We start from the raw sequence: 56302 nt of genomic DNA, 5'->3' as shown, positions 1-56302 counted from the left end.
GCCGGTCTCGCCGCGGGGAACGCGGCGGCCGGCGCGTGGGCGGCGCTCGGCGCGTACGTGACGGCCTTCACGAACAAGGGCGGCCCCCGCGGACCGCGTACCCGGCACCTGCTCGTCGCCGCCGTCGCCAACGCCGCCATGTTCTGGGTGGGAGTCGGGACGATCTCGCTGGTGCCCCTGACGGGGGTCGTGCTCGCCGTGCTGGTCTTTCTCGCCTCGATGGGCTCGGCGGTCCACCCGGTGCTGGAGCGCCTCGGCACCATGCCCGCCACCGCGCTGCTCGTCGCGGCGGGCAGCACCACCGCCGGGGTGGACATGGAGTACGCCACGCTGCTGGTGCTGGCCGGGGGCCTGTGGTACGCCGTCGCCACCGCGGTACTGACCCCGCCCGCCCGCCTGCGCGACGTCCTCGCTCACGTCGCCCAGCCCTATCGCCTCATCGGCCGGCACCTGACCGCCCTCGCCCCCGCCGCCCCGCCGGACGCCGCCGGCGACCCTGCCCGTCCGCCGCGTACCGCCCGCGGCGCCGCCCGCCCGCGTTCCGGCGCGGGCCCGGCACCGCCGCACAGCACCGTAGGTACCGTCCATCCGGGCACGACGGATGCCCTGCGCCGGGCCGAGGGCGCCACACGGGAACTGCGCGGCCCGCGCGGTGACGAGCACCTCGCGGACCTGACCGACCCGCTGGTGCGACACGCCGCCACTCTCGCCGACCTGACCACCGCGCTCGCCGCCACCGGCCCCCCACCGCCGGCCGTCCGTGCCCCGTACGCCACTCTCACCGAAGCGGTCGGCCGGCAGCTCTCCCAGCTCGCCGACGTCCTCACGCGCCGCCGCCAGGCCACCGACGGCGTCGAAGGCGCCCCGGTCCCGGGGCTGGGACGGTTCGAGGAGGCCTGCGACCGGATGCGTGCCGAGATGCCGGCCGGTGCCCACACCTACCCGGAGATGGCACGCGCCGGCCGGCAGCGCCGCCTGCTGGACCGCATCACCGCCACCCTCGCCGACGCCCGGGCCGAGGCTCGCGCCCTGGTTCTGCTGGCGGCGACCCCGTTGTCGGCGCCGCCCGCCCGACCGGTGCGCCTGGACCGCGCCCGGCTGCGGGAGGCCATGACGCTGCGATCCGGGACGTTCCGCCATGCGCTGCGGACCACCGCGGTGAGCGCCGCGGTGTTCGCCCTCGTCCACTGGACCGCACTGCCGCACGGCGAGTGGGCGGTGCTGGCCGTGCTCCGGGTGATGCGCCCGCAGTACGCCGTCACCCGCGAACGCGTCGCCCAGCGGGTGATCGGCAACGTCGTCGGCGGCACCTGCGCCGCCGTGCTGATCGCGGCCGTGCACGAACCGGCCGCGCTGTCCCTGATCCTGTTCGTGGTCATCACGGTCGGCTTCACGCTCCGGCCGGTCAACTACGCCTTCTGGGTCGTCTTCGGCACTCCTCTGGTTCTGCTGATCGGGGACGTCTCCCACCCCGGCAGCTGGCTGGACGCGGCCTCCCGTATCGCCATGACCCTGGTGGGGACCGCCGCCGCCCTGGTCGGCAGCCGCCTGCTGTGGCCCAGCTGGGAGCACCCGCGCCTGGACACCGAGACGGCCCACGCCCGCCACGCCTGTGCCGCCTACCTGGACATCACCCTGCGCTCCCTCGGTCAGGCCGGTCCCCGTCGCGACACCGACCCCGGCCCCGATGTGCGTCATGCCCGTACCACCGCGGAGAAGGCCCTCGCTCAGGCGGCCGCCACTTCCCGGCACGCCCACCGTGAGCCCGGCCACGACCGGTCCGCCCTCGACCGTGCGGCCACCACGGTGGACGCCCTGACCACGCTCAACCTGCTCGTCGCGGCCCTGGCCACGCACCGCACTCCCCACACCCCCCGCATCCCCGCCCTGGCCGCCTACACCGACCACGCGGGCCCGGCCCTCGCCGACGCCTCCTCGGAGGAGAGCCCGCGTCACGCCGACGCCCTCACCGACGCTCTCGACGTCATGTGCCTCCACCTGGAAGAACTCCACGTCCGCCGCCACGAGGAACTGGCCGCCGGCCGTACGGGCGACACACCGGCGCGTGCCGCGATCCGCGAGTACGGGCCCGTCATCGAACTCCTCCAAGCGATCGCCGCCGCGGTGGACGACGCCCGCGCACGGCCGCAGCGGGCGACCACCGCCCCCTGACCCCGACCGCGACCGGCCTCGCCCGGCCGACCGGCCCGTGTCTCCTTCCACCGGCCGACCCTCCGGATGGATGACCGTGGACCGTGGTCCACCGCGGGAGTCTGGCGAGTGACGCCGCCCGGCGACACACCCTCCCGGCGCACATGCCTCCTCGGTGCACGTGCCGGTGGGTGGCGAGCGGGTCGCCGGGCGGCCGTCTCGAGTCGTACGTCCCCTCAGGCAGCCCTGGACGAAGGAACCGGCCGTGACGAGCACCGTCCTCGACCCACCCACCACTCCGACGCGCACCACCACGGCTCCGGCCCGTCCGGCCGCATCCGCTCCCCCCGGCTACCGTCGACTGCTGTCCACCCCGTATGTCCCGCGCCTCCTGGCAGGCGCGGTCGTGGGGCACCTTCCGGTGTCGATGGCGCCGCTGGCCCTGCTGATCGCCGTACGCGCCCAGGGCGGGACCGTCGGTCTGGCGGGGCTCCTGGCAGCCGCCTTCGGTGTCAGCGCGGCTGTGGCCCAGCCGGGGTGGGCGACACTGCTGGAGCGCCGCGGACAGACCGTGACCCTGGTGGTCTGCGGACTGGGGTCGGCCGCCTGTTTCCTCGCTCTGGCGGCCGTACCACCGGCCGGGCAGCCTGTCTGGGCACTGGTGCTGACCGTCGCGGCGGGTCTGTGCACGGCACCGTTGGAAGCGGCGCTGCGTGCGCTGTGGCCCGAGGTGACATGCGGACCCGCGCAGTTGCGGACCGCGTTGAGTCTTGACGCGTGCGCTCAGGAGGTCGTCTTCATCGCCGGGCCCCTGCTGGTCCTCGCCCTGGGCGTCACCGCCGGCGGGACCGCGCCCCTGGCCGCGATCGGTCTGCTGGGCCTGGCGGGCACCCTGGCCTTCGCCACCTCCCGTCCCGCCCGCCACTGGCGGCCGGCCCCCGCGGCGCCCGGCCCCACCTCCGCCGCTCCCACCGTCCCGGTCGGGTTCGTAGGCCCGCTGCGGTATCCCGGAACGCGGACTCTTGCTCTGGCGCTGCTCTGCGCGGGGATCGCTCTGGGTGCTCTCAACGTCCTGGCTCTGGCGTTCGCCGAGCACGACCACGCCCCGGCGCTGACCACGGTGATGCCGGCCGCGCTGGCCGCCGGCAGTCTGATCGGTTCCTTGGTGTACGGGCGTCTGCGCCGGACCGGCACGCTGGCCGGCCACGCCCGGGTTGCTGCTCTCGGCCTGCTGGCCGGGCTGGTTCCGCTGCTGCTGGAGCCGGCTCCGGCGGCCGCGGTCCTTGTGGCGGTCGTTCCGGGACTGTTCCTCGCTCCGCTGCTGATCAACGTCTTCGCGGGCCTGGACCAGGTGGCGCCGTCCGGCCTGCTGCACACCGCGGCGGCCTGGATGATCACCAGCCTCGGACTGGGTCAGGCCGTCGGCACCGCCCTGGCGAGCACCGCGGTGGGCGCCGTAGCGCCCCTGACCACCGTGCTGACGGGCGCCGCCGCCGCGTACGCCGTGTTGCTGCTGCGCCGTTCCACCCTCGCCCCTCACCGACCTCGTCCCCGTACGACGGCGAACAACGCCCCGGCCAGGTCCAGGCCGATGACCGCGTCCCGTCGCGCATGCCGCGGGCGCGGCCCGCGGGGGCCGGTGGCGGACGTGCGACGCCGGACCTAGCTTCGGATCATGGACTCGACGCGCGGCGGATCCGGCCGCTCGACGACCAGTGGGCCCGAGCTGGGGACGCCACGCCTGTCGGCCGGTCTGGTCGCCCTGGCCTGGGTGACGCAGTTCCTGGTGGGGACCGACCTGTTCGTGGTGGCACCGCTGCTGCCCGACATCGCCGCCTCCCTGCACGTCGCTCCGGCCCGCACCGGTCTGCTGATCACGGCGTTCTCCCTGGCCTACGTGGTGGCCTCGCCGTTCGCGGGCCGGCTGAGCGACCGTTACGACCGCGCCCGCATCCTGTCGGCCGCGTTGGTGCTGTTCTCGCTGGCCAATGTCGCCACCGCGCTCGCTCCGTCGTTCGGGCTGCTCCTGGCCACCCGGGTGGTCGCCGGTGTCGCGGCGGCGGCCACAGGACCCACCGTGTACGCGCTGGTCAGTACACGCGCGCAGGCCACGGCCCGGGCTCAGGTGCTGGCGGTCGTGGGCTCGGGTCTGCTGACCGCGCTGTGGGTGGGGGCCCCGGCGGGAGCGCTGCTGAGCCGGCACGCCGGATGGCAGGCGGCGTTCGTCATCCTCGCCGCCGGCACGTGCGTGCTGGCCGTCCCGCATGCCCTCGTCTGGCGGTCGGGCCGTACCACGGCCGCCGGGCACACGGCGGCCGTTGCCGACCATGACCCGGCTGCCGGCCCACCGGCGTCCGGCGGACGGCGGGGCGGGGGTGTGGTGGCCTTCGCGGTCGCGGTCACCGCGTTGTGGGCGTTCTCCGTCTACACCCTGTACACCTTCCTGGCCGTCGCCCTGCACGCCGACGGCAGGGCGGCCGATGTGTCGTGGCTGCTGGTGGTGTACGGCATCGCCGCCGTCGCGGGTGGGCAGGCGGGTGGCCGGCTCGCCGACCGTGCCGGTGCGCTACGGGTCACGGGGGTGGCTCTCGCCCTGATGGCCGTGGCCGAGATCGCGGTCGCCCTCGTCTTCCCGACCACCTGGGCGCTGACGGTGGCCCTCGTGGTGTTCTCGTCGGCCGCCTACGCCTTCTTCCCCGCTCAGCAGCGGCATCTGGTGGACGCCTTTCCCGAGCGGGCGACGGGGATGCTGTCGTGGAACAACAGCGCCCTGTTCGTAGGACTTTCGCTGGCCGGCGCGGTCGGCGGGCCGGTCGTCCACTCCTACGGCTATCCGCAGCTGTTGTTCCTTGGCGCGGCCGTGGCCGTACCGGCCTGGTTCCTCACCCGCCACCGCCCGGCCGGCCGCCGTCCGCGGCGGCCCTGCTGACGCCTCCCGGTCCCGGAACGGCTACCGGGCCGATCCCGAGGTTCTGGCGCAGCAGCGCCTGCGCGGTTGATTCCGCTTCGGTGAACTTGGTGTGTCCTGCGTCGGTCAGGGTCACCTCGACCGTCCTGCGGTCTCGGGCGCGGCGACTGCGCTCGATCAGTCCGGCCGCTTGCAGGCCCTTGAGGAGGTAGGACATCCGGTCGCCCGACTCACGGACGAACGCCGTCAGCCGGGCGATGGGCACAGGCCCGCCCCGGGCTTCGGCGAGGGCGCCGAGTACGAGGTAGTCGCCCAAGGACAGACCGTGCCGTACCCGCAGGTCGCCGTGCAGAAGTCCCAGGGTCCGCAGGATCCCGGGACACCCCTGTCGCGGGGGTGTCTCCGTCGGCTCGCGGTCGATCATGCTTCCTCCCGTGGGGGCGGTCCGTCGGCCGCGGGGCCGCGACCGGACAGTGACAACCCGGTTCCGTGGGGCGCCGATGGCAGGCGGGTGGGACGGGCAGCCCTCGGATCCGGACATGGCCGCGTCCCGCCGTGCGCCGGCCGTGCGGCGTCGGCAGGCGGCACACGGTCCCTCGGCCGATGTCCTGATGTGAGGTCGATGTGGCACGACCGGCGGTCCGGCTTCGGCCTCGCGCCGTCCTAGCGTCGAGGGTGCGACGCGGCCGAGGCGGCTGAATCCGCCGGAATCGCGAGGTCCTGGATCGGGCCACGTGCGGGCGGACGGCCACCCTGCCGCGTCGGCATCCGACGACTCCGCACAGGGAAGAAGGCGTTGTACGCCATGGCCTCGCAATCGGACACCGCTCGAGCGGTGGCTCACAGGCTGGAATTCGGGCTCAACGCATGGGTCGTGGACGAGCAGCGGCAGCGCTACCTCGACGACCCCGGGTCGGTCGATCAGACATGGAGGGACTTCTTCGCCACCACCGCGTCCCCGGCCGTGGCGGCCGTCCCGAAACCTGCCGCCGGTCCGCGGACGTCAGTGTCGCCGGGCGCATCGGCGACCTCCGCGGGCGGACCGGCGCGCACCGGCGCCGATCCGGAGCCGCACGACAACGATGCGACGGCGCTCGCGGCGGTGCGGGTCGCGGCGATCATTCACGCGTACCGGGTGCGCGGGCACCTGATGGCCGACACCGACCCGCTCACGGCACGGGCCGCCGCCGCGCGTCCGGAACTCGACATCGCCGCCTTCGGACTCCACCACACGGACCGCACGGAGAGCTTCGTGGTGGACGGATTCGCCGGCCGTGCCACGATGACCCTCGACGAAGTACTGGGCGCGCTGCGGGAGTTCTACTGCGGCACCGCCGGGTTCGAGTACATGCACATCCAGGACACCCGGGAGCGCCGCTGGATCCAGCAGCGTGTCGAGTCCCCGCGGAGCGGAGCGGATCCTGCCGAACAGCTGCGCATTCTCCACCGGTTGGGTGCCGCGGAAGCCTTCGAGACCTTCCTGCAGACCAAGTACGTCGGCCAGAAGCGCTACTCGCTCGAAGGCGGCGAGTCGGCCGTCGTACTGCTCGACGCCCTGTTGCTCCGCGCCATCGACGACGGTGTCGCGGAAGCCGTCATCGGAATGGCGCACCGCGGCCGGCTCAACGTCCTGGCCAACATCGTCGGCAAGTCCTACGCCCAGATCTTCGACGAGTTCGAGGACGCGGTGGACATCCGGTCGGTGCAGGGCTCGGGGGACGTGAAGTACCACCTCGGTGCGGAGGGCATCTACCGTGCCCAGGACGGAGGTTCGATCGCCGTCTCGGTGGTGGCCAACCCCTCGCACCTGGAGATCGTGGGACCGGTGGCCCAGGGAGTGGTGCGTGCCAAGCAGGACATGGCAGCGGACCCGGGCGAACCCTTCGCCGTACTGCCGGTCGTCGTGCACGGCGACGCGGCCTTCGCCGGCCAGGGCGTGGTCGCCGAGACCCTGAACATGTCGCAGCTGCCCGGTTACCGCACGGGCGGGACCGTCCACGTGGTCGTCAACAATCAGGTCGGCTTCACGACACTCCCCACCGCCGGCCGTTCGAGCACGTACGCCACCGATGTGGCACGGATGGTGGAGGCCCCGATCTTCCACGTCAACGGCGACGACCCGGAGGCCGTCGACCGCGTGGCGCGGCTTGCCTTCGACTACCGGCAGACGTTCCACAAGGACGTCGTGATCGATCTGGTCTGCTACCGGCGCCACGGGCACAGCGAGGTCGACGACCCGTCCGTCACCCAGCCGGTGATGTACGACCTGATCGAGGCCAGGCCCTCGGCGCGCACGACGTACGCGGAGTCCCTGGTGGCCCGCGGGGACATCGGCGAGCGGCAGGTGGAGGCGGCCCGCCGCACGTACCGGGATCGCCTCGAGACGGCTTTCGCCGAGACCAGGGCGCTGTCCGCGCCCGCCGAGGACGTTCCCGCCGCCGGCCGGAGGACCGCCGCACGCGCGACCCACCGGACGGTGACCGCGATCGACGAGCAGACCGCACGCCAGGTCATCGCGGCACAGGCGGACCTGCCGCAGGGCTTCACCGTGCACCCGCGGGTACTGCCTCAGCTGCACCGGCGTACGGCGACGCTCGACACCGGCGCGGTCGACTGGGCCACCGCGGAAACCCTGGCGATCGGCTCGCTCCTGCTGGACGGCCACCCGGTGCGGCTGGCCGGGCAGGACTCGCGCCGTGGCACCTTCGGTCAGCGGCATGCCGTACTGACCGACCGGCTCACCGGCGCCGAGCACACGCCGCTGCGCTCTCTGGGGCCCCGGGCCGCGGGCTTCGCACCGTACGACTCGATGCTGTCCGAACTGGCGGCGCTGGCCTTCGAGTACGGATACGCGCTGGCCCGCCCGGAGGGCCTGGTGCTGTGGGAGGCCCAGTTCGGGGACTTCGTCAACGGCGCGCAGACGGTCGTCGACGAGTACATCGCCTCGGCCGAGCAGAAGTGGGGACAGCGCTCCACGGTGACACTGCTGCTGCCCCACGGCCTGGAGGGGCAGGGGCCGGACCACTCCTCCGCCAGGATCGAGCGCTTCCTCCAGCTGTGCGCGCAGGGCAACATGACCGTGGCCCTGCCCTCCCTGCCCGGCAACTACTTCCACCTGCTCAGGGAACAGGCGCTGGGCGGCTCCGGCGACACAGGGCGGCCGCTGGTGGTCTTCACCCCGAAGTCGATGCTGCGGTCGAAGGCGGCCACCTCCGCCCTGACCGAGTTCACCCAGGGCGGCTTCCGCCCGATCCTGCCGGACGGCACACAGGACCCCGGGCGGGTCACGCGCGTGCTGCTCTGCGCCGGCAAGGTGTTCTACGACCTCGACGCCCACCGCAGGGCCTCGGACTCGGCGGACACGGCGATCGTCCGCGTGGAACGCCTCTACCCGTTCCCCGAGGACGAGCTCGCGGCCGAACTGGCCCGCTTCCCGGCGACGGCGGACGTGCGGTGGGTCCAGGAAGAGCCGGCCAACCAGGGCGCGTGGTCCTTCCTCGCGCCGCGCCTGCACCGGCCGGCCGGACGCCCCGTGGACCGGGTCAGCCGACCCGAGGCGCCCGCACCGGCGGTCGGCTCCGCTCGCCGGCACGCTCTGGAGCAGCAGGCTCTCGTGTTGGCGGCCTTCCGGTGAGCTCCTGATCATCACGGTCGGGGAGGGTCCCCGTGCCGGGGGAGTGGGGTCGCCGGTGGTGCCGTCGAGCACGTCGTGGCCGCCGAGGCGACGCCGGTCCCCGCACGCTCCCCGCAGCGAAGGTCGGTGACCCGCATGTCCCACTAAAATGCACATACGGCGAAAGCGGGCCGAAGGATGCGTCATGGCCAAGCAGATCAGCTGCCGCGGAATCTATGAGCAGACGCCTTCCGAGGACGGACAGGCCGGCGAGCGGGTTCTCGTCGACCGGGTCTGGCCGGAGGGCGTACGCCGGCAGGGCGCACCTCTCGACCACTGGGTGCGCGACGTCGCCCCGTCGGTCGAGCTGGAGCGCTGGTACGGCCACGACCCCCTGCGGTTCGACGAGTTCCGCCGCCGCTACCTCGCCGAACTGGGCGACCAGGAGCACCGGCAGGCCGCGGCCCGGCTGCGGGACCTGGCCGAACGCGGCGGCCTCATTCTGCTGAGCGCCGGCCAGGACCTGGCCCACAGCCATACCGCGGTCCTCGCCGAATGGCTCACCGGCGGCGATCGGCGCGTGTCGGAGCCTCCCGGACCCACGCCCGCTGGATCAGGGCCCTACGGGTACCGCGCAGCCGTCTCCACCGCGGTGGCCGATCTCAACGCGGGCTCGCTCGCGTTCGTCATGGGCACCGCCATCGTCTCCACGGCCCTGTACGTCAACGGCGCCGGCACCGCCTCCGCGGTACTGCTCTGGACCGCCCTCGCCGGGTTCGCCGTGCTGGTGCCCGCCTACGGCTGGCGGCTGCTGCGTCACCGGCAGCGGTTCGTCGCGGACCTGCTGGGCCCGCGTGCCTTCGCCTTCCTCACTCTCGCCATCTCCTCCAACGTGCTGGCCGCCCGCATCGCGCCGGACGGCCACATCGCGGTGGCCGGAGCGTTTCTGGCGTTCGGGGCGCTGGGATGGCTGCTGCTGGACTACGGCATTCCGCTCGCGCTCATCACGACCCTGAAGCGGGGCCCGTCGTTCGACCAGGTGAACGGCACCTGGTTCCTGTGGGCGGTGGGATCGGAGTCCGTGGCGGTCGCCGCGGCCGCGTCGGCCCGGATGACGTCGGGCCCGGTGTTGCCGGCGCTGGCGGTGGTGTGCTGGTCCGTCGGACTGCTGCAGTACCTGCTGACCGCCGCGATCGTACTGGCCAGGCTGCTGGCCCGGCCGGTGCGGGCGGAAGGCCTCATGACGTCCGTCTGGATCTTCATGGGGGCGGCGGCGATCTGCGTGCTGGCCGGAGTGCGGCTGATCTCCCTTCCGCCGGGCACCCTGCTGCTCACGCGGCCGGTCATCGCCGGGTCCTCCGTCGTGCTGTGGGCGTTCTCCACCTGGTTGGTCCCGCTGCTGCTGGCTCTGGGCGTATGGCGGCACGCGCTGCGCCGGATACCCCTGCGCTACGACCTCGGCTGGTGGAACCTGGTCTTTCCGATCGGTATGTACGCGGTGACCACGCACGAACTGGGACGCGCGACCGGCACATCGTGGATGACCACCCTGGGCCGCTGGGAAGGCTGGGTCGCCGCCGCGGTCTGGGCTGTCGCCTTCGTGGCCATGGTGGCCACCATGCTCCGCCACCGCCCGGGGACCGGGCGCGGAGCGGGGCCCCCGGCTCGCCGGAGGGACCGCCCCGGCAGCCCGTCCACGACACCCCCTGGGACACAGCCGTAGAGGCGGCCGCCCGGCAGCGGCCGAACCCACCGGCCGCGGGCCGCGGCACGATGGGATCGCTTTCCTCCGCGCTCGCGCGTCACGCGGGGCGGCGGCGTACGGGCCCCGTCATCGGCGAGCGCTCGCACGCAGATGACCGGCGGCGTGCACCAGGGACTTCCACGAGACCGCCGACCACGCGGCGACGAGCAGCACGTACAGCGTGACGGCGGCCCAGACGAACAGGTGCGAGCCGGTCCGGGAGGCCAGAGCGCCGGTGCCGGTGACGCAGGCGCCGAGAGGGAAGATGAACGACCACCAGGTGGGTGCGAAGGGCAGACCCGTGCGGACCTCCCGCACCGTGAGCGCCGTCGCGAGCACCAGCCACAGCATGGCGAAGCCCCAGATCCCGAGGCCGCCCAGGAGGGCCGCGACCGCGGTCCCGCGCGCGTACGGGGCGGGCAGCGCGCTCGGCGCGGCCGATGCCAGCGTCCCGAGCGCCGTCACCGCCTGGTCCAGAGCGCCCACGCCGATCCACACCGTGGGAACCACCGCACCGCTGGGCGCGTCGTGGTGGACCAGCCGGCTGTACACCATGGCCAGCACCAGCAGGACGGCGACCAGTCCGAGCCCGAGCAACGCGTAGCACCCCAGCAACATGGCGAGCCGCGGCTGCCCGGCCGGTGCGTGCGGGACGAGCAGCGCCCCCGTGGCAGCGGAGACCAAGGGCGGGACCACGGGCATGAGCCAGCCGCCGAAGGCGGCCTCCGGAGTGAACCGGTGCCGGGTGACCATCAGGTACGGAACCGCGCAGGCGGTGGCCACGCCGAGCACCGTACCGGCGGACCACAAGGCCCAGCTCACGTCGAGTGCCGCCCGCTCTCCGACCAGCCGGCGGCCGAGCAGCAGCGTGCCGGCGCCGACGGTGAGCAGGGCCATGGGCGGCGCCCCGAAGAACTGGGCCAGCACAGGGTCCCCGGCATGCGCCCGCAGCGTCCGCTGCCCGAGATAGCCGACAGTGAGCACGATCAGCAGCAGTGCGGCCCCGGCCCAGACCACCGTGGCGGCGTCGCGCAGCCCGGGAAGTCCCCGCGGCAGAGTCGCGGCGGCGTCGGCGACGATTCCGGTGCCCATGACGGCCGCGAACCAGCTGGGACCGAATCGTGTCGGCCTGTCGTGCGCCGCAGCCGGGCTGGCGCGGACCCGGTGGGAGCCTCTCGGACCCGGACCCTCCTGGGGCGGAACGGCTCGGGTGGTGCTGGAGTGGGATGTCACGGCGTGCGGCGCCTTCTCTTGTCGACTCGGGTCATCACCGCCGGTGATCGACGGCAGTGATCGGCCGATCGGTCCGACCCGCGCCCGGCAGCTCACGGGCGATGGCCGAGACCGTCGGCCCGTGGCGTCGTCGACGCTATGGCGAAGTGCGGGGCCGGCCACAGCACAGCACGGGCCAGGACGCCCTCACACACGGACATGGCCCGCGAGCCCTCACCACCCGGAGTGGGTTTGATATTCAAACTTGCTAGGGATATCGTGGAAGATGTCCAACGGGCCGGGAGGCGCACCATGAAGGGCAGGCCGTCGGGCGGGAAGCCGCTGCTGGTGACCGTGCTCGTCTTTCCGGGCGTACGGCTGCTCGACGTCACCGGCCCCATCGAGGTGTTCGCCTCGGCCAACGAGTTCGGCGGCCGTTACCGCGTGCGGATGGTCTCCCCGAACGGCGCGGACGTGGTCACCGCGGCCGGCACCGGGCTCGCCGTCGACCTTGCCGCCGCAGACGTCGACTACGTCAGTGACGTGGTCGTCGTCCCCGGCGGCCCCGAATGGCCCTCCCTCGTCAAGGACGACGCGCTGCTCGACGCCGTACGGGCCCTCGACGCGCGCAGCCGCCGCACCGCGTCCATCTGCACCGGAGCCTTCCTCCTCGCCGCGGCCGGGCTGCTCGACGGGCGCAAGGCCACCACGCACTGGCGCTTCGCCGACCAACTCGCCCTGCGGTACCCGCGAGTCACCGTGGACGCCGACGCCCTGTACGTACGGGACGGACACATCATGACGTCCGCGGGCGTCAGCTCGGGCATCGATCTCTCGCTCGCCCTGGTCGAGGAGCACCTCGGCGCCGACACGGCCCGCGCGGTGGCCAAGGACATGGTCGTCTTCATGCAACGACCGGGAGGCCAGTCGCAGTTCAGCGTCCGCACGCGTACCCCGCACACCAGACAGGAGCTGCTGCGCCGCATCCTGGACGCGGTCGCCGAGGACCCGTCCGCCAACCACACCCTCGCGGCCATGGCCCGCCGAGCAGGGGTGAGTGCCCGTCACCTGACGCGGCTGTTCCACGACGACATGGCCACCACCCCGGCCCGCTATGTCGAGCAGGTCCGCATGGAGGCCGCCCAGGCGATGCTGGAAGGCGGCGACGACCCCATGGCCTCCGTGGCCCACCGCACCGGCTTCGGCTCGCCGGAGTCGCTGCGCCGGGCCTTCACCCGCAACCTCGGCATCACGCCGGGGGCCTACCGGGCACGCTTCCGCACCACGAACGCCGCCCGTGCCGGTGAGGGCGGCTGACGTTCCGCGGACACGGTCTTCCCCCGGGCTAGGACCGTGCCCCGCTCCTCCCGGGCATGCCGCCACCCGGACATGCTGAGGGCTGGGCGCCGATGTACGGTCGACCTACGGCGTAGGTGCGGTCTTCGCAGCCGGCAGACAGGCCGGCCGGAGGCCCGTGCCCGGGAGTGATCATGTCTCAGCAGACGAACATCGCCGCACAGACCGCCTTCGGAGAAGCCGTCGTAGCCGGTGACCTCGACGCCCTCGACGCGATCGTCGCACCCGACTCGGTCGACCACGACCCGGCCCCCGGGCAGGGGCCGGGGCCCGACGGGTACAAGGCGATGTTCGGCGAGTTGCGCTCGGCCTTCCCCGACCTGCACGTGCAGGTGGAGCATCTGATGGCCACCGACGACGAGTTGGCCTTCGCCTACGTCATCACCGGGACACATCTGGGGCCGTTGATGGGGCGGCCTGCCACCGGCCGGAAGGTGAGCTACCGCGGCATGCAGATCAGCCGCTTCGACGGCGACGGCAAGCTCGTCGAACGCTGGGGCAGCAGCGACGAACTCGGCATGCTGCGCCAACTCGGCCTCGCGGAGGCGTGAATCGCGAAGGCGGCGTACGCCGTGACCCGGCGGCGCCCGGTGAGGGCGTCAGAAAAGGTCGCGGTATTGGTCGAAACCCGTGCCGATCTTGACTCGTGTCCTGAAGGGCGCCGCCTTCTTGCCCGTCCCCTTGTACAGCCACAGGTGGCCCTGGGGATCGCGGGCGAGCAGGTCACTGTGGCCGTCACCGTCGACGTCACCCGTGGCCACCAGCTTGTCGAACCGGTTCCAGCCGGTACCCACCTTCGCGCGGGACGCGAAAGGCTTCCGCAGATCACCCGTGCCCCGGTACAGCCAGAGGGTGCCCTGCTGGTCGCGGGCGACGACGTCCGACCTGCCGTCGCCGGTCAGGTCGCCCTGGCCGGTGATCCGGGTGAAGCGGTTCCAGCCGGTGCCGACCTTCACCCGTGGTGCCAGTGTGCCGTCGGCCTTCGTCTGGAAGCGCCAGAGGACGCCCTGCTTGTCGCGGGCCAGCAGGTCGGGGTGCTTGGCGCGGCCCAGGGTGCCGGGGGAGAAGACCACGTTGTACTGACCCCAGCCGGTGGCCACCTTCTTGAGGTGCCCGCCGCGCCAGAGATTCAGCTTGCCGTCGTCCATGACGTGGTACGCACCGTCCTGGTAGCCCGTCAGGTCGGGGTCGACGGACACCCCGTACCTGAAGTGCGGCCAGACGTACGCGCCCGAGCGGTCGTCGAAGCCGCCCTTGCCGTCGGGCATGTAGACGTACATCTGGCCCGACGAGCGGATCCCGGACAGGAAGAAGAACGGCGCGGCGGGGGTGGGCTTGTGCCGCGCGGCCCCGGCACCGCTCCGAGCGACGTCCTTCGCCGGACCGCTCGCCGCGGGGACGTCCGCCAGAGCGGTGCCGGCGGTGGGGCCGACCAGGGCGACGGCGACCGCCGAGGTGACGAGGCGGGACAGGGCGCGAGCACGCCGGGCAGACCGGGTCACGTACGGACTCCAAGGGGATGTGCGGAATCGAGCGGTGCGCTCTGCATGAGGGAGAGAGGCCCGCAACCTGTCCGGATCTTCGCATGTCCGTCCCGGTGGGCTCGTGGCGGGGTGCGGAATGGGTAATTCCGCCCAGATGTCGCCACGGGAGTGCGTAAACCGGCGGGCGCCGGCCTTTCAGCGGCCCTGCGTCGTCGTACGGTCCGGCAGGAGTTCGGGCTGCGAGGTGTGCAGCCGGGTGAGCAGCGGCAGGGCTTCGACGGCGGTGCGGGCCTGGGCTGCGGGGAGGTGGGCGATGCCTGCGGGCAGGCGCATGCCGTGGCGAGGGATGGCGAGGACGCGCATGCCGGCGGCTGCTGCCGAGCGGATACCGGCGGGGGAGTCCTCGACGGCCAGACAGGCCGAGGGTGGCAGCCCGATCCGGGCGGCGGCGCACAGGTAGGGGTCGGGCGCGGGTTTGGCCCGTCCGACATCCTCCCCGCAGATCACCGCACTTATACGGGTGGTCAGTCGCAGTGCGTCGAGAACGATGAGAACGAAGCGGCGGGGGCTGGCCGTGGCGACGGCCACGGGCCCGTGCCGTTCGGCTGCGGCAACCAGGTCGAGTGCTCCGGGCAGGGGGCGAACGGGGCCTGCCGCGTGTTCGTCGAGGATGATGTCGGTGCAGCCGTCGATGACCTCGGCGGTGGTCGCCCGGCCGTCGCACACCGCTGCGACATAGGAGGCCCACTCGCCGTTGCCGTGCAGCGCGGCGGTGTCCTCGGGGCGCCAGCGGTATCCGTGGCGGGCGCTGAACGCGGCGCACGCCCGCGGCCATGCGCCGGCGGTGTCGATGAGGGTGTCGTCGAGGTCGAAGACCGTCGCCGTGTGCCTCCCGGTCACAGCGCCGTGCCGGAACGGTGCAGCTTCCGGGCCAGCTGCTCGATCGTGACGACGCGGAGGCCGTGCTCCACGGCGAAGTCCCGCAACCGGTCGTCGCGGGCGAGCGAGCCGTCGTCCTCGCACACCTCGCTGATCACGCCGACGGGTGTGAGGCCGGCCAGGCGCAACAGGTCGACGGTCGCCTCGGTGTGTCCACGCCTCTCGGCGATCCCTCCCGCTCGGGCCCGCAGCGGGAACATGTGCCCGGGACGGTTCAGCTGGTCGGGTCCCGTGGTGGGGTCGGCCAGCACGCGGGCGGTCAGTGCCCGGTCCGCGGCGGAGATGCCCGAGCCGGTACCGACCGCGTCCACGGAGACGGTGTAGGCGGGTACGTCGGCCGTACCGGTTCCGGGGGCCGCGGGCACCATCAACGGCAGACGCAGCCGGTCGGCGAGCTCCCCGGCCATAGGCGCGCAGATCAGCCCGCTGCTGTACCGCACGAAGAAGCCCATGAGCCCGGCGGTCGCGAACTGTGCCGCCATGACGAGGTCACCCTCGTCCTCCCGGTCCGCGTCGTCGACCACGATCACGGGCCGGCCTGCCCGCAACTCCTTGACGGCCACAGCCACCGCTTCGAGGCCGTCGTCCGGCCTCGCTACCGAAACTGACGTCACCACAACCAGCCCTTCCTCGGTCCGCGTCTTCCTGCGCCCTGCATCGGTGCGCTGACCAGCGAACTTGAGGGCCCCGCACCCGGCGCTCGGATCACGGGGGTCCGAAAGCCCGCCCCACTCCGCGACCGGCGCACCTCCTGTCGAGGAGGGAGCCACCGGAGCGTGGGGAGCCGGTTCCGTGCGGGAGGGCCGGGCGGGTTCAGCTTCCGGCCGGGGTGGGCGGAGGGTGCTGCGTGGGCTGCCCCTCGACGTCGAGTACCTCGTCGGTGAGGCGTCGCGGTGGCACCGGCCGGCCGCGCCTCAACGGCCTCTCACTGCTTGCCGTCGCGCAACGCCTCGTCGATCCGACCCAACGCGTGCGTCAGGTGGGCGTATTCATCGGCTGACAGCGGCTTGACGAAGTACTCCTCCACCACGCGGGCGTGGACGGCCGACGCGCGCAGGAACGCCGTCCGTCCCTCGGTGGTCGGTTGCACCAGCGCGAGCCTCCGGTCTTCGGGAGACGGGACGCGGTGCACCAGACCGGCGTTCTCCATCCGGTCGATCAGACGGGTGGTGCCGCTGCTGGTGAGTGTGAGGTCGTCGGCCAGCTGTCGCTGGGAGACCTCCTCGCCGGGGCGACGGCACAGCCGGATGAGCACCTCCAGCATGGTGTGGCTGATCCCGCACTCCCGCCGCAGTGCGCCGTCGATGCGCTGTTCCAGGCGGGTGGCCGACTTGATCAACAGGCCGAAGTCCCGCACGAGCCTGCTGTCGGCGGCGCGGGCGGCGGGGTCGTCGTCGTGCTGTGGCATGGCGTTCATCGCGCACGAGTTTAGTGCCGTATCACCTATTGCCGTCTCAATCTCTGAGCAGTCAATTGCTGACTGGTCAACGAATCGCTACCGTGGGCGCACGTCGGCGAGGGAGAGGGAGAATCCGTGGAATTGGCGCACTGGCTGGCCCGGGCCACGCACGCGACAGAGGACTGGGCCGGAACCTTCGGCCCCTACCAGCCCCACCCGGCACTCCAGGTGGACGACGACCGCTTCGCGTCGGTCTTCGAGGAGTTCACCGGGCGACTGAAGGACAACTACCCCTTCTTCCACCCCCGTTACGCGGGCCAGATGCTCAAGCCGCCCCACCCCGCGGCCGTCGTGGGCTACCTCACCGCGATGCTGATCAACCCCAACAACCACGCTCTGGACGGGGGCCCCGCCACCGCCGCCATGGAGCGCGAGGCCGTCCGGCAACTGGCCACCATGTTCGGCTACGACACCCACCTGGGTCATCTCACCACCAGTGGCACCATCGCCAACCTGGAAGCCCTCTTCGTCGCCCGCGAGCTGCATCCCGACCAGGGCATCGCCTACAGCACCGAGGCCCACTACACCCACGGTCGGATGTGCCGCGTCCTCGGCGTGGACGGCCATCCCGTCCCCACCGACCACCTGGGGCGCATGGACGTCGGAGCCCTGGAGGAACTGCTCGGCACGGGCCGGGTCGGCACGGTGGTGCTCACCGCGGGAACGACCGGTCTGGGCGCCGTCGACCCGGTCCACGAAGCCCTCGTCCTGCGCGAGCGTTTCGGCGTCCGGGTCCATGTCGACGCCGCCTACGGCGGATTCTTCACCCTGCTGGCCGGCGCGGACGGCCCCGAGGGGCTGCCGGCCGCCCCGTGGCGGGCGGTCGCCCAGGCCGACTCCATCGTGGTGGACCCGCACAAGCACGGTCTGCAGCCCTACGGCTGTGGCGCTGTGCTCTTCCGCGACCCCGCGGTAGGCCGGTTCTACCTCCACGACTCGCCCTACACCTACTTCACCTCCGACGAACTGCACCTGGGCGAGATCAGCCTCGAATGCTCCCGGGCCGGCGCGGCCGCCGCCGCGCTGTGGCTCACCTTCCAGCTGCTGCCGCCCACCCGGGACGGACTGGGACAGGTGCTGGCGGCCGGCCGGCGTGCCGCCCTGCGCTGGGCCGAACTGATCGAGCGATCGGACGACTTGGAGCTCTACCAGGCCCCACAGCTCGACATCGTGAGCTATTTCCCGAAGACCGCCCACGGCGCGCTCTCGGAGATCGACGCCGTCAGCAACCGCATCCTGCTGGAGGGGATGAACGACAGTGAGGACCCGGTCTTCCTCAGCACACTGCGCGTCGGCGCCGACCGGTTCGCCGCCCTGCACCCGAAGGTCACCAGGGACGCCGACGGAGCGCGCATTCTGCGCAGTGTGCTGATGAAGCCGGAATCGGAGACCTACGTGGAGCACCTGCATCGGCGCCTGGAGCGACTCGCCCGCGCCCGCCCGGTCGCTGACGCCGTCCGGCCGTAGCGGCTTCCCGCCTGACGGGCACCCGGGACGAATCTCCGGCCGCTGCTGCCGCCCGGCGGGAAGTAGCTCTGGTCAGGCGGCCGTTACCAGGTGACGGGCAGTTCGATCGGGAAGCGCCGGATCGTCTTGGTGTCCCAGCGCACCTCCTCCGGAGGCACGGCGAGCCGCAGCGTGGGGAACCGGTCCATGAGCTGCCCGATGGCCACTTCCAGCTCCGCCATCGCCAGTGGCACGGCGACGCACCGGTGTCCGCCCCAGCCGAAGGTCATGTGCGGGGTCGAGGACCGGTCCGGATCGATGAAGTCCGGGTCCGGGAAGCGCCGCGGGTCGCGGTTCGCGGTCAGGTACGACACATGCACGAAGTCGCCCTTGCGGATGCGGACCCCCTCCATCACCACGTCCTCCGTGGCCACCCGGGGAATGCCGACCCCCTTGCGGAACGGGATGACCCGCAACAGCTCGTTGATGACGTCGGTCAGGGCCTCCGGCCGGCCGTCGATGTGCTTCGTCAGCTCGGGACGGGTCAGCAGGAGGTAGACGATGTTGCTGATCTGGCAGGTCACCGTGTCCTGGCCGCTGAGGGTCAGCGTCAGTGCCATGACGGCCAGTTCGTCGTCGTCGAACACGTCGTCGCCGTCCACGGCGGAGGCGAGCACGCTGATGAGGTCGTCCCCGGGCGACTCCCTCCGCTGCTGGACCAGCGTGCCGAAGTACGCGCGCAATGCCGCCTTCGCGGATGCGGCCTTCTCGCGGCTGTCCGGGCCGGTCGCGAGGAGCTGCTGCAGGTTCTGCTGCATGTGGGGCCAGTCGCCCTGCGGGATCCCGAGGAGTTCGAAGATGGTCTGCTGGGGCATGGGGTCGGACAGATGGCGCACCAGGTCCACCGGAGGCTGCTGAGCGGCCATCTCGTCGAGCAGGGAATCCGTGAGACGGGTGATCTTGTCCCGCATGCCGTCGACCTGCCGCTGGGTGAACGCCTGCGATGCCAGGCGCCGCAGGCGGCTGCTCAGCGGCGGGTCCATCACGTTGATCGATTCGGGAGAGACGATGGGTTCCGGGGTCAGCCGCGGGTAGTCGAACTCCATAATGCCGGCCCGGCTGAACCGCTGGTCCGTGGTCACCTGCTGCACCCCCTCGAACCCGGTGACCAGCCAGGCGTCGTCGTCACCGTAGGGCAGTCGGATGCGGGTGAGGGAATTCCGGTCCATGAGCGCGGCCAGACAGGGATCGAATTCAAGGCCCTCGCTGAAGTCGAACGGACATGCGATTGTCTCGTCGTCTGGGGTCATCCTGTTCTCCTCTCTTCGCCGGATTTGCTGTGTCTTGAATATGCCAATTTGTGATCGTGGGCCACCGCATGCACCCGGGTGCTCCTCCGTACGATCAGGCGAGTTGGCTCAACGTGCCGGGGAGCCGCCGCGCGGGTCCAGATAGACCTCGTCGACGTAGCACCAGGCCCACGCCTCGCCCGGCGCCGCGGAACGCGCGAGGGGATGCCCGCTGGATTCGTGGTGGGCGGTGGCATGGGCGCCCGGCGAGCTGTCGCTGCATCCCACGTGGCCACAGGTCAGGCAGAGCAGAAGATGCCCCCCGTCCCGCCCTCGGGCGGCGCACTCCAGGCACGATTCGCTCTGGGCCACGGGCTCCACGGACAGCGCCGTGGCATGAGCGCAACCGGGGCCATCTGGACGGCCGCCGTCCGGTCGTACGACCCATCCGGTCATGGTGCCTCGCTGTCGGATCGCCCGCCCCATCGCCGTCTCTACTTCGCGCACGGACACCTACCCGGATGCGGCGGAGCCGGTGCACCGATTGAGGTGAGCCGACGCGGGGCACGCGCATCGCACAACGGCGGACGCCTTGTCGCTCGCGAGGCGGCGGGCGGCAGGGGAAAGGTGACTGAGGATGGCCGACGGATCAACGACGGTGTCGAGTTCGCGGATCGCTCCACCGGATCGTGGTGGCGTGCGCAAACCACCGCTGCGCCCCGGCCACTACGACCCCGCCGACTACACCGCATGTGTGGTGCGCGGCGCCGGGGAGGCCGGGGTGTCGTCCGTGCTGGTGATGACGGTGCTTCACATCGAGGCGTACAAGCCGCACCATCCGCTGCTGGAGCGGCTGTGGCAGTGGTGGAAGCCCGGGGCGTCCTTCGGGGTGGCCAATATGCACCGGGCGACGTTCGAGCGGGTTCGGCGGACCCACGGCCTGTCGAAGCGGTGGCAGGACCTGCGCGACGATCCCGCTTTCGCGATCCGTGCGGCGGCCCTGCACCTGAAGGACCTCGACCGGAGCCTGCCGCGGCGGCACGTGCGCCGCTACAGCCGTGACGAGCTTCTGGCGCTGGGCTACAACACGGGCGAACGCAACATGCGGACCTTTGCGAGGGGAGTTCCGCCGGGCCCCATGGCGCGGTCGTACCTGCGCCGATTCCGTGCGTATCGGCACCGGGCCGCGCGGGTCCTGGCGGACCACGGCGGGCAGCCGCCGTCGTAGCCCCTGAGGCGACCGCCGACGGGTCACTTGGCGTCGGCGGCGTCCTGAGCGCCCCGCGTCTCGTCGTCCCCCTTCATGGGGAGCCGGAACGGTCGGCCGTCGCGGTGTGCCCAGATGTCGCGGAGGACGACCTGGATCATGCCGGCGACGGGGATCGCGAGCAGCGCGCCGAGGATTCCGGCGACCTCCACGGCGATCAGGATGGCCAGCAGCACGGTGAGGGGGTTGAGCTTCACCGTGCGGGAGAGGATGACCGGCTGCAGAAGGTGGTTCTCGACCTGCTGGTAGACGACGAAGAAGACGATCGCGCCGATCCCGGCCGGGAGGGAGTGGATGAGCGCCGCCACCGAGGCGACCACGGCTCCGAGGGTGGCGCCGACCAGCGGGATGAGGTCGGCCAGGGCGACGAACAGGGCCAGCAGGCCCGCGAACGGTACTCCGGCCACCAGGAGCACGACGTAGGTCAGCACTCCGCAGATCACGCTGATCAGCAGGTTGCCGGTCAGGTAGCCGGTGACGGTACGGGCACAGGCGGCTCCCACGCGGCGGATGCGCGCGGCCCGCGGTTCGTCCACCAGGGTCAGGGCGGCATGGACGGCCTTGGGGCCTTCCAGCACCATCAGGTAGGCCAGGACGAAGATCGTGACGGCTCCGGCGAGGGTGGTCGCGGCGCCGCGGACGAACGCCAGGGCCGGGGTGCCCAGGCCGGTGGCGAAGCCGCGGATCTGCTGCTGGTGCTGCTGGACGTACCGCAGAGCGTGGGTGCGCTCCAGGAGGTCGCCGACGGGCCCGCGGCCGGCCCGTGCGTCCTCGATCATCTGGGGCAGCCGGCCGGCGAGCCGGCTTCCCTCCTGGGCCAGCGGGGTGACGAACAGGGTGACCAGCGCGGCGACGGCCACGACCGCGACCAGGAAGACCAGCAAGGTGGCCACCGAGCGGTGGCAGCGTGTCACCCGTCGTTCCAGCGCGTCGACCGCGGGGGAGAGGGCGACGGCGAAGAACAGGGCGATCACCGCCCAGACCAGGACCCGGCGGGTCTCGATCACCAGTTGCAGCGCGAGGTAGGCGGCGATCACCAGACCGATGGTGACGAGAATGGTCCGTACCGGGACAGGACGCTGCTGCATGGGCCCTGGGTGCCCCGCATCGACCGCGGAAAACGACCGGCCGGACGCCCGACGCCCGCGCCGCCGGGCGACGAGCGCCACGGCGTCGGTCACCGACTCGCGAAGATCCATCCGCGGGGAGCACCGTGCCCGCTCTCGCCCACCGTCGGCGGCACCGACCGCGCACCGCGTGCCGTATCGGACCAGGATGGACACGACGGACGGGTACCTGTGGAGGCGCGGTGAGGCAAAGGGACGAGGAGGAAGCCCTCGTGGAGGGTGACGAGCGCGACGGCGAGGCCGATGCCGAGTACCCCGACCCCGAGCCGTGGGACGAGGAGTCCGAGCCGTACGACGAGGCGGGTGCGCTCACCGAGGCGCCCAGCACTTCCGGCGAGACGGTCGCCGGGCGTGCGGTGGCCGACGGGGGCCCCGACGTTTATCTCGACGTACCCGTGCTGAAGGTCGACGAGATCGACCTGGACGTCGAGGACCTGCGTGCGCGCGTCTCGCTGCAGGCCGAGGTGCTGGACCTGCTGAAGCTGAACGTGGGCGCCGACGTCACGCTGGGGCGGGTGCACCTCGGCATTTCCGGCGTGGAGGCACAGGCGCAGCTCAAGGTACGGCTGGACAACGTCGCGATGATCATCGACCGGGTGCTGACCACGCTCGATCGCAACCCGGAGCTCCTGCACGAGTTGGCGCGGGGCGTGGGGTCTGCCGTCCAGGACGTCGGCGGAGGCGCCCGTCATGCCGTCGGAGAGCTCGGTGCGGGTACCGGACGCGCCGTCCACGACGTCGGCCGGGCCGCCGGGTCCGCCGTCCAGGACGTGGGCCGGGGCGTCGGCGCGGTGGCCGAGGACGTCGGCGAAGGTGCCGGCGCGGCCGTCCAGGAGGTGGGCCGCGGTGTCGGCTCCGCGACCGAGGACGTCGGGGACGGCGCCGGCGCTGCTGTCCAGGACGTCGGCAGGGGTGCCCGGCGCGCGGTCGAGGACGTCGGCGCGGAGGCCGGCCCGGCTGTCGTCAAAGCCGGCCAGAGGGTCGGATACACGACCGGGAGTGTGGCCGAGAAACCTGCGGAGGCGGCCGGAACGACCGGCGGGGCGGCGAAGGGCGACCCGACCGGCGCCACGGTGCGAAAAGGCGCCAGGACCGCTGAAGGCACCACCTCCAAGGCGGCGGGCACCAAGCGTCCGGCCCGGTCGGAAGGACGGGGTGTGGCGCGCAGGCCCGCGGACGGGGACCGGGACGCGCCCGCCCGGAGCCCGAGCGGCACGCGCACCCGCCGCGTGCGGGACGGGGACGGGAGGCTGCCACCACGGCCCGGCCGCCGCCGTACGTCCGACGAGCGCGAAGAGCCGCCCTGAACGGAGGGTTCGGACACGCGAGGCCCGGCGCCGGACATCTCGTTTCGATCGACGGTCCGCGCGGCGAGGCTCCGTTTCGCCGATGAGCCCCGCACAGCCGTCCGCTTCCCGGGCAGCGGGGAGCGGGAGTCGACGAGTCACAGCGACCGGACCAATCTTCCCGACAAGGTGGTCCCCGGCCGTGAATATCACGACGCCACGGTGGCCTACCGTCTCGCGACCCGGCTCGCCAGGGAGCAGCCGTAGGAGCCGTTCTGCCGTGGTGACCACACAGAGCCGGCGATGGTGCGTCTGGTCCGGGCCTGTGTGGGCACGTGGAGGGGGACCAGGGGCGCACGTGGCGAGGAGGGCGTCGTGGCCGAGCAGGTGCCGGAGGCACAGGGGAGCTGGAGTACGGGTCGTGAGGACGACCTGCTGAGCGGGCTCGCGGTGGACGACCGGCAGCCGGAGCGGCCGGTGCTTCTCGACGGAGAAGGCCGGCCGATCGAGACCTGGCGGGAGAACCACCCGTACGACCACCGGGTCGGGCGGCGCGAGTACGAGCGGACCAAGCGGATCCTGCAGATCGAGCTGCTCAAACTGCAACGCTGGGTGAAGGAGACGGGGCAGCGGATCGTCGTGGTCTGCGAAGGACGGGACGCGGCCGGCAAGGGCGGCACCATCAAGCGGTTCACCGAGCGGCTGAACCCCCGTGGGGCCCGTGTGGTGGCGCTGGACAAGCCGACCGAGCGGGAGGCGGGGCAGTGGTACTTCCAGCGGTACGTGACCCACCTGCCGGGTCGCGGTGAGATCGTCTTCTTCGACCGGTCCTGGTACAACCGGGCCGGAGTCGAACGGGTCATGGGGTTCTGCACGGAGGAGGAGTACCGGCAGTTCCTCGGGCAGGCACCGCTGTTCGAGCGGCTGCTCACCGACGACGGCATTCTGCTGGTGAAGTTCTGGTTCTCGGTGTCGCGTGCCGAGCAGCGCACCCGGTTCGCCATCCGGCAGGTCGATCCCGTCCGCCGCTGGAAGCTGTCCCCCACCGACCTGGCCTCGCTCGACCGCTGGGACGACTACACCGCGGCCAAGGTCGACATGTTCCGGGCGACGGACACCGAGCACGCGCCCTGGACGGTCGTGAAGAACAACGACAAGCGGCGAGGCCGGCTCGAGGCGATGCGCAGCCTCCTGGACCGTTTCGACTACCCGGCCAAGGACCGCATGGCGGTGGGAGCGCCCGATCCGCTGATCGTCGGCGCGGCGCACACCCTGCTGGAGCCGGGGGAGGAACCCACAGCCCTTTCGCCGACACCGCTGGCCGGACCGGGCGGCGGCCCCGGACTCCATCCGGACCCGCGGTGACGACCGACACGCACCACGACGAACGGGCTCCTCGCGGCCACGGCACCGGGTGCGGGTGGCCCGGGCAACCGGGCCTGGGGCTGGCCCTCTTGGCCCCACCCCTCGACCCGGCCCCGGAATGCCTCGCCCGGGAATGCCTCGCCCGGGAGTGCGGCTAGGAATTGACGATGCGGCGTACGTTGTCGACCGAGCCGCAGCCGCCCTTCAGCTGGTGCTCGCGCTCCTCCAGGAACGCCACGCCCAGTTCCTCGCGCCGCTCCATCGCCACGTTCTCGCGCGCGCCGTTGAGGATGGTGCGCTCTTCCTCGTCGGCGTGATGGGTGACGGCCTCCACCAGGTCCTCCAGTTTGGAGTCCCACTCGTCGGAGCCGACCTCCGCCACCTCCAGGAGTGCCAGGAGGGCCTTGTTGCCCTCGTCGTGCTCGTGCTCGCCGTGCTCGACCTCTTCGTCGTCGATGTTCTTGTACCGCTTCAGGGCGGGGTACACCTTGGCCTCCTCGGCCAGCGCGTGGGCGATCAGGAGATCCGCGAACTCCTGGCGCGCGGCGGCCCGGTCGGCTTCGACGCTCCGCATCCGGCGGAAGAGATCCTCCATGCGCCGGTGGTCCTGGAGGATGAGCTCGACGACGTCCTGTGTCTCGGCCATGGGACGGCACCACTTTCGTGCGAACGGTCAGGTCGGATCCGCCTACCCTGCCCCTGGGCGTTGATGACCTCCCACCTTCACGGCCACGACGCGCCTCGGATTCAGCCCTTCAGGTACGCCAGTACCGCCAGCACCCTGCGGTTCGCTTCCGGTGACGGTTCCAGGCCCAGCTTCCCGAAGAGCGATGCGATGTGTTTCGCCACGGCGCTCTCGCTGATGTGCAGGGTGCGGGCGATCGCCGCGTTCGAGTGGCCCTCGGCCATGCGGGCGAGGACTTCGTGCTCGCGGGGGGTCAGTGAGTGGACGCGACCGCGCTTCTCGCTGCGGGACAGGAGCTTGGCGATGACCTGGGGGTCCATGACCGTGCCGCCGGCGGCGACCGTGCGCAGGGCGTCGAGGAACTGGGCGGTGTGCGTGACCCGGTCCTTGAGGAGGTAGCCGACGGCGCCCTCCCCGGTGGCGAGCAACTCGTGGGCGTAGAGCTGGTCGACGTACTGGGAGAGGATCAGCACCGGGAGCCCGGGGCGGGTGCGGCGTGCTTCCAGTGCCGCCTTCAGTCCCTCGTCCGTGTGGGTCGGTGGCAGGCGGATGTCTATCAGCGCCACGTCCCACTCCGTGTCCTCGAGGGCCCGCCGCAGCTCCGGGCCGTTGTCCACGGAGGCGACGACCTCGCAGCCGTGCTCGCGCAAGGTGCGCGTCAGGCCGTCGCGGAGGAGGAAGAGGTCTTCGGCGAGGAGGACGCGCACGGGATCTCCAGGGTCGCGGTGGTCGGTCCGCCCGGCGGGCTGTGCAGGGCGAGCGTGCCGTCGAAGGTATCCAACCGACGGCTTACTCCGAGCAGCCCGGTTCCGCGGGCCGGGTCGGCACCGCCCCGGCCGTCGTCGGTGATGTCGACGCGCAGACACGCGCCGTCATGCGCCAGGGTGATGTCCACCCTCGTCGCCTCGGCGTGCTTGGCCGCGTTGGCGAGAAGCTCCGACACCGCGAAGTAGGCCGCCGATTCGACGGGGGAGGGCAGACGTGGCGGGGCCGGGCACGCGGAGATCCCGACGTCCAGGTGACTGTCCAGCGCCAGGGAGCGCACGGCGTCGGTCAGGCCGCGGTCGGCGAGGACCGGGGGGTGGATGCCGTGCACCAGTTCCCGCAGATCCCGCAGGGCGCGCTCGGAGGCGGCGCGGACGTCCAGGAGCAGGGCCCGGGCGGCCGCCGGGTCGCTGTCCAGCAGCCCGGTCGCCTGGTCGAGGGTCAGGCCGAGGGCCACCAGCCGTGCCTGCGCGCCGTCGTGCAGGTCGCGTTCGATACGGGTGATCTCCGCCGCGTGCGCATCCAGGGCGGTGGCCCGGCTGTCGGTGAGCCGCGCCACTCGCCGTGCCAACTCGGCCCTGGGCGGCACGGCGAGCAGACGGTGGCCCAGCCGGCCGTGCAGGGACAGGACGACACCTGACAGGCGCAGGCCCGCCGCCATGAAGGCCAGGCCCAGCAGCAGCGCCAGCGACGCCGTCGTGGTGGAGACGACCGGCACGAAGGCGTACCAGTTGCCGTCACCCAACCGCCGCCACACGAACGGCTGGACCAGCGCACCGAACGCCCCGAAGACGACCAGCGCCGGCGGCACCGAGGCGAGCGGGCCGCCCAGCAACGGCTCGAGCCACGCCCAGCGCAGATCCCGCCAGAAGCCGTCGTCGCCGAGGATCGCGGCACTGGTGCGACGCGCAGACGTGCTCCGGGGCAGAGGGTCCGGCGGGCTGAGGTGGCGGCCGCTCCAGTGAGCGGTGCGGGCGCGGTGGCGGTCGGCGACGCGGCGCAGGACGGCGGCCGCGCGGGGCAGCAGCCAGAGGCCCGGGCCGACGGGCAGGAGCAGCAGGGCGCAACCCACCAGGAACCCGGCTCCGGCCACCACGAAACCGGACAGCCCGATCAGCTGGCACCGGCCCAGCGCGACCACGTCGCCGTGCGACCACACCTTCACCCTCACGCCCCCGGATCCCCCTCCACCGTCGCGGGGATCGTAACCGCCGCGCACCTGCGCACCCAGGCCGCCGCGACCAGCGCAGACGCCACTCCGAACAGGACCATCGGTGCCGTCCGGCCCGTCTCCTCGTCCATGAACAGGAGCATTCCGAGGTTCACCAGGGCATGGAAGGCCCCCGCCAGGAGCAGCCGCGTCATGCCGCCCGACCCGTCCAGGGCCAGGCCCAGCACGACGGACAGGGCGATGGTGGCGAGCAGGAAGCCCGCGGCGTACGCCGGGGACCGGCCCAGCACCTGCACGTGCCACAGACCCCACACCGTGCCGACCGCCACCGACGTGGGGAGCGGCCCGAACCTGCTGCGCAGCAGAGGCTGCAGGAAGCAGCGCCAGCCGATCTCCTCACCGCACGCGCCGACGAGCTGCGCGACCGCGACGAGCAGGAAGGAGTGGTGCAACGTACGCGGGTCGGTGGCGTGGGGAGCGCCGCTGATCAGGGCGTACGGGCCCGCCGACAGCAGGATGATCAGGAAGGGCGTGGAGAGAAGCAGCCAGGGGGAGGACGGCCGCCTCCGGGACCCGCGGACCAGCGTCCACGTGGTCACCGGCCACAGCAGAGCGATGACCGCCACCGCCAACGCCGGTCCGAACTGCGTGAGTTGTAGCACCTCGGCCGGGACGCCCGTCGCCGGCTGGAGGGAGCCCAGTGCTCCGGCGGTCACGAACGCAAGCGTCAGGTAGACCGCTGCTCGCGCTGCCCTGCGCTCGGCCGGCCGCACCGGCCCGGGCGTCCTCGTCGCCTTGATCGTCCTGGTCGTTCGTATGGGCCCGGTCGTTCTCTTCGTCCACATGACGTCGACGATGCCGGGCCGCCCGGCGGTGCGGACTGCACCTGGATACCGAGTGGGGTGTACTTGGGTGCACCCCGGGCGCCTCCGACGGAAATGCGCCTCCAGCAGGACGCGTGAAAGGACTGGTTGCTGTGGGCGCAGGCGCAGGCGCAGGCGTGCGCCGAGCGGCGGCCGGACGGCCCGACGGCCGACCAGCCGGTGATCGACATGCTCACCGAGGACGGTGGGAGGTTCCTCTCCTTCGCCCTGGTGACGGCTCGCCGGAGGTGACCACCGGCTTGATCGTCGAGCGGGTCGGTGGCCTCGGGGTGGGCTCCCTCGACGACGCCGGGGCAGACACCTGGGAGGTACGGCGGAAGACGGCCCGGTAGGCGCTCGGGCGGTGGCCGGTGTGGCGGGCGAAGAGGGCGGCGAAGGTGCCGGGGTCCTGGTAGCCGACGGCCGCGGCGACGGCGGCGACGGTGCGGTCGGTGGTCTCCAGGAGATGCCGGGCGCGACGGACCCGGGACGACTGCAGATGGGCCAGCGGGCTGCGTCCCGTCTCCTCGGCGAAGCGGCGGAGCAGGGTACGGGTGCTGACCCGGAAGGCAGCCGCGAGGCCGGCGAGGTCGTACCGCTCCGCCAGGTTCTGGTCGAGCCGCCGCATGACCCGCTGGGAGAACTCGCGGCCCGGCTGCGGCAGGAGCCGCGGGTCGACGTACGGGGTCTGGGAGGTCCGAGCGTCGTCCACCAGTGTCAACCGGGCGGTGGTGCGGGCCACCCGGTCGCCGCTGTGCCGGCGGATCAGGTCCAGCGCGAAGTCGTACATGGCGCTGAAGGCGGCCGTGGTCGTGACACCCGTCTCGGTGACGACCAGGTGCTCGGGCCGCACGTCGGTGTCCGGGCAGCGCCTGGCCAGTTCGCCGGCGTGCAGCCACGACGTGGTCGCCCGGCGCCCGGCGAGGAGCCCGGACTCGGCGAGCAGGAACGCGCCGACGCACAGGGAGACGACGGCGGTGCCGGCGGCGGCCTGCGCGCGGATCGCCTCGACCTCGGGGCCCAGCCGGGCGAGCCGCGCGTCGAGGTCGGTGTCCGGGCGCAGTTCGAAGCCGGGGACCACGAGGACGTCCACCTCCCGCAACGGACGCACGTCCAGACTCGCCCCGCCCGACGCGGTGACCCGGCGGCGGGGCGAGACGACGGACACCCGGTAGCCGGGCGCGTCCGGCCCGGCGACATGCGCCGCCATCGTCAACAGGTCCGGTACGCCGAACACTTCGGACGCGAAGCAGTCCGGGTACGCCAGCACCCCGACCCGCAGCGCACCCGGCCCGACGCCCGCGCTCGCGTCTTCCTCCGCCATCGATCCCGCCCCCTTGGTGTACCGCCGAGGCAGGGTCGCCGACCGCGTGCCCGCTCGCCCCTCGGCGTGTGGCGAGATTACCCCCGGCCTTGGCGATCCCGCCCCTGATCCGGCGGCCGTCCTCGGGACCAGGCTGTCCTCATGAGCGACGACGATCCGATCACCGACTTCACCAGCCGGACCATGGCCGTGGAGGGGGTGGCGAAGACGGTGTACGTGGCCGGGGCCGGGCCCGCGGTCGTGGTGCTGCCCGAGATGCCGGGCATCAGCCCCGACGTCCTGCGGCTCGCGCGGTGGGTGCGGGACGCGGGCTTCACCGTCCATGTGCCGTCCCTGTTCGGTACGGACGGCGCCTTCCCCACGGTTGAGGGCGGCCGGGAGGTCGTACGCCGCGCCTGCGTCAGCGCGGAGTTCCGCGCCTTCGCCGGCGGCGGAACCAGCCCGGTGACGGTCTGGCTGCGCGGCCTGGCGCGCCAGGCCCACGCTGCCTGCGGCGGGCCGGGAGTAGGTGCGATCGGCCTGTGCTTCACCGGCAACTTCGCCCTCACCATGGCCCTGGAGCCGGCGGTGATCGCCCCGGTGGTCAATCACCCGTCGCTGCCCCTGGACGACCCCGGTGGACTCGAACTCGACGCGGCGGACGCACGGGCGGTGCGCGACCGCCTCGACCGCGACGGACTCACCGTGCTCGCCTACCGCTTCGAGGGTGACCGCTGGTGCACCGGCCGGCGCTTCGCCGCCTACCGCGCCCTGCTCGGCGACGCGTTCGACGGGCGCGTCCTGCCGGACAGCGCCGCCAACCCGGCCCCGCCGCCCTTCTTCGCCGAACTGGTCGGCACTCCGCACAGTGTCGTCACCGCGCACCTCGTCGACGAGGCAGGCCACCCCACGGTCCGGGCCCGCGACGAGATCCTCGCCTTCCTCACCGGCCGCCTGCACCCGCGGTGAGGCGCCCCGCGCTCCGGGCCGAGGGTTGCGCGCCGGGCCTGTTCAGCGCAGTACGGCCGCCAGCAGGTCGGTGCCCAGCGCCGTCAGGTCGGACACGTTGAGGGTGTGGCGGACATAGCGGCCCTGCCGCCGGGCGGTGACGAGACCTGACCGACGGAGGACGGCCAGATGACGGGAGACCTCCGGGGGTGAGAGTTCCCAGGCGTGGGCCAACTCGCCGGTGGTGTGCGGGCCACGGGCCAGCGTGCGCAGCAGCCGCAGCCGTACCGGATGGGAGAGCGCCTCCAGCCGTAGCGTCACCGTTTCCAGCGGAACGGGCTCCGCCGGAGCCGGCTCGGCCACGGCGTACTGCACCACCGGATGCCAGCCGGGTGCGTGGACCGCCACCAGGTGCGGGCGGCCGAAGACACTGGGGATGAAGGTGACCCCACTGCCGTGGGCGGAGGTCGCCTTGTCCTGCAGCTTGTCCACGACGATGCAGTCACCGTCCGCCGCCAGGGTGACCGCGCCGGAGACCGAGGCGAGCGCCGCCGCCAGACCCTGGCGCCTCAGCAGGTCGTTCTTCAGGCGCAGGTCGGTGGCGAGTCGCACGGCGGCTCCCGTCCACGCGGCGTCGAAGAACGCCGAGGCGCACTGCTCCAGGGTGTCGCGCACCCGAGCCCGGACCGCGGCAGGGTCCGCGAGCAGCCGTTCCGCGAAAGCCTCCTGCACACCGCCGCGCGCCTGGGCCACCTCCAGGGCGCGCTCGCGCGCGGTCGCGTCGGTGAGCGGGGACGTGCCCGCGAAGTGGACCCGGTTGCTGCCGCACGTGGTGACGAGCGCGGCGGTCACATACCTCTCGTCGTCGATCCGGTCCACGTCGTCCAGCTCCTCGGCGAGGGTCGGCCGGGGCCTGCCGGGGATCAGGAAGTCGGCCTGCGAGGAACGCCAGAGGAACTCCGCCTCCCTGAGCCGCTCGGCCAGCTCCGGCGGCAGTGCGGCCCAGACGTCCCCGGCCCAGTCGGCGAGCCGCGGATGATGTCCGGGTTCGGCCAGCACATGCAGCATCGCGGTCAGCTCGGCCAGCGGGGACGCGGCGAACCGCACCCGCTCGCCCGACAGGCCGCTGATGTCGATCCTCAACGTCATCCCCCCATCATCCCGGCCCCGGCCGCGGTCGCCGTCGTCGGTTGACGGTTCCCGTCAACCGACGTGCCCGCCGGTGCGCTGGTCCGCACCGTCTGACCCATGACCACCACCACCAAGATCCGGCCCCGCGCGCTCGTCCGCGCCTCCGGAGGCCCCCGCTACGCCCTCGCCCTGGCCGTGGACGCGCTCGGCACCGGCCTGCTGCGACCCTTCCTGCTCCTGTACGGGGTGACGGTGCTGAAGCTGTCCGCGCCGGTCACCGGCACCGCCATGACGGCCGGTGTCGTCGCGGGCCTGGTGTGTGTGCCCGCGGTGGGCCGATGGCTGGACCGGGGAGCACGCAGTACGGTCGTGGCGGCGTCGATGCTGGTGCGGGTGCTCGGCGTGATGCTGCTGCTGGCCACCCCGGCGGGGCACGCCTGGCCGTTCGCCGCGGCGGCGCTGTTCCTCGGCATCGGCAACCAGTCCTGGCCGGCCGCCCACGCGGCACTCGTGGCCACGGTCGCTCACGGCCGGGAACGCGACACCGCGCTCGCGGCGGCCCGCGCCCTGCGCAACGCCGGGCTGGGTGTCGGCGCCCTCATCGCCACCGTGACCCTGGCGGGCGGCACCACCGCCCTGCGGGCGCTGGCGGCCGTCACCGGGCTCGCCTATCTCGCCGCCGCGAGCCTGGCCTGGTCGGTCCACCTGCGCGCGCGTCCGGCCGCCACCCCGGGCGAGGAGGCCGGTACCGGTCCCACGCCCCGGATGCGGGCGCTGCTCGCCGCCAACGTGATCTACGTCTTCTGCCTCAACGTCCCCGAGATCGCCCTCCCGCTCGTCCTGGTGACACAACTGCACGCGTCCCCGGTGTGGTCGGCGGCGATATTCGTCGCCAACACGGTGCTGGTGGTCACCCTGCAGGTGCCGGTCACCGTCCTGATGTCCCGGTTCCGCCGGCGGACGGCGCTCGCTCTCGCCGGCGTGCTCCTCACCGCCTCCTACCTCGGCTTCCTCGCCGCCACCTCACTCGGCCACGGCTGGGGTGCCCCGGTCGTGGCCGCGGTGTCCGTGGTCTGCACCGTCGGCGAGATCGTCTACGCCGGCAGCGCCACCGCCCTCGTCACCCACCTCGCCCCCGCCCATGCCCTGGGGCGCGTCCTCGCCCGCTTCGAACTCTCCACGGGCTTCGGCCTCGCCGTCTCCCCGGCGGCCATCACCGCCCTCGCGCCGCACGGCCCGGCCGCCCTCTGGGGCAGCCTCGCCGCCACGACACTCCTGTCCGCCTCCGCCGTCGCCGCCGAGTCGTGAGGGACACGGTCCCCGAAGCGCGGCGTCGGTGTCAGCGGGCGAAGACGTCCGCGAACTTGCGGCCCTCGACCACCGGATACGCGAAGTCCGTCGCGTTGAAGGCGGTCGCGTACGACGTGGTCAGTCCCGAGGTCGTGCCGCGCAGCACCCACGCCGCCCCGTCGTCGTACCCTCCGGGCACCACGTCCTCGCCGAACGCGCCGATCGCCAGGTCCGCCCTGCCGTTGCCGTTGATGTCGCGCAGCCGCAGCGACGAGCCGAAGTGGTCGCCCGCTTCGGCGGCGCCCGGCACGCCCGGCGTGGCCTGGTGGAAGGACTGGGCCCCGCTCGTGGTCAGCCCGGCCGAAGAACCCTTGAGCAGGGCGACGTCCCCGACGTTGCGGTGACCGTCCACGTCCTCGTACGAAGCGCCGACCGCGATGTCCGCGTAGCCGTCGCCGGTCGCGTCGCCCACCGCGACCGCGGCGCCGAAGTCGTCGCCGCTCTCGTCGGTTCCCGGCACGCCGGGACTGGCCTGGGTGTACGTCCTGCCCGTGGCGGGCAGTCCGGCCGCCTTGCCGTACCGCACGGTGAACGAACCGCCCTTGCCCACGTTCTCGTTGCCGGTGACCAGGTCGTCGTATCCGTCGTGGTTGATGTCGCCCGCCGCGACGGCCCGGCTCCAGACGGTCCCGCCCGCGGCGCCGCTCTCGGCGAGCACCGAGTAGGAGGAGCCGATGTCGCCCGGACCGCCGCGGAGAAGACCCAGGTAGCTGCTGGTCGAGAAGCCGTCGCTGTCCACGCGCCGGCCGTGCAGGACGAAGTCGCTGCCGTCGGTGCCGGAGAAGTGCCCGGCGACGACACCGTCCAGGCGTACGCCCTCGGGCAGGAATCCCACCTCCGGTGCCAGCGCGCCGTCCTGGGTGGGCTTCCCCTCGCCGTACCACCAGAAGGTGTCGGCACCGACGACGACCAGGTTCCCGGCACCGTCGCCGTCCAGGTCCGCGAAGGCGGCACCCGACCCGAACCCGTAGGCCTCGGCGGTCGGCGCGGTGAGCACGGTGCCGCCGGACGTGAACGGTTTCGCGCCGCCCCAGACGATTGTCACCGATCCCCCCGGCTTGCCCGCGACCTGCTCGTACGGTGCCCCGACGATCAGGTCGGCGTAGCCGTCGCCGTCGACGTCACCACTGGTGACGTTCGCGCCGAACTGGTCCACGGACTCCGAAGTACCCGGCACACCCGGAGAGTTCTGGGTGATGTTCACCGATCGCGCCGGGGTGACCCCGGACGCCGAGCCGAACAGCACGGTGACCGTGCCGCCGCTCGCCTTCGGCGTGCCGATGGCCAGATCGCGATACCCGTCACCGTTGAAGTCGTCCCACAGCCCGGAGGGCGCCGCCACGGCGGCCGGAGCGCCCAGCCCTGCCACGGCAAGGGCAGCGGACACCGCGACGGCGTAGGTACGAATGCGCAAGGTCGTGCTCCTGTCAGTGATCCCACGTCTCAGCGACGTACGACGTCCGCGGTGACCAAAGGGTTGTACGCGCAGGGTCCGCGCATCTCAGGTGCGGTGCTCTTCGACGCCTGTTGCGGGGCCAACTCCCATTGCAACCAGTGCCGTTGTCCATGAGTCTCATCTGGTGACGGCGAGTGGAGGCGCAGGTGGACGAGCGCGAGCCCATCCTGAACGGCGACCCGGACGAGCGCGCTTCTCTCTTCGGGTGGAAGGCGCCGGCGGTCGCCCTCGCCATCGTGGTGTGGACGGCCTTCAGACCGCCCGTGCCGTTGTGGCTCTATGTTCTTTGCTGGGCCGCCGCGCTGGCCGCGGCGGACGGTGTCGCCCGGCTGCTGCGTCACCGAGGTCCGGCCCCTCGCCGGGGCGGCCCGATCCCCGCCCCGGACCACCTCGCAGCGCACCTGCCGCGGCTGGGCCCGGACTCGTGGCTCCTGGACCCCCGTTGGACCAGGGCCCGAACGGCCGCCGCAGGATTCCTGGTGTTCGCCACCCTCGCCGGAATCATGGGATGGAACGCCGCGCAGGAGTACCGGATGCTGGCGACTCTCCGCGACCAGGGCCGTCGGACCGAAGCCACCGTGGTCGAGATCACCGGTCGCACGGAGGAGGGCCGGCCGGCCGCCGTGACCGTCCGCTTCGAGACACCGTCCGGCCCCGTCCAGGCGGATGTGGATGTCACGGGCAGCGCGGCGAGCGAGGCGAAGCCGGGAGCGCGGATACCCGTCGCGTACGACCCGGCGACCCCCACCCAGGTCGTCCAGGTCGACTACCTCGACGGACGCGACGCCGCGGGCATGCGCGAGGGCTCGATCGTGATCGGGCTGCTCGCGGCGGGCTTTCTGGCCGGAGCCACTTGGGAGGCCGTACGGGCCAGGCGGCGAACGAACGCCGACACGGCACCGCATGACCACCGAACCTGAGCCACGGCCCCATGAGAGTTCGGCGGCCCGGCCGCACGAGCGGCGGGAACCGTCCACCCCCTGTGGCCGTCTTGTGCGCTGACTGTGCACGAAGCAGGGGGGACGCTGTGACGCGGAACATGGCGAAGGTCGGTCTCATGGCGGTGGCCATGGCGACGGTGTGGGGGGCCTCGGCCTGTGGCGGGGAAGGCGGCACGGCGGACCGGGGGAGCGGCGGGAAGTCCGCCGCGCACGGGAAGGCGGAGACCCGGACGCGATCCGGGAACGGCGCGCCGTCCGGTTCGTCGTCGAAGTCCGCCGCGGCCGTGGTGAAGATGTCCGGGCTCGCGCGGAACGCGGCCTCGCCCGTCACCCGCAAGGTGCCGTGGAACCTGGACATCCTGGACCAGCGGGCACGGCCGCTGAACGGGAAGTTCACCACCACCGCCACGGGCAGGGGCGTGCACGTCTACGTGATCGACACCGGGATGGACATCGGCCACAAGGAGTTCGGCGGACGGGCCCACCTCGGCGCCGACTTCGTGGGCCCCAAGGACTCCGGTGACTGCTTCAGCGAGGCGGGGACCGGCCACGGCACGTTCGTCGCGGGGATCATCGGCGGGGCGAAGTACGGAGTCGCACCCAGAGCCGACCTCGTACGGGTCCAGGGAATCATGTGCGAGAGCGACGGCGGCGGCTCCCCGGCACAGGCCGAGGCCGCCCTGGTGAAGTCGGTCAAGTGGGTCACCGCGCACGCGCAGAAGCCCGCGGTGGTGAACATGTCGCTCAACCTCGACCACCGGTCGGCGGCACTCGAGTCCGCCGTGAAGAAGATGGTCGACGCCGGACTCCCCACAGTGGTGTCGGCCGGCAACTTCCACGACGACGCCTGCAAGCACTCCCCGGCCGGAGTCCCCGGCACGATCGTCGTCGCGGCCTCCACCTCGAACGACCGCGCATGGAGCGACGGCGGCTCCTACGGATCGGGCTACGGACGCTGCGTGGACCTGTACGCCCCCGGCCAGAAGGTGACCGCCGCGCTCGCCGGCGGCGGTACGACCACGGAGGACGGCGGCGCCACGTCCTGGGCCGCTCCGCACGCGACCGGCGTGATCGCGCTGTACCTGTCGGCACACCCCCACGCCACGGCCAAGGAGGTCCACGTCTGGCTCGACCACACGGCCACCCGGGGGGTCCTGCGCGGAGTCCGCTCCGACACTCCCAACCGGCTGCTGAACACGGGTGGCCTCTGACCCTTCCCGGCCGCGCCGGCCGCGCCGGCCGCACGGTCACCCGGGCGCGCGGCGGAGGAGCGCGCTCGCTCCGCCCCGCGGCCGTTGCCGTTCCCTCCTGCCCGGCCCGCCCCTCCACCGTGACGGGGCGGGCCGCCGGCGTCTCCGGCCGACCGCGCAGACGGGTGCCTCCCTCGGCCGCATGCCCGGGGGCCGCACGCCCGCGTTCCGCCATTCGGCCGCGGTCGGCTCGCGCGCGTCGCCGGGCGGCGGTGCCGTGGACACAGACGCGTGCCGACGCCCACCGCAGAGAGGCGTCCGGCCGTCAGCCGTGTGGAAGGACAGGGCATGCACATATCCGGACCGACAGCGGGCCGTCGCGTGTGTGCCGCGGTCATCGCCTCCTTGGTGACCTGCTCGACCGCTCTGACCGGACAGCTACCCGCCGCCGCGGGAGGCGCCCCCACACCCACGGTGCCCGAACTGGACTGGAGACCCTGCGTCCAGGGCAGCCCTTTCGACTGCGCGACCGCGACCGTGCCGCTGGACTACGACAACCCGGGCGGCCGTGCCATAGAACTCGCCGTCGTCAGACGGAAGGCGACCGCCCCCGGCCGACGCGTCGGCACCCTGCTGTTCAACCCCGGCGGGCCCGGCGGACCGGGAACGGTCCAGATGCCACAGAACTACGAGGCCTTCCCGCGCGAGGTACGGGAGCGGTTCGACATCGTCAGCTGGGACCCCCGCGGGATCGGCAGCAGCACCGCGGTCAACTGCTTCGCGACCTCCGCGGAAGCCGCCGCGTGGAAGGCGAGCAAACCGGCCGGCATCCCGGTGGGCGCACGGCAGCGGGCCACCGTGATCGCCGCGTACCAGGACCTCGCCCGACGCTGTCAGCGGCGCGATCCCGAACTGCTGCGCCACGTGTCGACCACCGACACCGCTCGCGACCTCGACGAGCTGCGCAAGGCGGTGGGCGATGCACAACTCACCTACCTGGGGATCTCCTACGGCACGATCCTGGGCAGCACCTACGCCAACCTGTTCCCCGGCAGGGTCCGCGCCATGGTCCTCGACAGCGACATCGATCCGCAGGCCTGGACGAACCACGCCTCCGACAAGGACCCACGGCTCACCACGTTCCTGCGCATGGGCTCGGACCGCGCCGCGGCGGCCGTCCTGGACCGGTTCCTCACCTTGTGCGGATCCACCGACACCGCGGGCTGCGCCTTCTCCGCCGGCAGCCCGAAAGCCACCCGCGACAGGTACGACCAGCTGATGCGGCGGCTACGCGCACATCCCGTGGGTGAGTGGACCTACGGCCGTACCGTCGCCGACGTGGTGAGCAGCCTCTACTTCGTCCACCCGGGCTGGACGGACCTCGCCGGCCGGCTGCGGGACCTGTGGCAGGGCCGCGCCCCCAAGCCGTCCCCGCTCCCGCCCCCGCCACCGGTTCCGCATCCGAATCCGTACGTCGGCGAGGAACAGGCGAGCGCGGTGCTCTGCGGCGACAGCCCCAATCCGCGGGACCCCGCCGCCTACCCCGCGATGGAAGAGGCCGCCGCCGGCCGCGCGGGCGACGCCGGACGCTTCTGGACCTGGGCGTCTGCGGCCTGCATCACCTGGCCGGCCGTCGCCGCCGACCGCTACCGCGGCCCGTGGAACAGGCCGACGGCACACCCCGTCCTGCTGGTCGGCACCAGGTACGACCCCGCCACCCCCTACGCGAACGCGCAGGCGCTCGCCGGGGAACTGGCCGACGCCCGCCTGCTCACCAACGAGGGGTACGGCCACACCGCCCTCACCAACCCCAGCAGCTGTGTGAAGACGTACGAGAGCCGGTACCTGATCGACGGCACACTCCCGCCGCCCGGAACGACCTGCCGGCAGGACGAGCCCCCCTTCCCGGCACCCAAGCCGGTCGGCGGCATGGCCACCGGAGGCGGCGGCTTGGCGGCCGCCTCCTGAGCCGGCACAGCACTCCGCCGAGGGTGTCACCGGCACCACCCCCGATCCGGTGTCCAGGCCCAGGGACGTCGGCCGCGGCCGACGGCAGTCTGGACACGTCGGCGAACGGACCGACGCGCATCCCACACACGGATTCGGGGGAACTCCCATGAACGAACGCTTCGTCAGGCGCCTGACCGGCATCGCGGGCATCGTGACCGCCGTCGCCCTCATCGTCGAAGTGCCGTTGTACTTCGTCTACTCGGGCCCGCCACCGGACGCCAACGTGCTGACCAGGCTGCTGATCGGCATCGTCGGCATCACCTCGCTGGCCGTCTTCGCCACCTCGTTCCGGGAACTCGTCAGACTCGCACGGCCCGACTACGAGTGGGCCGGCTCGATGGCCCTTGCCATCGGTCTGGTGTACACGGCGATCGCCCTGGTCTAGACCGGGTTGGAGGCAGGTGCGGTGATCGCCGCCGACCGTCCGGTCGATCCGACGATCACGGTCAGCGGCACCTACATCCTCTACGGCACGATCTCCCGGCTGTTGCTGGCACTGTTCCTGGCAACGCTGGGACATGTCGTCTGCCGTGCCGACTTGCTGCCGCGCTGGGTCGGCCGCTCCGCCTACCTCCTCGCGGGTGTCAACCTGGCTTTCGTACCGTCCCTGTTCTTCGGCAACACCCCGGCCCATTTCTACGCGGCCAACGGCTGGGGCACCACCGCTCTCATGGGGGCGCTCCTCAGCTACTGGCTGCTGGCCGCCGGCATCTCGACCTACCGCAGCTCCACCCCACTCTGAAGCCGGATGCCTGCCGACCCAGCGGCGCACAGGAGGTGGAACGTGGCGTCGGCCTCAGGAGGTCAGGCGGGCGGCGAGGCCGTGGTAGCCGTGGTCGTGGAGGCGGGCCGCCGAGACGGGGAAGTAGCTCTTGTCCGCCACGACTCCCAGACCTTCGACCATGCGGTTCATGAAGTTGAACAGCGCGCCGACCATCACCGCGTCGTGCAGGGCGCGTTCGTCCCAGCCGGCCGCGAAGACCGCTTCGGCGTCCGCCGGGGTGAGCAGGGCCGGGGTCCGGGTGAGGATGCCGAGATAGCGCAGCACGGGCTTGAGCTTCTCGTCGACCTCGGCGCCGTCCAGATCGGCGAGTGCGTCGGCCAGCAGCCCCTCGGGAACGCCGAAGGCCTCCGCGGTAGCGGTGTGAATGCCGTGGCAGTACGTGCAGTCGTTGAGACCGGAGACGTACGCCGCCATCAATTCGCGTTCGGCGACGGTGAAGGGCGACTCCTCCCGGAGGACCGACTCGTGGAGCTCCAGGAGCGGCCGCGAGGTGCGCGGGTAGGCCTCGAAGACCTGGAGGAGCGCCGCGTCCGCGGGCAGGGACTTCAGGTAGGTCATCGTGCCGTCATCTCTCCAGGGGCCGGGCGCTGGGCCAGCCGGTCGATCTCGTTCCTGCGCAGCCAACACGCCGCCAGATGGGCGGAGGTGGCGGGGCCCGGGTCTCCCAGATCGCAGTAGGCGAACATGCGCAGAGTGTCCTTCCACGCCTTGCGCAGGGCGGCGGGCGGCGACGCCGGTCCGACGGCGGCGGTCAACGCCGGACGGGCCTCGCGCCAGCGCTGCGCACCGGCCTCGACAAGGGCCTCGAAGGTCACGGTCGCCCGTACGCCGTGCCGGATCCGGTCCACGGCCAGGAGCACCTGCGCCGGGTCGTCGGTGAGGGCCGCCAGGCCCAGGCCGGCGAGGAGGCGTTCGGCCTCCAGCCCCATGAGCAGCACACCGGTCTCGGTCGTCCCGGGCTCGTCGACCGGGGTCAGGGAGAACCGGGTGTCGAATGCGTCGAGGTCAGACACCGGCCATCACCCTGTCGTCGGTGCCGCGCCTGCCGGAACTCTCCTGGAGGCCGACGGCGACCGCCGTCGCCACCCGGGCCGTCGCGACGCGGTGGCCGTCGATGTTGCGGGCCGCGGGACCCAGCACCATGCCGGCGGCGGCGCCGACCGCGAAGACGCGCGGCGCGTTGCGGAAGGCCAAGGTCTTCTCGTCGAGGTCCGGCCAGCCGTCACGCGCCGCGGCCACGCCCGCGGGCAGCAGCCGGTCGCCGCTGGATACGGCGGTGCCGAGAGCCAGCACGGCGTGGTCGGCGACCACGCGCTCGCCGTCGGAGAGGCGGACGGCTACCCGTCCGGCACGCTCGGGCAGCAGCCCGGTGACCGCGCGGCCGCGGTGGACGATCAGCCGACCGTCGGCCTCGGCGGCCTGCATCCGCGGGCGGAACTCGAACATGACGGACGCCCTGCGCTGGCCGCCCATCAGGGTCAGGCGGTCCTCCCAGCTCGTCCCGTCGAAGCGGGCCCTGCCCTCGGCCCGGAAGAACGACGCGTTGACGTCGGCGCACTGATAGCGCTCTTCGGCGGCCCGCACGATCCAGTGGACGCGCTTGCCGTCGCCGAGGGCGTTCGCGATCAGATGGGCGGCGCTCAGCCCGGCGCCGATGACGGTGAGGTGCTCGGCGTCCTGGGGTACGGGCTCGTCCCAGTAACTGACGCCGGGCGGAACGGAGTCACCCTCCCACCAGTCGCCGGGGGCGGTACGGCGTTCCTCGCCGAGGCAGAGGACGGCGTAGGGCGCGGTGACCGAGATGCCGTCGGCGTGCACCGTGACCGCGTCGGCGGTGGGCCGGACGTCCCGGACGTCGGCCCGCCATGTGTGCTCGTCCACGTGGTGGAGCGTGGCCACGTGCCGGCAGTAGGCCTCGAACACGTCGACGGGCACCACGGAGCGGTGCCCCGCCTGGGCCATGCGAATCTCCCGGCGTTCCACCGGGGTGAGCCGGGACCAGTTCAGCCGGGCGAAGTCGAGCAGCTCGCAGTCGCGGTAACCCTCGACTCCGGGGTGGTGTTCGTACGGCGAGCGCAGCACGCGCTGCTTGAGCGTGTCGATGCGTTCGAAGAACCGGCCGCAGGGCCGTCCGTCGCGGTCGAGCAGGACGACGTCATGGACGCCGAGGTGCCACAGCGCGGAGGCCGTGGCGAGGCCGGCCGGGCCGGCGCCGACGATGACGACGTCGGCGGTGGCGGGCACCGCGTCCGCACTGACGGCCCGGGGAGCGCTGACCGGGGCCGGGGCCCAGTCACGGCCGCGGGGCGAGTCGAGCAGGTGGGGCTCGGGAACGAAGGTGGTCACCCGATGACCGTCACCGGAACGATGATCTCGATGACCGGTCGCTGGGGCAGGCCCTCGGCGACGAGCCGGTCGAGGGTCTTCGCCGCCGCCTCCGGACTGTCGGTGGCCACGGGGGTGTACCGGGAGTACGAGTACGTGGGCCTGCGGCCGACGGTCTCCAGCGAGTACATCTTCACCACCGCCTCACCGGGGCGCACTTCACCGCCGTAGAAGGTCAGGCGACGCTGGTCGGGGGTGATGAAGGACTTCGAGAACTGTCGTGACATCACGAGGGTGTCGGCGTCGTTCACGAAGACGGAGTCCTCGTCCGTGGCGGCCTGCATGGCGACCCACGTACGGTCCGTCAGATTGGTCTCGGACTTGATCACCTGCCAGCGTCCGGGCTCGGGAAGATTGACGCACACCGAGACGTCGTGGTCGACCGTGTCGATGGCTCCGGAAATCATCAGCACCCGGCGTCGTACGTCGGCGACCCCGGCCATTTGGATATCGCGAGCCCGTACTCGCGAGGAAACATCTATCCCCGACACTTCAAGCGACGGCATTGCATCTCTCCGAATTCTTGACAGAGACCCCTGGTGTCACAAGTGGGACCGAGATTTTCACAGGCCCCACACCCTGTCAAGCACGCTTGTGCGAAGCGTAGTTGGATGTTCGACAACTGGCCGGGGCGGGAACCGGTCGAGTAACCGCCGTCACGCCGCCCGACCGGTCTCGAGGTCGATTCCCGGCGCTTCGCCGGCGGATCCGACGTAGGCGATCTCGAACATGTCGAAGTCGCGGATGCGGATCTTCATGACGAGACCCCTCCGTAACCGGACGAAGAACTCCTGCGGCTGCGCCGTGACTTCGGACGTGTCGTACGTCCTGAAGACCGTCCTGTCGACGATGGCGAACAGCGCCTGGTGCACGGCGTTCCTCTCGATCTGGTTCGCCGTGCCGGACCACTGCTCCAGCAGGTCCCAGCCCGCGACGAGCCGGAACGCCGGGCGTCGGGCTCCGGCGCCCTGGGTGCCCGGCTCCAACTCCGCGCGGCGCAGGGACTGGAAATCCGTTTCGACGGGGCGCCCCAGCAGGGTGCAGGCAAGACGCAGTTGGCTCCGCACCAGGGGCGCGGCCCGGTGGCGCAGCACGGCGCGCAGAATGCGCTCGGCCGTCCAGCTGTCACCGGTGCCGAGGTACCGTAGGGCCTGCTCATGGAGGAAGTCCACTTCGTCCTCGCTGAGTTGACCGCCCGAGCGGGCCAGGTGGTCGATGCGCAGTTCCCGTCCCGAGACCGTGGCCGAAAGCTGCTCCTCGGAGTTGGCGAGTTCTTCCCTGCGGATGTCGACCAGTCCCTCGGACTGATCGGCGAGCGTGGCGAAGAACTCCCGGCTGCCGTCGTCGAGCAGGTCGGCGTCGATCACGTCGATGCGACACGGTCCCACCTGCTTCAGCCAGGCGCGGGCCACCTCACGGAAGCTGCGGATCACGCGCTCTTGATGGAACAGGCGGAGGCGGTCGGGAGGCAGTCGCCGGGCAGCGTCGACGCGCTCCTCCTGGTCCCCGGGCGTGGCGCTCGCCGGGTCGTCGGGCGCGATGAGCTTCAGCCCGACGCGGGCCGGCCGCGACCAGGCAGCGGTGACGCCCGCACCCATCAGAGCCCGCACGGGCAGGAATCCGATCAGGCCGCTTTCGGCTCGCACGGTGAAGTGCCGCATCTCTACCCCAGATTCGAAGGGCCCGGACAAGGCCGGGCGCAAGCGGGAATTTCCACCGCCCGCGGAGCGGTGGCGCTGTGTGCCGACGGGCCGCCAGGTGTTGTTGTCGCCCCAGGAACGCGCTGCCTCCGGCGTTAGACGCAACCGCCACAGAGTTCATCCGGCCCTCCTGGGAAAGCAGTTCCGGCAGTCCGACACTTTTGAAAGTAGGCACGTCTCCGCGCGCCGACATCTTCCAAATTGCTTTTGATCCTGCGGCGTTCCGCAATCCGGCCCATCTCGCCAAGTAGCCCTTGCCAGACGCCCGGGCGGCTTGCTGGCAGGCATGCGGATGTTCAAGCGGATGTTCAACTCGCCGGCCGGAAGCTCCAGGGTCCCGAGGGCGAGGCTCGCGCGCGGCTCGGCCCGGAGAGGATCCGGCGGAGCAGGCGCTGCGTGATCTCGAAGCTCGGCATGGCCGGAGGTCGTCCCCGTCCTCCAGGCACCGCCGCGACCCCATGTGAGGATGTGGCCATGACGTCGCTGAGGAACCGCGGGAGCCGGTCGGCCAGGCTCCTGGTCGCGGTCGGTGCCGCACTCGCACTGACCGCCTGCGCCACGAGTGCTTCCGACGACGGCGGTTCCGGAAGCCGTGAGGCGGAGTACAAGCGTGTCATCGAGGACCCTCACCCGAGCCCTGCCGACGTCGTCGAGGCCGCCGGCGCACCCAGTGGCGTGGCCCGCGCGGACAACGGCTCGCTGCTCCTGACGTACGACGCCGGAAACGTCGAGGACGACGAAGGTCCGGCCGCCTTCGCCTGGCGCATCGTGGACCCCGACGGCCGAACGGTCGCCGAGCACGCGGAACACACGGACGCGGAGGCGGCGCCGGTCGCGTTCGAAGGAGTGCGCGGTGGCTTCGTACGGGTGCCGCCCGGCGAGGGAGTCGGGGGAGCGTACGCCCTCGACGTGGACGGCAAGCGGCACAAGGTGGTGATCGCCGAGACCGCCCTGCGCACCCGTGCCGGCGACATCCTGCTCGCCGCACCGGAGCCGACTCTGGTCTACCGGCCTGCCACGCGCACCCTGGCGCCCCCGGCCGGAGTCCCGGCGAACGGCATCCGCTTCGCCGTGGACGAGCGGGGCACGGTGTGGAGCCTCGACCAGCCCCTGACCGAGGAACCCCACCGCGTCGTACGGCAACGCGGCGGTCGCACGCTCGGCAGCATCGCCGTCCCGAAGCCCTACACGGGAGGCGTTCTCGCCGCGCGGGGCGGCACCGCGGCGCTGTCGCTCATCCAGGGGGACGGGGTGCGAGGCCTGCTGATGACGACGGACGGCGGCGGACACTGGCGGACAGTGCTCGGCGGTGGGATCCCCTTCGAGTCCCTGAAGAGGGGACCGGAGGCACTCGTGCTGGAGGCGCTTGCGGACGGGCGGCTCCTCGTCGGCGAGGAGGGCGGCCGCTACTGGCTTGCCGGCGACCGCACCAACACCGTCTTCCGGGAGTTGAGGACGCCGGTGAGATTCACGTCGCTCACCGTCGACGGCACCACGCTCTTCGGCATCGCGGACGCGACGACGGCGACCTACGACTTGGTCAAGGGCGAAGGTCTATGGATCTCTGGCGACGGCGGACGCCAGTGGCGGCGCTACCGGCAGCGCTGATGTCGTCCGGTCGGCACGGTCTGGCCGGACCGGTCCTCCATGAGGCGTCGGCCTGGCCGGGCCCCAGGCTCCGATCAGTGCTTGAAGCTGTCCTTGGCCCTCTCTTTGGTCTCCCGGGCCTTGCCCCGGGCCTCGAGTGCGGCGCCCTTGGCCGCGACGGTCTCCTTGCCCACGGCGTGAGCCGCCTTCCTCACCGCTTTCCCGACAGCCTGCTCGCCCATGGCCATGGCCTTCTGTCCGGCACTCATGGCGGTCCCTTCATCGGCACTTACCCGTCCACCTGCCCCTGTCCCTGACGCGGAAACGGCATACGGCACATAGGAGACTTTGTGGCCTCTCGGTGTAACGGATGAGGGCCATTACGGGACGTGCCGGCGGTGCCAGGGGGCAAGAACAACTCGTCCACGCCGGATAGCGTCGTCTCGTACCGCGCCCTCGTGCGGGAAGGGGAAGCGTGCAGGATCTGCCCAGGTCGGCGACGGAGCCCGACGGCTCCGTGGTGGTGCGTGTGCTCAGCTACAACATCCGCTCCATGCGCGACGACGTCGCGGCCCTCGCCCGGGTGCTCCGGGCCTGCCGCCCGGACGTCGTGTGCGTTCAGGAGGCGCCGCGGTTCTACGGCTGGCGCAAGGCCGCCGCCCGCCTCGCGCGGAACTCCGGGCTCGTGTACGTCTCGGGCGGCGCCCCGGCCGCCGGCCCCATGATCCTCTCCTCTCTGCGTGCTCACGTGGAGCGCGTCGAGGACGTCCTGCTGCCCCGTACCCCCGGCCTGCACCAGCGGGGCTTCGCGACAGCCGTGCTGCGGTTCGGCCGGGCCCGGCTCGGGGTGCTCAGCTGCCATCTGAGCATCGACGACCATGAGCGCTACGAGCAGGGGCGACTGCTCCTCGAAAGGCTGTCCGCCCTGGACGTGCCGTACGGCGTCGTCGGGGGCGACTTCAACGACCGGCCCGACGGTCGTACCTTCGGCCTCCTCGCCGACGCCCTGCGGGACGGCTGGGCGACGAACCCGTGGGGGAGGGAGCACACCACGCGGCTGGGCGATCCGCTGCAGCGGATCGACGCGGTCTTCACGACGGAGGGAGTGGAGGTACTGGGGTGCGGGGTGCCGATGGGCCTCCGCGACGTCCGGGAAAGAGATCTTCGGGCAGCCACGGACCACCTGCCGGTGCTGGCCGCCTTGCGGGTGCCCACCGCGTAGCGGATGGCTTCGATCAGCGGCACGCTGTGAAAGCTGTCGTATGAGCGGGCCGGTTCGGGGGTAGAACAACTGCTGGCTTCCGGCGTCGCCGGAGCCGGAGCTGCCCCCGGAGACAGGGCCGCTCCCGAGCATGGACGAAGGATCGGCATACATGGCCAGCGGTACCGTGAAGTGGTTCAACTCCGAAAAGGGTTTCGGGTTCATCCAGCAGGACGGCGGAGGCCCGGACGTCTTCGCGCACTACTCCGAGATCCAGGGAAGCGGCTACCGCGAACTGACCGAGGGCGAGCACGTCACCTTCGACATCGGGCAGGGCCAGAAGGGCCCGCAGGCGCAGAACATCGTCCGCGGCTGATCGGGCGTCGCACACACCGGAGGGCGGCTGCCGTGCGGGCAGCCGCCCTCGCTCTAGCGCTTCCTGCCGCCTTCTTCGCGCGCCTGCTTGAAGGCGTCCGAAATGGTCTCCGCGGCGCCGGAGAGGGCTCCCTTGGTCACTCCGCGGGCGCCGGACTCGGTGAGCTGTCCCTTGAGTTCGGTGAGGCCGGCCGGTTTGCGCGGCCCGGATTCCAGGTCGAGGCGGTTGCAGGCCTCGGCGAAGCGGAGATAGGTGTCGACACTCGCGACGACGATCCGTATGTCGATCTTGAGTATCTCGATGCCGACGAGGGAGACGCGTATGAACGCGTCGATGACGAGCCCGCGGTCGAGGATGAGTTCCAATACGTCGTACAGGCCGCTGGAGCCGCCTCCGCCACCCTGTTGTGTCGCCACGGTCATCGCGACCAACCCCTGTCGTCTGATTCGGCCTGGACCCGTAGGTGGTGCCCGCCGGCAGCACGGTGACCTCGGTGTCCATTGCCGCCGAGCAAGCTTCCCCGTGCGGATGCCCCGCCGGTTCCCGAGGAAACACCAGTGCGAGGGCGACGAGGTGCGTTCGGCACGACCCCGATGGGAGCCGCGCCCCGTTGTGCCGCTGCGGCCCAGGTCAGAGCCGGGGTGAGCACGGGAGGTCGTCGGAGGGCCGCCTCTCAGGCGGAGCTGTGGTCCCTGTGGTCAGGTACGGCTGTGCAGGTGGAGGTGGGCCACGACCTGCTTGCCGGTGTCCAGGGCGATGGTGTGCAGCTGAGCGCACAGCCGGGTGACGAGGTGGAGGCCGTGGCCGCCGACGCGGCGGGCATCACGGTCCCGCGGCTCGGGCGGGCGGGAGGAGCCGTCGCGCACGGCGATCCGCAGGAGGGCGGCGTCGGGTATGACCTCCAGCTCGAGCCCACCGGGGCCCGGTGCGTGCCGGTAGGCGTTGGTGACGAGCTCGCTGACCACGAGCTCGGCGTCCTGGGACGCCCGGTGCTCCGGTGGGTGCCCCGCACGGGTGAGCAGCGCGCGCACGGCTTGCCTGGCTTCGGCGACGGGCGGGTGGTGTGCGTCCCAGACGGTGCTGTACCGCAGGGGCGCCGTCGGTTCTCGTTCATCCGGTGCCTGATCTGTGAGCGCAATGGCCATGGCAGCGTTCCCGTTGGTCGTTCCTTACCTGGTCACGTCGTGTAGCTGTCGGGCTGGTTCGCTTACCCGCTGTCGTCGCACTCATGGGTTCGATGTCAGCTGGCAGCCGTGGGGCCGGTGCGGGCGATCCTGAAGTGGTCGTATGTCCCGCTGAGCGTCAGCAGCCGGGTGACGGCCGGTTGCAGGGGCCCGAGGAGGACGAGGTCGCGGCCGTCGGCATCGTGGCGCCGGCGGGCGTCGAGCAGGGCGTTGAGGAGCATGCTGTCGGCGAAGGTGACCTGGGAAAGGTCGACCGCCGTGGTGGAAGGTGCTGCCTGATCGGCCTCGGCGAAGGCTGCTTCGACGGCCTCGGTGTGGTCGTGGTCCACTTCCCCGCGCATGGTGATCAGCGAGACCTGCTCATAGCGTGTGACGTGCACTTTCGTCTCGAAGGCGGCGGGCATCGCGCCATCTTCACACCAGGTCCCCGCAGAATCCAATCGCACGGAAGTGCGGTTTTCCGGACTACGTGAAACAAAGTGGTCCGTGTTCCGCTCGTATCGGCGTGCCCGCTCCGGCTGACGCACGGTCGGCACCCGCGCGATGCGGGCTGTGAGGGCGGGAACGGTGATGAGCCGGCGTCGTCCGTCGGCGAGCGGTCACAGGCTGGCTGCCGGCGGTGTGCGCTGATCGAGGGTGAGGATCCCGTCGACCATGTGCGCGGTCTGAGCCCCGCGTTGGCGGTCTTCGCATTGCTCGAGGAGCGCATAGCCCTCGCAGAGCACGGCTTCATGTCCGTTGTAGGACTCGAGGTTGACGACGGCTGCTTCGAGATGTCGGATCTCGGTGGCCAGCATCGGCACACCGTCGGCTCCCCGATCCATGGCCGCGTGGGCTCGTGCGCGAAGGGGCGGCAGCAGTTCCGCGCCGCTGGCGTTGCGGATCGTATCGGTGTCGCCGACACCGGCCAGCGTGAGGCGGGCCCGGGCGTGTTCGATCACGCGGACCAGTGCCCGGTATTCCCGTACGGACAGCTCGAAAGCCGAAAGGTGCGAGCGCGGACGGCCGTCGAGGGGCGCGGTGTCGTGTGTGGGATGCGGATCACCGGCATGTCCTCGACTGCCGAACCTCGACATCGATCCCCCCAAGAACAAGTGCAACGGCAGATGCCGGCGTACTGGTGCCCCACCCCTGGCAGTTCAACACTCAACTGTTGCCCCCCCCTGAGAGTCTTTAGCCAATCTTGATCGACTCACCGTCGAGAAGTCTCCGGAGGCTCTGCACGTGGAGGTCTGCCAGGAGTTCTACGGCGACGCCGCGACCTACCGGGACCCCGAGGAACTGTGGCGGGACGAGGCGTTCATGGGGGAGGAGGGGAACCCATCTGGGGGTCTTCGGGTTCTCGGGCGACTGAGTCCGACCGGAGGAGTGTGCAGAATGCGGTGTGCTGCGGGCGATGAGAATTCCCCAGCTCGACGGGGCGCCGCGGCTGGGCGACCGGCCCGGCCTCCGCTCGCGTGCTCCAGGCCACGCGGGCGAAGGCGGACGCAGCGAACGCGTGAGCCTACAGGTGTGCCGCCAAGGCGGAGTAGACCTTCCGCCAGGCGTCGGCGCCGGCTCGCTGGTCGTAGTCGGCCGGACGGTCGGCGCAGGCGAAGCCGTGACGGGCTCCCGGATAGGTCACCAGCTCGTGCGGCACCCCGGCCTTGGTGAGCCGCTGCTCGGCCTGCTCCCATTCCTCGGCCGGAATGATGTGGTCCAGCTCCCCGCGGAAGCCCAGCACGAACGCGCCCCCCGCGGCGACGCGTTCACTGGTCTCCAGCGGGGGCACGGGACCGACCAGGGGGAAGCCGGTGTTGAGCAACCAGCCGGGGTAGAAGACCGCGGCCAACTCGAAGCTCAGCTCGGTCGCCGCCCGCATCGCGATATGGCCGCCCATGCTCAGTCCGAGGAACGCCACGCCACGCTCCCCGGCCTCGGCGCGCGCCGCCGCCAGTGCCGCGGAGGCATCGGCGACCAGCTCATCCCGGTCCAGCGCACGCATCAGCCCCAGGCCGTCCGCACGCTCCTCGGCGGAGTATCCGAGTCCGGTGCGGCGGGCACTGCGCCAGTAGTAGTCGGGCGCCAACGCGGCGTACCCGGCCTCCGCCAACTCCGCGCAGGTGGCGCGGGCGTAGGCGTTGACTCCGTACAGTTCGGAGCAGACCACCACGGCGCCCCGTACCTCTCCCGCGGGTCGGTGCACATACGCCTCGATGCCGCCTGCCTCGCCGAGCGTCTCCCACTGACCGGTCATGGCTACCCCCGTGTACACGATGAGGGGTGCAACTCTAGTGGCAGGCAACGGAGTTCAGTGCCGCACAGCTCACGGCAGACGGATCGGGGTGGGCAGGAGAGCGTGGGCCGGCAGCGGGCGCCATCGGTCCCCCGCGGCGACTCGGCCGAACGCCTGGTCGCCGAAGTGGAAGGCGAAGCCGTAGGTACGCCGCTCGCGCAGCTGTGCCAGCAGTGTCGCTCGCGCCTTGAGCACGCCGTCGACGTTCACGTCGGGCCCGGACGGCCATTCGGGGTGGGCCACCTGGGCGGGAGTGTGGAAGGCGTCGCCGAACACCAGGATCCGCCGCCCGTCATGGGCCGAGACCACGTAGGTGGTGTGTCCGGGGCTGTGTCCCGGAGTGATCAGCGCAGTGACGCCGGGCCACACTTCGTCACCGTCGCCGAACCGGCGCAGCACCCGGGACATCGGCACCATGAACCCGTCCCAGGACGGCGCCCCCACCTTCACCTCACGGTTCCAGAACGGATCCCACTCGGCTCCCGCCACCAGATAGTCGGCGCAGGGGAACGCCTTGCGCGGCTGCCGGCCGGGCCCGGTGAGGAAGCCGACACCGGTGTGGTCCGTGTGCAGGTGGGTGAAGGCCACGGTGTCGATCGACTCCGGAGGCACCCCCAGCGCCTGGAGGGTGCGCAGCAGCGCCCCGCCGCGGGAGACTCCGAGAGAGGGCGGGAGGATGGTGGCGCCGAGACCGACGTCGATCAGGAGCCGCCGGTCGCCTCGCTCGACGAGGACACCGCCCGCCGAGGCGGCGATGCGCCCCGACGGAGCCAGCGCTTCGGGATGTTCCCTCCAGTACGAGGCGGGGACGGCGGGCAGGAAGCCGGCACGGTCCAACTCCATGGCCGCGTCGACGACATAGGTGAGCCGGACATCTCCCATGGCGAAACTGCGCACGGCCGACTGGTCACCGAGTGATCCGGTGCGGAACCGCGCGGCGCGCGCTTTCGGGAGCGAGGGCGAGAGGGGTACGGCGAAGGCCGCGCCGGAGACGAATGCGGTGCGCAGCACGCTGCGTCGCGACGGGCGAGGCTCGCGGCCGTCCGGCTCTGTCATGGCAAGGTGTCCTTCGTAGCGTTGAGGAGACCGAGCGGCGGGCCGCCGCTCTCGGGTGGGCCGGCTCCGCAGCGGCATCGCCGACCGGTGGGCCGACCGGCGGACCGTGGGCGCGTGGTGCCGGTCCGGTCACGGCTTCAGGAGGGCCACGGGGTTCGCCCAGGTGATGGCTCTGATCTCCTGGCTCGTCAGGCCCGTGGTCCGGAACCACTGCTCGCTCACGTCCAGCCACTCCTTCACGTCCGGCTGGTCGGGCTGGCCGAGGTCGGAACTGAACACCACCCGTGGGTGGGCTCGCACCACTTCCCCGAGGTGGCTGATGTCGCGGTGCCCCAACAGCAGCGTCAGCGCCGTGATTTCGACGTACAGGCCGGGTACCTGGGACAGGTCCGCCAGGTCGGCGCTCGAGAAGCCCGACATGGGGTGCGTGGCGTGGGTGAGCACCAGGCGCGGCACGTCGAGGCGTACGGCCTCGTCCACGAGGCGCAGTGCCGCCTCCCGGTCGCAGTGCCCCGTCGCCACGGCGACGGGCAGGTCACGGGCTGCCCGCAGGACCTCGCGCACGTCCCGGCGCAGCCGCCCGTCGGCGTCGAGGACCCGGCCGGTCCGCCAGCGGTCGGCATCGAGCAGGGGGTGGAAGGAGGTACGGCGCAGGCGCGAGGTGTGCGCGGGGCCGACCAGGGTCGGCAGGTGGACGACGAGACGGGCGGGGGTGTCCGGGCCGTGCGCGTAGACGGCCTGCTCCACGGCCTGGGGCCGGACACCGCCGACCAGTTCGTTGAGGACGAGACTGCCGGAGACCGGCAGCCCCTCCTGGCGGGCCTCCCAGGCGCGGGCCGCGGTGGAGGTGAGATGGCTCTTCAGGACCACCCAGCCGCCGACCTCGGCATATGCCCGGCCCGCGCCGGCCGAGGTGAGCCGGCGACGGTACAGGTCGGGGCCCGCGTGGTAGTGGACGTCCACCACCACGCGCCCCGCCAGGTCATGCATCGGAGGGCCGGGCGCCACTGTCGCCCCAGGGCCTGGCGTAGCCGAACCGGCGCCGGGCCTCGTCGAGGCGCAGCCCGGCGCCGACGGCCCCGGCGATCGCGTCCTCGGTGTGCTCGACTCGTTCCGCCCGGTCGGCGACTTCGACGGCGTGGTCGGCGGGTACGACCAGGGCTCCGTTGTCGTCGGCGACGACGATGTCACCGGGCCGTACGGTGACATGTCCGATGACGACGTCCCGGCCGGTGCCGGCCAGTTCCACCCGGTTCTTGCCACTGACCATGGTGACGCCCGTGCTGAACAACGGGTATCCGGCGGCGCGGATCTCGGCGATGTCGCGGGCCGAGCCGTGCAGGGCGGTGCCGCGCACCCCGCGCCGCTGCGCCAGTCTCGTCAACAGCGATCCCCAGTTCGTGCAGGTGGTACTGCCCGCGTTGTCGACCACCACGAAGGACCCCTCGGGTACGTCGTCCAGGTAGTTGGCGGCATTGCGGAAGCCCTGCGCGGAGTCGTCGACGGGCCGGTAGGTGACGGTGAACGCACGGCCCGCCGCTCGGGTGCCGGGCACTCGCGCAGCGATGCCGACGAGGACACCGCCGACCCCGAGGCTGTCGAGTGCGTCGGAGACCGACGCGGTGTCGAGGCGGGAGAGCCGGTCCACCACCTCGTCAGTGGCGTCCGACACGGTCTCGTCCGTGGCGAGTTCCTCGGTCACGGCCTGCGCGACCTCCCGGGTGCCGCTCGTGCCACCCATGTCGTAGGTGACGGTCGTACGGCGTGTGGCCACCGCGCGCACCGCCGCCCTGAGTTCCTCGCCGGGTACGGAGAGATCCAGATGGTCGAGCATCTGGGCCACGGCGAGCATCATCGCCATGGGGTTGGCGCGGCCCTGTCCCGCCATGCCCGGGGCACTGCCGTGCACCGGCTCGAAGTAGCTGCCGTGGTCGCCGATGTTGCCGCTGGGCGCGAGGCCGAGGCCCCCCATGACGCCCGCGCCGAGATCGGAGAGGATGTCGCCGAACATGTTCTCGGCGACCAGCACGCCGAACCGCTCGGGCCTGCGCACCATCCACAGGGCGACCGCGTCGACGTTGAGGATCTCGGTCTCGATGTCAGGGTGGTCGCCCGCCATCAGTTCAAGGCGTTCACGAAGGTGGTTGCTGGTGTGGCGCAGCACGTTGGGTTTGTCGACCAGGGTGAGCCGGGTGTAGCCGCGGGAACGGGCGTGGGCGAACCCGTAACGCAGCAGCCGGTCCATGCCGAACTCGGTCTGCAGACGCAGCGTGACACCGGTCGCCCGCGGGCCGGACGCCTGCGCGTTGGGGTGTTCCCGGACCACGTTCCACAGGGCGTCGTCGAGGCCGTGGAAGTCGAACCCCGCGTACAGGCCCTCGGTGTTCTCGCGGATCACTGTGAAGTCGAAGCGCCGGTCGACCAGATCGATGACGGGGCGGACGTTGGCGTACAGGCTGAGCCGCTGCCGCAGTTGGATGACGGGGGAGACGAAGGTGAGGCCGGTGCCCCTCAGCCCGGCGGGGAGTTCGGCCTCGGCCTCGCGCAGCGGCTTGCTGGTGATGGCGCCCAGCAGACAGGTGTCGGTCTCCTCCAGAAGCTTCCAGGTGCGCTGCGGGACCGGATCGCCCTCGTGGCGCCAGCACTCCCAGCCGATCTCGCCGAAGCGCAGATCGAGGGGGAGAGCGAGCTTCTCCACGACGTCGAGGGCCGCGGCGGTGACCTCCGGCCCGATGCCGTCGCCGGGGAGTACAGCGACGCTCTTCATGTGAGTCCCTTCTCCCGCAGGAAGGATCCGACGAGGGCGGACACTTCAGCGGTGCGTTCGAAATGGGGGCGCATGCCGGCCCCCGGTACGACGGCCACCCGGTGGTGGGCCGCCGCCACGGTGTGGCGTTGGGTGACGAGCTGCGAATGGCTGCCGACGATCTGCAGCAGCGGACCGGGGTGGGCCCGTACTCCGTCGGTCACGTCGATGCCGCACAGCATCCGCATCCCGGCGGCGAGCCGGCGCCCCGCGGCCGGGTCGTGCGGCGCCGGCGCGTCGCCGGCGGTTCCGCGGCACTGACCCTGTGGCTGGACGCGCCGGTCGAGGAGGGCGAGGGCGTAGTCGGACCGGCCGCCCGCGGCCAGGTCGGCGATCTCCGTGAGCCTGGCTTCGAGGAGGGCGTCCGTCCGGGCCGGCCCGGAGACGAGCAGCACCGCGGTCTCGGGGGCGACGTCGGGGAGCAGTGCCTGGGCCACCGCGCCGCCCAGCGCGTTCCCGCAGAGCAGGTCCACGGGGCCGTACCGGGTCAGGAGCGCGCGGCAGCGGGCGACGAGGGAGTCCAGCGAGTCGATCTCCTCGTCCCACAGGGAGAGCGTGTCGACCACGGTGACCCGCAGGCCGGCCTGGGCCAGGATGCGGGTGACGGGTGCGAAGAACGCTCCGCCGTCCCAGCGCGGGGTGACGGGGGCGAGGACGAGTGCGTGTGCCGGACCGGCGGCGGCCTCGGGTCCGAAGACCGCCGCCGGGACAGCGAGTTCGGCGTGGGTCACCGAACGGTGGCGAGGGTGCGTGCGGTGGCGATGCCCTCACGGTGATTGCCGCCCAGCAGTTCCTTGCGGTGCTCGACCGGCAGGTCGTAGCGGCCGAGGACCAGGTCGGGCAGTGGCAGGGAGGGCGTGCCCTCGGGAATGGTGGCGAGGAGCAGGTCCGCCAGTTCCAGGGCGGGGCCCAGGTGGAGCCGGGCGGAGGACTCGGGGTCGGTGCGGTCCAGGTGAGCCAGCCACTGTTCGGCGATGAGGTTGCCCGGGCCCTTGCCCATGCCCTGGATCGACGAGTCCATCCAGGTCGCACCCGCGGCGACCGCACTGATCGCGTTCGCCAGGGCGAGCCCCAGATTGTTGTGCGCGTGCAGACCGACCGGGCCGCCGGTGACCGACTTGGTCAGGGTGGTGAGATCGGTCGTGTCCACGGGGGAGAGGCTGCCGTTGGAGTCGGCCAGGTAGACGAACTCGGCGCCGGCGTCGGTGGCGGCGGTCGCCACCTCGACGATGTCACGGCCCGGCCACTGACTGATCCGTGCGAAGTTCACGCCGACGCCGAACCCGATGTCCTTGGCCTGGCGTATGTACTCCAGACCGCGTTCGTAGCCCTTGGCCGGCAGGATGATACGGACCAGTCGGGCACCCGCCGCGTACATGGCGGGCAGGTCGTGTTCGGTGATGTTCTTCGGGTGCAGGATCATCGCGACGCGGTGCGCACCGATCTCGTGGGCCACCGCGGCGATGAACTCGTCATCTCCGCGGCCGGTGAGGCCGAGGTCGGGGATCGGCAGGAGCGAACCCTTGCGGTAGGCGATCTCGACCCAGTCGAAGCCCGCCTCGACGGTGAGCTTGGCGTGCTTGAGCGCGTAACTCAGCGGGAAGTTGAAGCCGTTGCGGTACCCGCCGTCGCGGAGGGTGACGTCGATGTTGACGATGCTCATGGTTCCTCCAGGTAGCTGGTGTGGGCGGTGTCAGGCGGTCTGCGGGCCCGCGGCGTGGTGCGCGGCGAGCCGGCCGAAGATCAGCGACCGCAGCACGGACGTGGCCGGCGGGTAGGCGTGGTAGTAGAGGCCGGTGGCCTCGCCGGCCGCGTACAGACCGGGGATGGCGGTGCCGGACGGGGTGACGACCCGGCCGTCCAGGTCGGTGCGGATGCCGCCGTAGGTGAAGCAGATGGCGGCGGTGACCGGGACGCCGATGAACGGCGGGGTGTCCAGCGGTGTGGCCCAGTTGGACTTCTTCGGCTCGAGGCCCACGGTGGCCTTGCCGTCGAGGCGGGTCGGGTCGAACTCGCCGGGTCCGACGGCCGCGTTGAACTCCGCGATCGTCTTCTCCAGCCCCTCGGCGTCGATGCCGAGCACGGCGGCGAGTTCCTCGAGGCTGTCGGCCTGCTCCGGCGGCACGTCGCTGAGCAGCGAGTTCATGATGCCGGGGATGGCGAGCGTCTTGGCGTCGGCGATCCAGTACGCCTCCTGCTCCTGGTTCCTCCAGATCTCGTAGCCCACGTGTTCGAAGGTGTTGTCCCAGGTGTCACGGCCTTCGTCGAAGAAGCGTTCCATCCTGCCGTTGACGAACACACCGGTGCTGAAGCCGTAGAGGACGGAGTCGGCCTTCCGGGTTCGGCGGTCGACGGGCTCGGCGTGGATGCCGTCGAACTGGCCCGCGGTGTCGGCGCCCAGCTCCAGGGCCATGCGCAGCGCGTCACCGCGGTTGTTGGTGATACCGGGGGCGATCAGCGGAAGATCGCACGCCTTGTCGCCGACGTAG

General features: G+C 71.9%; 52 protein-coding genes and 1 pseudogene (2 of these 53 running past the window's edge). 20 read left to right on the top strand and 33 right to left on the bottom strand.

Features of this window, described 5'->3' with window-relative positions; translation table 11 throughout:
• From ACF08B_RS30610 to ACF08B_RS30600, 3 genes are all read left to right on the top strand, one after another.
• Positions 1-2172: the 3' portion of an FUSC family protein gene (locus tag ACF08B_RS30610; protein WP_392320465.1), read on the top strand. Its footprint begins 117 nt before the window's first position; 2172 of the gene's 2289 nt are visible here — the last part of the coding sequence; its start codon lies off the left edge, out of view; its stop codon occupies positions 2170-2172.
• A gap of 244 nt (positions 2173-2416) precedes the next feature.
• Positions 2417-3817 carry an MFS transporter gene (locus tag ACF08B_RS30605; RefSeq protein ID WP_392320386.1) on the top strand — a complete coding sequence of 467 codons (1401 nt, stop codon included), beginning with the start codon at positions 2417-2419 and terminating at the stop codon, positions 3815-3817.
• Positions 3818-3826: 9 nt separating this feature from the next.
• The gene (locus ACF08B_RS30600) at positions 3827-5080 is read left to right on the top strand and encodes an MFS transporter (RefSeq protein ID WP_392320385.1); all 1254 of its coding nucleotides are present in this window, start codon (positions 3827-3829) and stop codon (positions 5078-5080) included.
• Here the strand turns inward: ACF08B_RS30600 and ACF08B_RS30595 are convergent.
• Positions 5034-5483, bottom strand: a complete 450-nt coding sequence (locus ACF08B_RS30595) for a MarR family transcriptional regulator (RefSeq protein WP_392320384.1) — start codon at positions 5481-5483, stop codon at positions 5034-5036. The two genes, ACF08B_RS30600 and ACF08B_RS30595, sit on opposite strands and share 47 nt — an antisense overlap.
• A 381-nt stretch (positions 5484-5864) precedes the next feature.
• On the opposite strand from ACF08B_RS30595, the gene ACF08B_RS30590 reads away from it, so the two are divergent.
• Together ACF08B_RS30590 and ACF08B_RS30585 are read left to right on the top strand one after the other, a co-directional pair.
• A complete protein-coding gene (locus ACF08B_RS30590) occupies positions 5865-8693 on the top strand; it encodes a multifunctional oxoglutarate decarboxylase/oxoglutarate dehydrogenase thiamine pyrophosphate-binding subunit/dihydrolipoyllysine-residue succinyltransferase subunit (protein WP_392320383.1) in 2829 nt (942 codons plus the stop codon).
• 184 nt (positions 8694-8877) lie between these two features.
• A complete protein-coding gene (locus ACF08B_RS30585) occupies positions 8878-10395 on the top strand; it encodes a DUF488 family protein (RefSeq protein ID WP_392320382.1) in 1518 nt (505 codons plus the stop codon).
• A gap of 108 nt (positions 10396-10503) precedes the next feature.
• On the opposite strand, the gene ACF08B_RS30580 is transcribed toward ACF08B_RS30585, so the two are convergent.
• The gene (locus ACF08B_RS30580) at positions 10504-11649 is read right to left on the bottom strand and encodes a TDT family transporter (protein ID WP_392320381.1); all 1146 of its coding nucleotides are present in this window, start codon (positions 11647-11649) and stop codon (positions 10504-10506) included.
• A 291-nt stretch (positions 11650-11940) separates the two neighbouring features.
• Between ACF08B_RS30580 and ACF08B_RS30575 the strand changes: the two genes are divergently transcribed.
• A complete protein-coding gene (locus ACF08B_RS30575; protein ID WP_392320380.1) occupies positions 11941-12945 on the top strand; it encodes a GlxA family transcriptional regulator in 1005 nt (334 codons plus the stop codon).
• A 173-nt stretch (positions 12946-13118) separates the two neighbouring features.
• Positions 13119-13535: an ester cyclase gene (locus ACF08B_RS30570; protein ID WP_392320379.1), complete on the top strand. Its 417-nt coding sequence runs from the start codon at positions 13119-13121 to the stop codon at positions 13533-13535.
• Between the two features lie 48 nt (positions 13536-13583).
• Here the strand turns inward: ACF08B_RS30570 and ACF08B_RS30565 are convergent, their stop codons facing one another.
• The 4 genes from ACF08B_RS30565 to ACF08B_RS30550 form a co-directional block, all read right to left on the bottom strand.
• Positions 13584-14486, bottom strand: coding sequence for an FG-GAP repeat domain-containing protein (locus tag ACF08B_RS30565; RefSeq protein WP_392320378.1), 903 nt, complete (start codon positions 14484-14486; stop codon positions 13584-13586).
• 177 nt (positions 14487-14663) lie between these two features.
• Positions 14664-15368, bottom strand: a complete 705-nt coding sequence (locus ACF08B_RS30560; protein ID WP_392320377.1) for an HAD family hydrolase — start codon at positions 15366-15368, stop codon at positions 14664-14666.
• Positions 15365-15976 carry a 3,4-dihydroxy-2-butanone-4-phosphate synthase gene (gene ribB / locus ACF08B_RS30555; RefSeq protein WP_392320376.1) on the bottom strand — a complete coding sequence of 204 codons (612 nt, stop codon included), beginning with the start codon at positions 15974-15976 and terminating at the stop codon, positions 15365-15367. Before ribB ends, ACF08B_RS30560 begins: the two co-directional genes overlap by 4 nt.
• Positions 15977-16332: 356 nt before the next feature.
• Positions 16333-16824, bottom strand: a complete 492-nt coding sequence (locus ACF08B_RS30550) for a MarR family winged helix-turn-helix transcriptional regulator (RefSeq protein WP_392320375.1) — start codon at positions 16822-16824, stop codon at positions 16333-16335.
• Positions 16825-16941: 117 nt separating this feature from the next.
• Here ACF08B_RS30550 and ACF08B_RS30545 point away from each other — a divergent pair, with 117 nt between their 5' ends.
• Positions 16942-18333 (top strand): pyridoxal phosphate-dependent decarboxylase family protein, encoded by a 1392-nt coding sequence (locus ACF08B_RS30545; protein WP_392320374.1) that lies wholly within the window; start codon positions 16942-16944, stop codon positions 18331-18333.
• A gap of 83 nt (positions 18334-18416) precedes the next feature.
• On the opposite strand, the gene ACF08B_RS30540 is transcribed toward ACF08B_RS30545, so the two are convergent.
• Together ACF08B_RS30540 and ACF08B_RS30535 are read right to left on the bottom strand one after the other, a co-directional pair.
• A complete protein-coding gene (locus ACF08B_RS30540; RefSeq protein WP_392320373.1) occupies positions 18417-19622 on the bottom strand; it encodes a cytochrome P450 in 1206 nt (401 codons plus the stop codon).
• A gap of 108 nt (positions 19623-19730) precedes the next feature.
• Positions 19731-20057 carry a UBP-type zinc finger domain-containing protein gene (locus ACF08B_RS30535; RefSeq protein ID WP_392320372.1) on the bottom strand — a complete coding sequence of 109 codons (327 nt, stop codon included), beginning with the start codon at positions 20055-20057 and terminating at the stop codon, positions 19731-19733.
• Positions 20058-20298: 241 nt separating this feature from the next.
• Here ACF08B_RS30535 and ACF08B_RS30530 point away from each other — a divergent pair, with 241 nt between their 5' ends.
• Entirely contained in the window at positions 20299-20829 is a 531-nt protein-coding gene (locus ACF08B_RS30530; RefSeq protein WP_392320371.1) for a lytic transglycosylase domain-containing protein, read from the top strand.
• A gap of 23 nt (positions 20830-20852) precedes the next feature.
• On the opposite strand, the gene ACF08B_RS30525 is transcribed toward ACF08B_RS30530, so the two are convergent.
• Positions 20853-21956, bottom strand: coding sequence for an AI-2E family transporter (locus tag ACF08B_RS30525; protein WP_392320370.1), 1104 nt, complete (start codon positions 21954-21956; stop codon positions 20853-20855).
• Between the two features lie 221 nt (positions 21957-22177).
• Between ACF08B_RS30525 and ACF08B_RS30520 the strand changes: the two genes are divergently transcribed.
• Both ACF08B_RS30520 and ppk2 read left to right on the top strand, forming a co-directional pair.
• Positions 22178-23302: a hypothetical protein gene (locus ACF08B_RS30520; RefSeq protein ID WP_392320369.1), complete on the top strand. Its 1125-nt coding sequence runs from the start codon at positions 22178-22180 to the stop codon at positions 23300-23302.
• A 354-nt stretch (positions 23303-23656) separates the two neighbouring features.
• Positions 23657-24646, top strand: coding sequence for a polyphosphate kinase 2 (gene ppk2 / locus ACF08B_RS30515; protein ID WP_392320368.1), 990 nt, complete (start codon positions 23657-23659; stop codon positions 24644-24646).
• A gap of 154 nt (positions 24647-24800) precedes the next feature.
• Here ppk2 and ACF08B_RS30510 read toward each other — a convergent pair whose 3' ends face one another.
• From ACF08B_RS30510 to ACF08B_RS30490, 5 genes are all read right to left on the bottom strand, one after another.
• A complete protein-coding gene (locus ACF08B_RS30510; RefSeq protein ID WP_392320367.1) occupies positions 24801-25292 on the bottom strand; it encodes a hemerythrin domain-containing protein in 492 nt (163 codons plus the stop codon).
• Between the two features lie 101 nt (positions 25293-25393).
• Complete coding sequence (locus ACF08B_RS30505; RefSeq protein ID WP_392320366.1) at positions 25394-26038, bottom strand: response regulator; 645 nt, start codon at positions 26036-26038, stop codon at positions 25394-25396.
• On the bottom strand, positions 25990-27267 hold the full coding sequence (locus ACF08B_RS30500) for a sensor domain-containing protein (protein ID WP_392320365.1): 1278 nt from the start codon (positions 27265-27267) through the stop codon (positions 25990-25992). Before ACF08B_RS30500 ends, ACF08B_RS30505 begins: the two co-directional genes overlap by 49 nt.
• Entirely contained in the window at positions 27264-27983 is a 720-nt protein-coding gene (locus tag ACF08B_RS30495; protein ID WP_392320364.1) for a CPBP family intramembrane glutamic endopeptidase, read from the bottom strand. Before ACF08B_RS30495 ends, ACF08B_RS30500 begins: the two co-directional genes overlap by 4 nt.
• A gap of 340 nt (positions 27984-28323) precedes the next feature.
• The gene (locus ACF08B_RS30490) at positions 28324-29454 is read right to left on the bottom strand and encodes a GlxA family transcriptional regulator (protein ID WP_392320363.1); all 1131 of its coding nucleotides are present in this window, start codon (positions 29452-29454) and stop codon (positions 28324-28326) included.
• A 141-nt stretch (positions 29455-29595) separates the two neighbouring features.
• Between ACF08B_RS30490 and ACF08B_RS30485 the strand changes: the two genes are divergently transcribed.
• Positions 29596-30402 (top strand): dienelactone hydrolase family protein, encoded by an 807-nt coding sequence (locus ACF08B_RS30485; protein WP_392320362.1) that lies wholly within the window; start codon positions 29596-29598, stop codon positions 30400-30402.
• Between the two features lie 42 nt (positions 30403-30444).
• On the opposite strand, the gene ACF08B_RS30480 is transcribed toward ACF08B_RS30485, so the two are convergent.
• On the bottom strand, positions 30445-31530 hold the full coding sequence (locus ACF08B_RS30480; protein ID WP_392320361.1) for a DUF5937 family protein: 1086 nt from the start codon (positions 31528-31530) through the stop codon (positions 30445-30447).
• 99 nt (positions 31531-31629) lie between these two features.
• Between ACF08B_RS30480 and ACF08B_RS30475 the strand changes: the two genes are divergently transcribed.
• Entirely contained in the window at positions 31630-32820 is a 1191-nt protein-coding gene (locus tag ACF08B_RS30475; protein WP_392320360.1) for an MFS transporter, read from the top strand.
• Positions 32821-32851: 31 nt separating this feature from the next.
• Here the strand turns inward: ACF08B_RS30475 and ACF08B_RS30470 are convergent, their stop codons facing one another.
• Positions 32852-34276 (bottom strand): FG-GAP-like repeat-containing protein, encoded by a 1425-nt coding sequence (locus tag ACF08B_RS30470; protein WP_392320359.1) that lies wholly within the window; start codon positions 34274-34276, stop codon positions 32852-32854.
• A 188-nt stretch (positions 34277-34464) separates the two neighbouring features.
• On the opposite strand from ACF08B_RS30470, the gene ACF08B_RS30465 reads away from it, so the two are divergent.
• The 4 genes and pseudogenes from ACF08B_RS30465 to ACF08B_RS30450 all read left to right on the top strand — a co-directional run bounded on the left by ACF08B_RS30465 (position 34465) and on the right by ACF08B_RS30450 (position 39289).
• Entirely contained in the window at positions 34465-35238 is a 774-nt protein-coding gene (locus ACF08B_RS30465; RefSeq protein ID WP_392320358.1) for a DUF3592 domain-containing protein, read from the top strand.
• Between the two features lie 107 nt (positions 35239-35345).
• Positions 35346-36470 (top strand): S8 family peptidase, encoded by a 1125-nt coding sequence (locus ACF08B_RS30460; protein ID WP_392320357.1) that lies wholly within the window; start codon positions 35346-35348, stop codon positions 36468-36470.
• Positions 36471-36797: 327 nt separating this feature from the next.
• On the top strand, positions 36798-38417 hold the full coding sequence (locus tag ACF08B_RS30455; RefSeq protein ID WP_392320356.1) for an alpha/beta hydrolase: 1620 nt from the start codon (positions 36798-36800) through the stop codon (positions 38415-38417).
• A 148-nt stretch (positions 38418-38565) separates the two neighbouring features.
• Positions 38566-39289, top strand: a pseudogene (locus ACF08B_RS30450) (hypothetical protein).
• Here ACF08B_RS30450 and ACF08B_RS30445 read toward each other — a convergent pair.
• The 5 genes from ACF08B_RS30445 to ACF08B_RS30425 form a co-directional block, all read right to left on the bottom strand.
• Entirely contained in the window at positions 39256-39801 is a 546-nt protein-coding gene (locus ACF08B_RS30445) for a carboxymuconolactone decarboxylase family protein (protein ID WP_392320355.1), read from the bottom strand. The pseudogene ACF08B_RS30450 and the gene ACF08B_RS30445 overlap by 34 nt on opposite strands.
• Positions 39798-40256 (bottom strand): DUF6187 family protein, encoded by a 459-nt coding sequence (locus ACF08B_RS30440; protein WP_392320354.1) that lies wholly within the window; start codon positions 40254-40256, stop codon positions 39798-39800. The genes ACF08B_RS30445 and ACF08B_RS30440 overlap by 4 nt, the downstream gene beginning before the upstream one ends.
• Positions 40249-41589: an FAD-dependent oxidoreductase gene (locus ACF08B_RS30435; RefSeq protein WP_392320353.1), complete on the bottom strand. Its 1341-nt coding sequence runs from the start codon at positions 41587-41589 to the stop codon at positions 40249-40251. Before ACF08B_RS30435 ends, ACF08B_RS30440 begins: the two co-directional genes overlap by 8 nt.
• On the bottom strand, positions 41586-42071 hold the full coding sequence (locus tag ACF08B_RS30430) for a DUF6423 family protein (RefSeq protein WP_073896318.1): 486 nt from the start codon (positions 42069-42071) through the stop codon (positions 41586-41588). Before ACF08B_RS30430 ends, ACF08B_RS30435 begins: the two co-directional genes overlap by 4 nt.
• Before the next feature lie 213 nt (positions 42072-42284).
• On the bottom strand, positions 42285-43289 hold the full coding sequence (locus ACF08B_RS30425; protein ID WP_392320352.1) for a DUF6235 family protein: 1005 nt from the start codon (positions 43287-43289) through the stop codon (positions 42285-42287).
• Positions 43290-43802: 513 nt separating this feature from the next.
• Here ACF08B_RS30425 and ACF08B_RS30420 point away from each other — a divergent pair.
• On the top strand, positions 43803-44936 hold the full coding sequence (locus ACF08B_RS30420; protein ID WP_392320351.1) for a hypothetical protein: 1134 nt from the start codon (positions 43803-43805) through the stop codon (positions 44934-44936).
• Positions 44937-45010: 74 nt separating this feature from the next.
• Here the strand turns inward: ACF08B_RS30420 and ACF08B_RS30415 are convergent, their stop codons facing one another.
• Positions 45011-45184 carry a hypothetical protein gene (locus ACF08B_RS30415; protein ID WP_176985880.1) on the bottom strand — a complete coding sequence of 58 codons (174 nt, stop codon included), beginning with the start codon at positions 45182-45184 and terminating at the stop codon, positions 45011-45013.
• Between the two features lie 206 nt (positions 45185-45390).
• On the opposite strand from ACF08B_RS30415, the gene ACF08B_RS30410 reads away from it, so the two are divergent.
• Entirely contained in the window at positions 45391-46137 is a 747-nt protein-coding gene (locus ACF08B_RS30410) for an endonuclease/exonuclease/phosphatase family protein (protein WP_392320350.1), read from the top strand.
• Positions 46138-46288: 151 nt separating this feature from the next.
• The gene (locus tag ACF08B_RS30405) at positions 46289-46492 is read left to right on the top strand and encodes a cold-shock protein (RefSeq protein ID WP_073896324.1); all 204 of its coding nucleotides are present in this window, start codon (positions 46289-46291) and stop codon (positions 46490-46492) included.
• Between the two features lie 53 nt (positions 46493-46545).
• Here the strand turns inward: ACF08B_RS30405 and ACF08B_RS30400 are convergent, their stop codons facing one another.
• The 11 genes from ACF08B_RS30400 to ACF08B_RS30350 all read right to left on the bottom strand — a co-directional run.
• On the bottom strand, positions 46546-46914 hold the full coding sequence (locus ACF08B_RS30400) for a gas vesicle structural protein GvpA (RefSeq protein WP_093480289.1): 369 nt from the start codon (positions 46912-46914) through the stop codon (positions 46546-46548).
• 276 nt (positions 46915-47190) lie between these two features.
• Positions 47191-47637 carry an ATP-binding protein gene (locus ACF08B_RS30395; RefSeq protein WP_392320349.1) on the bottom strand — a complete coding sequence of 149 codons (447 nt, stop codon included), beginning with the start codon at positions 47635-47637 and terminating at the stop codon, positions 47191-47193.
• Positions 47638-47732: 95 nt separating this feature from the next.
• Complete coding sequence (locus ACF08B_RS30390; protein WP_392320348.1) at positions 47733-48080, bottom strand: STAS domain-containing protein; 348 nt, start codon at positions 48078-48080, stop codon at positions 47733-47735.
• 195 nt (positions 48081-48275) lie between these two features.
• Positions 48276-48617 carry a hypothetical protein gene (locus tag ACF08B_RS30385; RefSeq protein ID WP_392320347.1) on the bottom strand — a complete coding sequence of 114 codons (342 nt, stop codon included), beginning with the start codon at positions 48615-48617 and terminating at the stop codon, positions 48276-48278.
• 563 nt (positions 48618-49180) lie between these two features.
• Positions 49181-49912 carry a dienelactone hydrolase family protein gene (locus ACF08B_RS30380; protein WP_392320346.1) on the bottom strand — a complete coding sequence of 244 codons (732 nt, stop codon included), beginning with the start codon at positions 49910-49912 and terminating at the stop codon, positions 49181-49183.
• 69 nt (positions 49913-49981) lie between these two features.
• Complete coding sequence (locus tag ACF08B_RS30375) at positions 49982-51007, bottom strand: MBL fold metallo-hydrolase (RefSeq protein ID WP_392320345.1); 1026 nt, start codon at positions 51005-51007, stop codon at positions 49982-49984.
• 129 nt (positions 51008-51136) lie between these two features.
• Positions 51137-51997: a DUF6282 family protein gene (locus ACF08B_RS30370; protein WP_392320344.1), complete on the bottom strand. Its 861-nt coding sequence runs from the start codon at positions 51995-51997 to the stop codon at positions 51137-51139.
• Complete coding sequence (locus ACF08B_RS30365; RefSeq protein WP_392320343.1) at positions 51990-53774, bottom strand: isocitrate/isopropylmalate family dehydrogenase; 1785 nt, start codon at positions 53772-53774, stop codon at positions 51990-51992. Before ACF08B_RS30365 ends, ACF08B_RS30370 begins: the two co-directional genes overlap by 8 nt.
• Complete coding sequence (locus ACF08B_RS30360; protein WP_392320342.1) at positions 53771-54544, bottom strand: alpha/beta fold hydrolase; 774 nt, start codon at positions 54542-54544, stop codon at positions 53771-53773. Before ACF08B_RS30360 ends, ACF08B_RS30365 begins: the two co-directional genes overlap by 4 nt.
• On the bottom strand, positions 54541-55476 hold the full coding sequence (locus ACF08B_RS30355) for a hypothetical protein (protein WP_392320341.1): 936 nt from the start codon (positions 55474-55476) through the stop codon (positions 54541-54543). The genes ACF08B_RS30360 and ACF08B_RS30355 overlap by 4 nt, the downstream gene beginning before the upstream one ends.
• Before the next feature lie 30 nt (positions 55477-55506).
• Positions 55507-56302: the 3' portion of an FAD-binding protein gene (locus ACF08B_RS30350; RefSeq protein ID WP_392320340.1), read on the bottom strand. The gene runs 638 nt beyond the window's last position; 796 of the gene's 1434 nt are visible here — the last part of the coding sequence; its start codon lies off the right edge, out of view — the gene reads right to left on this strand; the stop codon is at positions 55507-55509.

This window comes from Streptomyces sp. NPDC015139 (assembly GCF_043079785.1).
In the GTDB taxonomy this organism is placed as follows: Bacteria; Actinomycetota; Actinomycetes; order Streptomycetales; family Streptomycetaceae; genus Streptomyces; species Streptomyces albidocamelliae.
The sequence above is the reverse complement of the archived record's forward strand: the minus strand, read 5'-3'. Positions and strand labels throughout refer to the sequence as shown.

Excerpts from the sequence above, each read along its gene's own strand:
- ACF08B_RS30390 (WP_392320348.1), bottom strand. The coding sequence starts at position 48,080 with ATGCCCGCCGCCTTCGAGACGAAAGTGCACGTCACACGCTATGAGCAG.
- ACF08B_RS30510 (WP_392320367.1), bottom strand. The coding sequence starts at position 25,292 with ATGGCCGAGACACAGGACGTCGTCGAGCTCATCCTCCAGGACCACCGG.
- ACF08B_RS30575 (WP_392320380.1), top strand. The coding sequence starts at position 11,941 with ATGAAGGGCAGGCCGTCGGGCGGGAAGCCGCTGCTGGTGACCGTGCTC.
- ACF08B_RS30425 (WP_392320352.1), bottom strand. The coding sequence starts at position 43,289 with ATGCGGCACTTCACCGTGCGAGCCGAAAGCGGCCTGATCGGATTCCTG.
- ACF08B_RS30370 (WP_392320344.1), bottom strand. The coding sequence starts at position 51,997 with ATGCATGACCTGGCGGGGCGCGTGGTGGTGGACGTCCACTACCACGCG.
- ACF08B_RS30415 (WP_176985880.1), bottom strand. The coding sequence starts at position 45,184 with ATGAGTGCCGGACAGAAGGCCATGGCCATGGGCGAGCAGGCTGTCGGG.
- ACF08B_RS30375 (WP_392320345.1), bottom strand. The coding sequence starts at position 51,007 with ATGACAGAGCCGGACGGCCGCGAGCCTCGCCCGTCGCGACGCAGCGTG.
- ACF08B_RS30420 (WP_392320351.1), top strand. The coding sequence starts at position 43,803 with ATGACGTCGCTGAGGAACCGCGGGAGCCGGTCGGCCAGGCTCCTGGTC.
- ACF08B_RS30535 (WP_392320372.1), bottom strand. The coding sequence starts at position 20,057 with ATGACCGGATGGGTCGTACGACCGGACGGCGGCCGTCCAGATGGCCCC.
- ACF08B_RS30525 (WP_392320370.1), bottom strand. The coding sequence starts at position 21,956 with ATGCAGCAGCGTCCTGTCCCGGTACGGACCATTCTCGTCACCATCGGT.
- ACF08B_RS30595 (WP_392320384.1), bottom strand. The coding sequence starts at position 5,483 with ATGATCGACCGCGAGCCGACGGAGACACCCCCGCGACAGGGGTGTCCC.
- ACF08B_RS30395 (WP_392320349.1), bottom strand. The coding sequence starts at position 47,637 with ATGGCCATTGCGCTCACAGATCAGGCACCGGATGAACGAGAACCGACG.
- ACF08B_RS30445 (WP_392320355.1), bottom strand. The coding sequence starts at position 39,801 with ATGACCTACCTGAAGTCCCTGCCCGCGGACGCGGCGCTCCTCCAGGTC.
- ACF08B_RS30430 (WP_073896318.1), bottom strand. The coding sequence starts at position 42,071 with ATGGCCGGGGTCGCCGACGTACGACGCCGGGTGCTGATGATTTCCGGA.
- ACF08B_RS30590 (WP_392320383.1), top strand. The coding sequence starts at position 5,865 with ATGGCCTCGCAATCGGACACCGCTCGAGCGGTGGCTCACAGGCTGGAA.
- ACF08B_RS30380 (WP_392320346.1), bottom strand. The coding sequence starts at position 49,912 with ATGACCGGTCAGTGGGAGACGCTCGGCGAGGCAGGCGGCATCGAGGCG.
- ACF08B_RS30485 (WP_392320362.1), top strand. The coding sequence starts at position 29,596 with ATGAGCGACGACGATCCGATCACCGACTTCACCAGCCGGACCATGGCC.
- ACF08B_RS30405 (WP_073896324.1), top strand. The coding sequence starts at position 46,289 with ATGGCCAGCGGTACCGTGAAGTGGTTCAACTCCGAAAAGGGTTTCGGG.
- ACF08B_RS30490 (WP_392320363.1), bottom strand. The coding sequence starts at position 29,454 with ATGGCGGAGGAAGACGCGAGCGCGGGCGTCGGGCCGGGTGCGCTGCGG.
- ACF08B_RS30365 (WP_392320343.1), bottom strand. The coding sequence starts at position 53,774 with ATGAAGAGCGTCGCTGTACTCCCCGGCGACGGCATCGGGCCGGAGGTC.
- ACF08B_RS30570 (WP_392320379.1), top strand. The coding sequence starts at position 13,119 with ATGTCTCAGCAGACGAACATCGCCGCACAGACCGCCTTCGGAGAAGCC.
- ACF08B_RS30600 (WP_392320385.1), top strand. The coding sequence starts at position 3,827 with ATGGACTCGACGCGCGGCGGATCCGGCCGCTCGACGACCAGTGGGCCC.
- ACF08B_RS30480 (WP_392320361.1), bottom strand. The coding sequence starts at position 31,530 with ATGACGTTGAGGATCGACATCAGCGGCCTGTCGGGCGAGCGGGTGCGG.
- ACF08B_RS30540 (WP_392320373.1), bottom strand. The coding sequence starts at position 19,622 with ATGACCCCAGACGACGAGACAATCGCATGTCCGTTCGACTTCAGCGAG.
- ACF08B_RS30455 (WP_392320356.1), top strand. The coding sequence starts at position 36,798 with ATGCACATATCCGGACCGACAGCGGGCCGTCGCGTGTGTGCCGCGGTC.
- ACF08B_RS30585 (WP_392320382.1), top strand. The coding sequence starts at position 8,878 with ATGGCCAAGCAGATCAGCTGCCGCGGAATCTATGAGCAGACGCCTTCC.
- ACF08B_RS30475 (WP_392320360.1), top strand. The coding sequence starts at position 31,630 with ATGACCACCACCACCAAGATCCGGCCCCGCGCGCTCGTCCGCGCCTCC.
- ACF08B_RS30400 (WP_093480289.1), bottom strand. The coding sequence starts at position 46,914 with ATGACCGTGGCGACACAACAGGGTGGCGGAGGCGGCTCCAGCGGCCTG.
- ACF08B_RS30550 (WP_392320375.1), bottom strand. The coding sequence starts at position 16,824 with ATGAACGCCATGCCACAGCACGACGACGACCCCGCCGCCCGCGCCGCC.
- ACF08B_RS30355 (WP_392320341.1), bottom strand. The coding sequence starts at position 55,476 with ATGAGCATCGTCAACATCGACGTCACCCTCCGCGACGGCGGGTACCGC.